Annotated in this window: 53 protein-coding genes and 5 pseudogenes (2 of these 58 running past the window's edge); 40 read left to right on the top strand and 18 right to left on the bottom strand. The window is 70.5% G+C overall.

Going from position 1 to position 57671, the window contains the following annotated elements:
- The 13 genes in view from ACH4SI_RS00850 to ACH4SI_RS00790 are tightly spaced (at most 8 nt apart) and all read left to right on the top strand, a layout consistent with a single transcriptional unit that may run on beyond the window.
- A protein-coding gene (locus ACH4SI_RS00850) for a right-handed parallel beta-helix repeat-containing protein (RefSeq protein ID WP_398291078.1) crosses the window boundary here: on the top strand, positions 1-877 show its 3' portion. Its footprint begins 662 nt before the window's first position; 877 of the gene's 1539 nt are visible here — the last part of the coding sequence; its start codon lies beyond the left edge, outside the window; its stop codon occupies positions 875-877.
- A gap of 1 nt (position 878) precedes the next feature.
- The gene (locus ACH4SI_RS00845) at positions 879-2174 is read left to right on the top strand and encodes an O-antigen ligase domain-containing protein (protein ID WP_398291076.1); all 1296 of its coding nucleotides are present in this window, start codon (positions 879-881) and stop codon (positions 2172-2174) included.
- 8 nt (positions 2175-2182) lie between these two features.
- Positions 2183-3394 (top strand): glycosyltransferase, encoded by a 1212-nt coding sequence (locus tag ACH4SI_RS00840; protein ID WP_398291074.1) that lies wholly within the window; start codon positions 2183-2185, stop codon positions 3392-3394.
- Positions 3391-4626, top strand: a complete 1236-nt coding sequence (locus ACH4SI_RS00835) for a methyltransferase domain-containing protein (RefSeq protein WP_398291072.1) — start codon at positions 3391-3393, stop codon at positions 4624-4626. Before ACH4SI_RS00840 ends, ACH4SI_RS00835 begins: the two co-directional genes overlap by 4 nt.
- Entirely contained in the window at positions 4623-5417 is a 795-nt protein-coding gene (locus tag ACH4SI_RS00830; RefSeq protein WP_398291070.1) for a glucose-1-phosphate cytidylyltransferase, read from the top strand. Before ACH4SI_RS00835 ends, ACH4SI_RS00830 begins: the two co-directional genes overlap by 4 nt.
- Complete coding sequence (locus ACH4SI_RS00825) at positions 5414-6061, top strand: PIG-L deacetylase family protein (RefSeq protein ID WP_398291068.1); 648 nt, start codon at positions 5414-5416, stop codon at positions 6059-6061. The genes ACH4SI_RS00830 and ACH4SI_RS00825 overlap by 4 nt, the downstream gene beginning before the upstream one ends.
- Before the next feature lie 3 nt (positions 6062-6064).
- Positions 6065-7126: an NAD-dependent epimerase/dehydratase family protein gene (locus tag ACH4SI_RS00820; RefSeq protein WP_398291066.1), complete on the top strand. Its 1062-nt coding sequence runs from the start codon at positions 6065-6067 to the stop codon at positions 7124-7126.
- Positions 7114-8397 (top strand): DUF4910 domain-containing protein, encoded by a 1284-nt coding sequence (locus ACH4SI_RS00815; RefSeq protein ID WP_398291064.1) that lies wholly within the window; start codon positions 7114-7116, stop codon positions 8395-8397. The genes ACH4SI_RS00820 and ACH4SI_RS00815 overlap by 13 nt, the downstream gene beginning before the upstream one ends.
- 5 nt (positions 8398-8402) lie before the next feature.
- The gene (locus tag ACH4SI_RS00810; RefSeq protein ID WP_398292285.1) at positions 8403-9713 is read left to right on the top strand and encodes a hypothetical protein; all 1311 of its coding nucleotides are present in this window, start codon (positions 8403-8405) and stop codon (positions 9711-9713) included.
- Complete coding sequence (locus ACH4SI_RS00805; protein WP_398291062.1) at positions 9710-10657, top strand: glycosyltransferase family 2 protein; 948 nt, start codon at positions 9710-9712, stop codon at positions 10655-10657. The genes ACH4SI_RS00810 and ACH4SI_RS00805 overlap by 4 nt, the downstream gene beginning before the upstream one ends.
- Positions 10654-11865 (top strand): polysaccharide pyruvyl transferase family protein, encoded by a 1212-nt coding sequence (locus ACH4SI_RS00800; protein ID WP_398291060.1) that lies wholly within the window; start codon positions 10654-10656, stop codon positions 11863-11865. Before ACH4SI_RS00805 ends, ACH4SI_RS00800 begins: the two co-directional genes overlap by 4 nt.
- The gene (locus ACH4SI_RS00795) at positions 11862-12413 is read left to right on the top strand and encodes a dTDP-4-dehydrorhamnose 3,5-epimerase family protein (RefSeq protein ID WP_398291058.1); all 552 of its coding nucleotides are present in this window, start codon (positions 11862-11864) and stop codon (positions 12411-12413) included. The genes ACH4SI_RS00800 and ACH4SI_RS00795 overlap by 4 nt, the downstream gene beginning before the upstream one ends.
- Before the next feature lie 7 nt (positions 12414-12420).
- A complete protein-coding gene (locus ACH4SI_RS00790; protein ID WP_398291056.1) occupies positions 12421-13746 on the top strand; it encodes a glutamate-1-semialdehyde 2,1-aminomutase in 1326 nt (441 codons plus the stop codon).
- A gap of 7 nt (positions 13747-13753) precedes the next feature.
- Here the strand turns inward: ACH4SI_RS00790 and ACH4SI_RS00785 are convergent, their stop codons facing one another.
- Complete coding sequence (locus tag ACH4SI_RS00785) at positions 13754-14416, bottom strand: phosphatase PAP2 family protein (protein ID WP_398291054.1); 663 nt, start codon at positions 14414-14416, stop codon at positions 13754-13756.
- Positions 14417-14587: 171 nt separating this feature from the next.
- Positions 14588-14743 (bottom strand): annotated as a pseudogene (locus ACH4SI_RS00780) (allantoinase); the annotation flags it as partial.
- 174 nt (positions 14744-14917) lie between these two features.
- Between ACH4SI_RS00780 and ACH4SI_RS00775 the strand changes: the two are divergent.
- The gene (locus tag ACH4SI_RS00775; RefSeq protein ID WP_398291052.1) at positions 14918-16726 is read left to right on the top strand and encodes a thiamine pyrophosphate-requiring protein; all 1809 of its coding nucleotides are present in this window, start codon (positions 14918-14920) and stop codon (positions 16724-16726) included.
- Here ACH4SI_RS00775 and ACH4SI_RS00770 read toward each other — a convergent pair.
- Entirely contained in the window at positions 16665-17306 is a 642-nt protein-coding gene (locus ACH4SI_RS00770; protein WP_398291050.1) for a hypothetical protein, read from the bottom strand. The two genes, ACH4SI_RS00775 and ACH4SI_RS00770, sit on opposite strands and share 62 nt — an antisense overlap.
- 109 nt (positions 17307-17415) lie before the next feature.
- Between ACH4SI_RS00770 and ACH4SI_RS00765 the strand changes: the two genes are divergently transcribed.
- The 12 genes and pseudogenes from ACH4SI_RS00765 (at position 17416) to ACH4SI_RS00710 (ending at position 29451) form a co-directional block, all read left to right on the top strand.
- Positions 17416-17859, top strand: coding sequence for an SPW repeat protein (locus tag ACH4SI_RS00765; protein ID WP_398291048.1), 444 nt, complete (start codon positions 17416-17418; stop codon positions 17857-17859).
- Entirely contained in the window at positions 17856-18896 is a 1041-nt protein-coding gene (locus ACH4SI_RS00760) for an SDR family oxidoreductase (protein WP_398291046.1), read from the top strand. Before ACH4SI_RS00765 ends, ACH4SI_RS00760 begins: the two co-directional genes overlap by 4 nt.
- Before the next feature lie 37 nt (positions 18897-18933).
- A complete protein-coding gene (locus ACH4SI_RS00755) occupies positions 18934-20016 on the top strand; it encodes an NAD-dependent epimerase/dehydratase family protein (protein ID WP_398291044.1) in 1083 nt (360 codons plus the stop codon).
- A 120-nt stretch (positions 20017-20136) separates the two neighbouring features.
- On the top strand, positions 20137-20265 hold the full coding sequence (locus ACH4SI_RS00750; protein WP_398291042.1) for an LPFR motif small protein: 129 nt from the start codon (positions 20137-20139) through the stop codon (positions 20263-20265).
- Positions 20266-20267: 2 nt separating this feature from the next.
- Positions 20268-20456, top strand: coding sequence for an SDR family oxidoreductase (locus ACH4SI_RS00745; RefSeq protein ID WP_398291040.1), 189 nt, complete (start codon positions 20268-20270; stop codon positions 20454-20456).
- A 13-nt stretch (positions 20457-20469) separates the two neighbouring features.
- Positions 20470-20757, top strand: a pseudogene (locus ACH4SI_RS00740) (endonuclease/exonuclease/phosphatase family protein); the annotation flags it as partial.
- Between the two features lie 488 nt (positions 20758-21245).
- Positions 21246-22139: an oxygenase MpaB family protein gene (locus ACH4SI_RS00735; protein WP_398291038.1), complete on the top strand. Its 894-nt coding sequence runs from the start codon at positions 21246-21248 to the stop codon at positions 22137-22139.
- 965 nt (positions 22140-23104) lie between these two features.
- Positions 23105-24067 (top strand): ABC transporter ATP-binding protein, encoded by a 963-nt coding sequence (locus tag ACH4SI_RS00730; protein ID WP_398291036.1) that lies wholly within the window; start codon positions 23105-23107, stop codon positions 24065-24067.
- Positions 24064-25440, top strand: a complete 1377-nt coding sequence (locus ACH4SI_RS00725; RefSeq protein WP_398291034.1) for an ABC transporter permease — start codon at positions 24064-24066, stop codon at positions 25438-25440. The genes ACH4SI_RS00730 and ACH4SI_RS00725 overlap by 4 nt, the downstream gene beginning before the upstream one ends.
- Positions 25441-25446: 6 nt before the next feature.
- A complete protein-coding gene (locus tag ACH4SI_RS00720) occupies positions 25447-28197 on the top strand; it encodes an alkaline phosphatase family protein (RefSeq protein WP_398291032.1) in 2751 nt (916 codons plus the stop codon).
- Positions 28198-28714: 517 nt separating this feature from the next.
- Positions 28715-29239: pseudogene (locus ACH4SI_RS00715) on the top strand (alpha-L-rhamnosidase N-terminal domain-containing protein); the annotation flags it as partial.
- Positions 29185-29451 carry a family 78 glycoside hydrolase catalytic domain gene (locus ACH4SI_RS00710; RefSeq protein WP_398291030.1) on the top strand — a complete coding sequence of 89 codons (267 nt, stop codon included), beginning with the start codon at positions 29185-29187 and terminating at the stop codon, positions 29449-29451. The pseudogene ACH4SI_RS00715 and the gene ACH4SI_RS00710, both read left to right, overlap by 55 nt.
- Before the next feature lie 124 nt (positions 29452-29575).
- On the opposite strand, the pseudogene ACH4SI_RS00705 reads toward ACH4SI_RS00710, so the two are convergent.
- Positions 29576-29697, bottom strand: a pseudogene (locus tag ACH4SI_RS00705) (dihydrofolate reductase); the annotation flags it as partial.
- 16 nt (positions 29698-29713) lie between these two features.
- Positions 29714-30769, bottom strand: a complete 1056-nt coding sequence (locus tag ACH4SI_RS00700; protein WP_398291028.1) for an alpha/beta hydrolase — start codon at positions 30767-30769, stop codon at positions 29714-29716.
- 348 nt (positions 30770-31117) lie between these two features.
- On the opposite strand from ACH4SI_RS00700, the gene ACH4SI_RS00695 reads away from it, so the two are divergent.
- Positions 31118-31471: a hypothetical protein gene (locus tag ACH4SI_RS00695; RefSeq protein ID WP_398291026.1), complete on the top strand. Its 354-nt coding sequence runs from the start codon at positions 31118-31120 to the stop codon at positions 31469-31471.
- Between the two features lie 191 nt (positions 31472-31662).
- On the opposite strand, the gene ACH4SI_RS00690 is transcribed toward ACH4SI_RS00695, so the two are convergent.
- Positions 31663-32265: an exonuclease domain-containing protein gene (locus tag ACH4SI_RS00690; RefSeq protein WP_398291024.1), complete on the bottom strand. Its 603-nt coding sequence runs from the start codon at positions 32263-32265 to the stop codon at positions 31663-31665.
- Between the two features lie 271 nt (positions 32266-32536).
- Between ACH4SI_RS00690 and ACH4SI_RS00685 the strand changes: the two genes are divergently transcribed.
- The 4 genes and pseudogenes from ACH4SI_RS00685 to ACH4SI_RS00670 all read left to right on the top strand — a co-directional run bounded on the left by ACH4SI_RS00685 (position 32537) and on the right by ACH4SI_RS00670 (position 34213).
- Positions 32537-32707: a hypothetical protein gene (locus ACH4SI_RS00685; RefSeq protein ID WP_398291022.1), complete on the top strand. Its 171-nt coding sequence runs from the start codon at positions 32537-32539 to the stop codon at positions 32705-32707.
- 5 nt (positions 32708-32712) lie between these two features.
- Positions 32713-33102, top strand: a complete 390-nt coding sequence (locus tag ACH4SI_RS00680) for a hypothetical protein (RefSeq protein WP_398291020.1) — start codon at positions 32713-32715, stop codon at positions 33100-33102.
- 3 nt (positions 33103-33105) lie between these two features.
- Positions 33106-33426 (top strand): annotated as a pseudogene (locus tag ACH4SI_RS00675) (MFS transporter); the annotation flags it as partial.
- Between the two features lie 49 nt (positions 33427-33475).
- Positions 33476-34213: a hypothetical protein gene (locus ACH4SI_RS00670; protein ID WP_398291018.1), complete on the top strand. Its 738-nt coding sequence runs from the start codon at positions 33476-33478 to the stop codon at positions 34211-34213.
- 19 nt (positions 34214-34232) lie between these two features.
- Here the strand turns inward: ACH4SI_RS00670 and ACH4SI_RS00665 are convergent, their stop codons facing one another.
- Genes ACH4SI_RS00665 through ACH4SI_RS00655 form a run of 3 tightly spaced genes read right to left on the bottom strand, consistent with a single transcriptional unit; the run spans position 34233 to position 38928 of the window.
- Positions 34233-35522, bottom strand: coding sequence for an MFS transporter (locus ACH4SI_RS00665; protein WP_398291016.1), 1290 nt, complete (start codon positions 35520-35522; stop codon positions 34233-34235).
- An 8-nt stretch (positions 35523-35530) separates the two neighbouring features.
- On the bottom strand, positions 35531-37549 hold the full coding sequence (locus ACH4SI_RS00660; protein ID WP_398291014.1) for a PEP/pyruvate-binding domain-containing protein: 2019 nt from the start codon (positions 37547-37549) through the stop codon (positions 35531-35533).
- The gene (locus tag ACH4SI_RS00655) at positions 37546-38928 is read right to left on the bottom strand and encodes an acetyl-CoA carboxylase biotin carboxylase subunit family protein (protein WP_398291012.1); all 1383 of its coding nucleotides are present in this window, start codon (positions 38926-38928) and stop codon (positions 37546-37548) included. Before ACH4SI_RS00655 ends, ACH4SI_RS00660 begins: the two co-directional genes overlap by 4 nt.
- A 337-nt stretch (positions 38929-39265) precedes the next feature.
- Here ACH4SI_RS00655 and ACH4SI_RS00650 point away from each other — a divergent pair, with 337 nt between their 5' ends.
- Positions 39266-40546 (top strand): PAS domain-containing protein, encoded by a 1281-nt coding sequence (locus tag ACH4SI_RS00650; RefSeq protein WP_398291010.1) that lies wholly within the window; start codon positions 39266-39268, stop codon positions 40544-40546.
- Between the two features lie 210 nt (positions 40547-40756).
- On the opposite strand, the gene ACH4SI_RS00645 is transcribed toward ACH4SI_RS00650, so the two are convergent.
- From ACH4SI_RS00645 to ACH4SI_RS00635, 3 genes are all read right to left on the bottom strand, one after another.
- Positions 40757-42226 carry a sensor histidine kinase gene (locus ACH4SI_RS00645; RefSeq protein WP_398291008.1) on the bottom strand — a complete coding sequence of 490 codons (1470 nt, stop codon included), beginning with the start codon at positions 42224-42226 and terminating at the stop codon, positions 40757-40759.
- Entirely contained in the window at positions 42223-42969 is a 747-nt protein-coding gene (locus ACH4SI_RS00640) for a response regulator transcription factor (RefSeq protein ID WP_398291006.1), read from the bottom strand. The genes ACH4SI_RS00645 and ACH4SI_RS00640 overlap by 4 nt, the downstream gene beginning before the upstream one ends.
- A gap of 175 nt (positions 42970-43144) precedes the next feature.
- Complete coding sequence (locus ACH4SI_RS00635; RefSeq protein WP_398291004.1) at positions 43145-43564, bottom strand: PepSY domain-containing protein; 420 nt, start codon at positions 43562-43564, stop codon at positions 43145-43147.
- A gap of 506 nt (positions 43565-44070) precedes the next feature.
- On the opposite strand from ACH4SI_RS00635, the gene ACH4SI_RS00630 reads away from it, so the two are divergent.
- From ACH4SI_RS00630 to ACH4SI_RS00600, 7 genes are all read left to right on the top strand, one after another.
- Complete coding sequence (locus ACH4SI_RS00630; protein WP_398291002.1) at positions 44071-45663, top strand: IucA/IucC family protein; 1593 nt, start codon at positions 44071-44073, stop codon at positions 45661-45663.
- A gap of 56 nt (positions 45664-45719) precedes the next feature.
- Positions 45720-47438, top strand: coding sequence for an IucA/IucC family protein (locus ACH4SI_RS00625; protein WP_398291000.1), 1719 nt, complete (start codon positions 45720-45722; stop codon positions 47436-47438).
- A complete protein-coding gene (locus tag ACH4SI_RS00620; protein ID WP_398290998.1) occupies positions 47435-48631 on the top strand; it encodes a type III PLP-dependent enzyme in 1197 nt (398 codons plus the stop codon). The genes ACH4SI_RS00625 and ACH4SI_RS00620 overlap by 4 nt, the downstream gene beginning before the upstream one ends.
- A gap of 6 nt (positions 48632-48637) precedes the next feature.
- A complete protein-coding gene (locus ACH4SI_RS00615) occupies positions 48638-50056 on the top strand; it encodes an MFS transporter (RefSeq protein WP_398290996.1) in 1419 nt (472 codons plus the stop codon).
- 130 nt (positions 50057-50186) lie between these two features.
- Positions 50187-50594 (top strand): hypothetical protein, encoded by a 408-nt coding sequence (locus ACH4SI_RS00610; protein ID WP_398290994.1) that lies wholly within the window; start codon positions 50187-50189, stop codon positions 50592-50594.
- A 158-nt stretch (positions 50595-50752) separates the two neighbouring features.
- Positions 50753-51160, top strand: coding sequence for a hypothetical protein (locus ACH4SI_RS00605; RefSeq protein ID WP_398290992.1), 408 nt, complete (start codon positions 50753-50755; stop codon positions 51158-51160).
- A 9-nt stretch (positions 51161-51169) separates the two neighbouring features.
- Positions 51170-51388: a helix-turn-helix transcriptional regulator gene (locus ACH4SI_RS00600; protein WP_398290990.1), complete on the top strand. Its 219-nt coding sequence runs from the start codon at positions 51170-51172 to the stop codon at positions 51386-51388.
- A 44-nt stretch (positions 51389-51432) separates the two neighbouring features.
- Here ACH4SI_RS00600 and ACH4SI_RS00595 read toward each other — a convergent pair whose 3' ends face one another.
- The 5 genes from ACH4SI_RS00595 to ACH4SI_RS00575 all read right to left on the bottom strand — a co-directional run bounded on the left by ACH4SI_RS00595 (position 51433) and on the right by ACH4SI_RS00575 (position 56803).
- Entirely contained in the window at positions 51433-52059 is a 627-nt protein-coding gene (locus ACH4SI_RS00595; RefSeq protein WP_398290988.1) for a DUF6192 family protein, read from the bottom strand.
- 652 nt (positions 52060-52711) lie between these two features.
- Entirely contained in the window at positions 52712-53437 is a 726-nt protein-coding gene (locus ACH4SI_RS00590) for an SDR family NAD(P)-dependent oxidoreductase (RefSeq protein WP_398290986.1), read from the bottom strand.
- A 62-nt stretch (positions 53438-53499) separates the two neighbouring features.
- The gene (locus ACH4SI_RS00585) at positions 53500-54525 is read right to left on the bottom strand and encodes an NADP-dependent oxidoreductase (protein WP_398290984.1); all 1026 of its coding nucleotides are present in this window, start codon (positions 54523-54525) and stop codon (positions 53500-53502) included.
- A gap of 74 nt (positions 54526-54599) precedes the next feature.
- Positions 54600-55034, bottom strand: a complete 435-nt coding sequence (locus ACH4SI_RS00580) for a hypothetical protein (RefSeq protein ID WP_398290982.1) — start codon at positions 55032-55034, stop codon at positions 54600-54602.
- A gap of 134 nt (positions 55035-55168) precedes the next feature.
- The gene (locus ACH4SI_RS00575; protein WP_398290980.1) at positions 55169-56803 is read right to left on the bottom strand and encodes a GMC family oxidoreductase; all 1635 of its coding nucleotides are present in this window, start codon (positions 56801-56803) and stop codon (positions 55169-55171) included.
- Positions 56804-57339: 536 nt separating this feature from the next.
- On the opposite strand from ACH4SI_RS00575, the gene ACH4SI_RS00570 reads away from it, so the two are divergent.
- On the top strand, positions 57340-57576 hold the full coding sequence (locus ACH4SI_RS00570; protein WP_398290977.1) for an FAD-dependent oxidoreductase: 237 nt from the start codon (positions 57340-57342) through the stop codon (positions 57574-57576).
- Between the two features lie 29 nt (positions 57577-57605).
- Here the strand turns inward: ACH4SI_RS00570 and ACH4SI_RS00565 are convergent, their stop codons facing one another.
- Positions 57606-57671, bottom strand: partial view of a helix-turn-helix transcriptional regulator gene (locus tag ACH4SI_RS00565; RefSeq protein ID WP_398290975.1) — the 3' end only. It continues 885 nt past the right edge of the window; 66 of the gene's 951 nt are visible here — the last part of the coding sequence; its start codon lies off the right edge, out of view; the stop codon is at positions 57606-57608.

Raw genomic sequence — 57671 nt, 5'->3', positions numbered from 1 at the left:
CGAGATCACGGGCAACAACACCGACGACTGGGAGCGGCGGAAGCCGGGGTGCGGCTGCACCGGAGGCATCAAGTTCTGGGCCGTGAACGGCGCCGAGATACGCGGCAACTGGGTGCACGACAACCGCGGGGCCGGGCTGTGGGCGGACAACGACAACAACGACTTCCGCATCGAGGGCAACCTGCTCGAGGCCAACGACGGTGCCGCGCTGATGTACGAGACCAGCTACAACGCGGTCATCCGGAACAACACGATCCGGCGGAACAACTGGGTCGAGGGCCGCAAGTACGCCGCCCGCGGCGACAACTTCCCGTACGCGACCATCTACGTGTCCGAGGCCGGCGGCGAACCACGGATCCGAGCCCGCACGGACAAGATCGAGATCCACGGGAACGTGCTGGAGAACAATTGGAACGGGATCACCCTGTGGGAGAACGCCGACCGGTTCTGCAACAGCCCGGCCAACACCTCGACCGGCTACTGCACGTTGCTGGTGAAGGACACCAAGCGCTGTGCCAAGCCGGCGATCGCCACCGCGCCGCTCTACGCCGACTGCCGGTGGAAGACCCAGCGGGTGAACATCCACGACAACCGCTTCCTGCTGGACACGTCGGTCGTCAAGTGCGAGACCGAGTGCGGTCGCATGGCGGTCCTCGCCAACTACGGCACCTATCCGAAGTGGTCGCCGTACAAGGGAAAGCGGGTGGCCGACGCGATCACCCACAAGCAGCACAACCGCTGGCACGACAACGTCTACCGCGGACCGTGGAGCTTCGTCGCGGAGAACACGGACCAACAGCTCGACTCCGGGCAGTGGCAGGGCACGCCGTACCGGCAGGACACGGGCAGCACCTTCGCCCCACGGGCCGGTGGTTGAGATGGACGGGACCCTGAAGGGCGTACCGGAGACCCCCGTCGCGCGGCCCTGCGCCGAACCGCGCCCCGCCGGCACGCCGAAGGCCGTCGGGATCGTCTGGGCATTGCTGGGCCTCAACACGCTCGGCTCCGCCGGGGCGAAGACCATCGTCACGCTGCCCCGCTCCCTCATCCAGATGGCCACCATGGGCGCGCTGGTCACCGCGTTCGCGCTGGCGCTCGCACTCAATCTCCGGCTGCGCATCCGGGCCAGCGCCTTCGTGTTCCTGCTCACCTTGCTGCTGGTGCCGAGCGTGATCTCCAGCGTGAACCTGGAGGTCGGGTTCGGCGCGCTGTTCCGCTGTACCCGGCTGGCTCTCTTCATCGGCACGCTGTGGCTGCTCAGCCGCTGGTGGGAGGGGAGCCTCACGTTCGTCCGGTACCACATCCGGATGTACTTCGCGGCGCTCGGGACGGCGGCCGCCGGCCTGGCCATCTCACCGGGCACGGCCATGCCGGAGTACTACGGCGGGCGGTTGGTCGGCGCGTTGTGGCCGCTCACCCCGCCGCAGATCGGACAGTACGCCGCGGTGATCATCGGGCTCACCGTGCTGCTCGTACTGGGCCGCCGGACCACCGGGGGCAGCGCGGCCGTGGTCATCGTGCCGTCACTCGTCCTGCTCGCGCTGACCCATACCCGGACGGCCACGGTCGGCCTGCTCATCGGGCTGGTGCTGGCGATCGGTTCGCTCGTCCTGACCAGCGCCGCCGCCCGCCGGTTCTTCGCCCGGGCGGTGCTGGTGTCGGCGGTGGCCGCGGTGGTGTTCGCCTCCGCACTGCAGGCGTGGTTCCTGCGTGGTCAGAGCCAGGAGAACTTCTCCAACCTCACCGGTCGGGCCAAGGTCTGGGACGCCCTGCTGGCAGCGCCCCGGTCGACCGCGGAGCAGGTGTTCGGCGTGGGCCTGGGCGACAAGTCGTTCGGCGGGCTGCCGATCGACAACAGCTGGCTGGCCGTCTACAACGAGCAGGGTCTGTTCGGCGTCGCCCTCGTGGCGGCGATCCTCATCGTCCTCGCCTGCGTCGCGCTGCTGCGGCCACCGTCACTGCCGAGGGCCTGCGCGATCTTCCTGATCAGCTACGTCGCGATCTCGTCGTACACCGAGGCCGGCCTCGGCGACGCCTCGCCGTATCTGCTGCATCTGGCCCTGGCCGCCTCGCTGCTCGCGGCACCTGCCGCGGCAACGCCCGTCGCGACGGCCACTCCCCTGACGACGACCGCAGTTCCTCAACGACGTATCCCGCGATGGGCCCGGAGGTGACCCCCCGCATGCACGTTCTCGTGGTGCACAACCGCTACTCCTCGGCGCAGCCGAGCGGGGAGAACAGGGTTGTCGACCAGGAAGTGGGGCTGCTGCGCGCGGCCGGCCACCGGGTCGAGGTGTTCGAGCGGCGCAGCGACGACATCGCCGGCCGGTCCCTCCTCGGCAAGGCCGCGGTGCCGCTCCTCGTGCCGTGGAACCCGGCGGTCCGTACGGAGCTGGCGGCCCGGCTGCGCACCGAGCGGCCGGACGTGGTGCACATCCACAACGTCTTCCCGCTCCTGTCGCCCGCGGTCCTCGCCGCCTGCGCCGACTCCGGCGTACCCGCCGTCGCCACGCTGCACAACTACACCCAGGTCTGCCCGCCCGGCACGCTGCACCGGGACGGCCGGTCGTGCACCGAGTGCGTCGGGTCGGTGGCGTCGCTGCCCGCCGTCCGGCACGGCTGCTACCGGAACTCCCGCCTCGCGACGGTGCCGCTCGCGGTCAGCCTCAAGGTCAACCGGCGGCGGTGGTGGTCCGGCGTGGAGCGGTTCTTCTGCATCTCCGCGGCGCAGCGCGACGTCCTGGTGCGGTCCGGCATGCCACCCGAGCGGCTGACGGTGAAGCACAACTTCGTGCCGGAGCCGGGCGCCTGCCGGGCGGGCGGCGGCGAGCAGTTGCTGTTCCTCGGCCGGCTCGCGGAGGCCAAGGGCGTGCGGCTGCTCATGGCCGCGTGGGACGAGATCGCGGCAGGCGGCGGTGTGGGCGTGCCACTCGTGCTCGCCGGCGCGGGGCCACTGGAGCGAGAGGTGACCGCCTGGGCGGCGGGCCGGGACGATGTCCGCTACGTCGGCCTGCTCGACCCGGCTCAGTGCCGGCAGGCCGTCGCGCGGTCGGTCGCCGTGGTGGCTCCCTCGATGGCTCTGGAGACGTTCGGCCTGGTCGTCGCGGAGGCGATGGCGGCGAGGGTCCCGGCCGTCGCCGCCCGTCACGGCGCGTTCGTCGAACTCGTCGAGGACGGGGTGACCGGGCTGCTGCACCGGCCGGGCGAGCCCAGCTCGCTCGCGTCCTGCCTGCACCGGATCACGGCCGAGCCGGCCCGCAACCAGGCGATGGGCGAGGCTGCCCGGCGCCGTTACGAGCAGCGCTTCAGCCCGGCCGTCGGGCTGGAGCGCCTGGTGGATGAGTACCGCACCGCGATCGCGGGTCGGACGGAATCAATGGGGGGCAGTAAATGACACGATGCCGACTCTGCGGCTCGGCGACGCTGGCGAGCGTCGTCGATCTCGGTGCGACGCCACCGTGCGAGAGCTTTCTCGCCGCGGATCAACTGGATCAACCGGAGCCCGCGTACCCGCTGCACCTGCGGGTCTGCACCGACTGCTGGCTGGCGCAGATCCCGCCGCTGATCACGCCGGAGGAGACGTTCAAGGAGTACGCGTACTTCTCCTCGTTCTCGACCTCCTGGGTGGAGCACGCGCGCACGTACGTCGCCGACGCCGCAGCGCGGGTGGGCCTCGGCCCCGACGCCTTCGTGGTCGAGGTGGCGAGCAACGACGGGTACCTGCTGAAGCACGTGGTGGACCGGGGCATCCGCTGCCTCGGCATCGAGCCGTCGGTGAACGTCGGCGCCGCGGCGCGGGACGCGGGTGTGCCCACGCTCACGGAGTTCCTGTCCCCGGACACCGGAGCGGCCGTCCGCGCCGAGCACGGCCCGGCGGACCTGGTCGTGGCCAACAACGTGTACGCGCACATCCCCGACGTGGTCGGGTTCACCCGGGGGCTGCGCGCCCTGGTCGCCGACGACGGCTGGGTCTCCATCGAGGTGCAGCACCTGCTGACCCTGATCGAGGAGAACCAGTACGACACGATCTACCACGAGCACTTCCAGTACTACACGGTCGCGTCCGCGATCAGGGCGCTGGCGAGCGGCGGACTCGCGCTCGTGGACGTCGAGTTGCTGCCCACCCACGGCGGCTCCATCCGGCTGTGGGCCCGCCCGGCCGAGGTGGCCGGCGAGCCGAGCCGCCAGGTGGTCGACGTGCTGGCCCGGGAGAAGGCCGCCGGGCTGCAGGAGCTGTCCGGGTACACCGAGTTCTCCGCCCGGGTGGCCACGGTGCGCCGGGATCTGCTGCGGTTCCTCATCACAGCGGCCGAGCGCGGCGAGACGGTCGTCGGCTACGGCGCCCCGGGCAAGGGCAACACCCTGCTCAACCACTGCGGCATCCGGCCCGACCTGCTCCCGTACACGGTCGACCGCAACCCCTACAAGCACGGCAGGTTCACCCCGGGCACCCGCATCCCGATCCTGCCGCCCGAGCGGATAGCCGCCGACAAACCGGACTACGTCCTCGTCCTCCCGTGGAACCTGCGGGCCGAGCTGGTCGAGCAGTTGTCCTTCGTGCACGACTGGGGCGGCCGCCTTGTCTTTCCCATCCCGGAACTGAGCATTGTCGAGGTCAAGCGATGAAGGTCGTACTGTTCTGCGGCGGATACGGGATGCGGATGCGCAGCGGCGCGGCCGACGACGTGCCCAAGCCGATGGCGATGGTCGGCCCGAGACCGCTGATCTGGCACGTCATGCGCTACTACGCGCACTTCGGGCACACCGAGTTCATCCTGTGCCTCGGCTACGGGGCCCACCACATCAAGAACTTCTTCCTCAACTACGAGGAGACGACGTCCAACGACTTCGTCCTGCGGGGCGGACGGACCGAGCTGCTGTCCACCGACATCTCGGACTGGACGATCACGTTCGCGCAGACCGGCATCGAGTCACCGATCGGGGAGCGGCTGCGCCGGGTGCGGCACCACCTGGACGGCGACGAGATGTTCCTCGCCAACTACGCCGACGTGCTCACCGACGCCCCGCTGCCGGAGATGATCGACCGGTTCGCCCGGCGCGACGCCGGTGCGTCGATGATGGTGGTGCCGCCGCAGTCCTCGTTCCACTGCGTGGAGCTGGGCGAGGACGGACTGGTGGGGGGCATCACCGCGGTGAGCGAACTGCCGCTGTGGGAGAACGGCGGTTACTTCGTGCTCCGCCAGGAGGTCTTCGACCACATACCGGAGAACGGGGACCTGGTGGCCGACGGATGCGCCCAACTGGCCAAGCGGGGGCGGCTGGTGGCGCACCAGCACCGTGGCTTCTGGAAGCCGACCGACACCGTGAAGGAGCGGGCCGCGCTCGACGCCGCCTACGCCCGGGGCGACCGCCCGTGGGCCGTGTGGGAGCGGGACAACGCCGCGGTGAGCGCGTGATCCGCCTCGGGGCCGGGCCCCTGGACCGGATCGTCGCGGTGGGCGCGCACTGCGACGACATCGCCATCGGCGCCGGTGGCACGCTGCTGACGCTGTGCCTCGCGCGGCCGGGCATCCGTGTCGACGCGCTGGTGCTCTCGGGCGGCGGGAGCGAGCGGGAGCAGGAGGAGCGGGCCGCGCTCGCCGCCTTCTGCCCGGGCGCCGCCCTGCGGTTGACCGTGCACAAGCTGCCGGACGGCCGGATGCCCGTGCACTGGGACGAGGCCAAGGCCGCGGTCGAGGAACTGCGCGAGCGGACCGAGCCCGATCTGATCCTGGCCCCGCGCACCGACGACGCGCACCAGGATCACCGCGGCCTGGCGAAGCTGATACCCACCGCGTTCCGCGACCACCTCGTGCTCGGCTACGAGATCGTCAAGTGGGACGGCGACCTCGGCAGTCCGGCGGCGTACCAGCCGCTGTCGCCGGAGATCGCCGAACAGAAGGTGCGGCTGCTCCAAGAGCACTACCCCTCGCAGCGGCACCGGCCCTGGTACGACCGGGAGGCCTTCCTCGGTCTCGCACGGATCCGCGGCATCGAATGCCACGCGCGCTACGCCGAGGCGTTCGCCGTCACCAAACTCACTCTCGACCTGGGGGAATGAACCTTGCGCGTACTGCTCACCGGACACCAGGGCTACCTGGGCACCGTCATGGCCCCTGTCCTCAAGGCCGCCGGACACGAGGTCGTCGGTCTCGACGCCGGCCTGTTCGCCGACTGCGTGCTGGGCGACCCGCCCGCGGACCCTCCCCCAGTCGGCGCTGACGCGCCTGTGGGCGGTGCCCCCAGGCACCGGGTGGACCTGCGCGACGTCACGGCCGACCACGTGGCCGGGGTGGACGCCGTGATCCACCTGGCCGCGCTGTCCAACGACCCGCTGGGATCGCTGGCGCCGGAGCTCACCTACGACATCAACCACCACGCGTCCGTGCGGCTGGCCCGGCTGGCCCGCGACGCCGGGGTGCGGCGCTTCCTGTACGCGTCGACCTGCTCGGTGTACGGGGCCGCAGGCGGGGACGACCTGGTGGCCGAGGACGCCCCGCTGCGCCCGGTGACGCCGTACGCGGAGTCCAAGGTGCGGGTGGAGGACGACCTGCACGCCCTGGCCGACGGCGACTTCAGCCCGGTGTACATGCGCAACGCCACCGCCTTCGGCTACTCGCCCCGGCTGCGCGCCGACATCGTGCTGAACAACCTGGTGGGCCACGCGCTCCTGTCCGGCGAGGTCCTGGTGCTCTCCGACGGCACCCCCTGGCGCCCGCTGGTGCACGCCGCCGACATCGCACGGGCCTTCACGGCCGCGCTGACCGCGCCGCGCGAGGCGGTGCACGACCGTGCGTTCAACATCGGCAGCGAGACCAACAACGTCACGGTCGCCGAGATCGCCGAGCAGGTCGCGGAGGCGGTGTCCGGCGCGCGGGTGAAGATCACCGGCGAGAACGGCGCCGATCCGCGGTCGTACCGCGTGGACTTCTCCCGTTTCCGCGCCGCGATACCCGGCTTCGACTGCGAGTGGACCGTGAAGCAGGGCGCGCTCGAACTCGCCGACACCTACCGGAAGTTCGGGCTGACCAAGGAGGACTTCGAGCGACGCTTCACCCGGCTCGCCGTGCTGCGCGCGGCGTCCGACACCGGAGCCGTCGACGACACCCTGCGGTGGCGCCGGTGACCACGATCGGCGAGGAGATGCACACACTGGTGGAGCGGTTGTACCCGCTGTGCCGGAGCATCACCGGCGACGGTGTGCGCGCCACCCTGGACATCGTCGGCGAGTACCTCCCGCTGCGGATGCACGAGGTGCCGACCGGGACGCAGGTGCTCGACTGGACGGTGCCGCAGGAGTGGAACATCCGCGACGCGTACATCGCCGACACCGAAGGCCACCGGATCGTCGACTTCGCCGCGTCCAGCCTGCACGTGCTCGGCTACAGCGTTCCGGTCTCCGCGACCATGCCGCTCGCCGAGCTGCGCGGACACCTGCACACCCTGCCGGACCACCCGAGCTGGGTGCCGTACCGCACCAGCTACTACAAGCCGGAATGGGGGTTCTGCCTGGCCCAGGAGACCCTGGACGCGATGCCGGACGGCGAGTACGAGGTGTGCGTCGACTCCACACTCGCCGATGGCCACCTCACCTATGCCGAGCACGTGGTCCCCGGACAGGTCCCCGACGAGGTGATCGTCTCCTGCCACGTCTGCCACCCGTCGCTGGCCAACGACAACCTGGCCGGCATCGCGGTGGCGACGTATCTGGCCCGGGCGCTGGCGGAGCAGACGCCGTACTACACGTACCGCTTCCTGTTCGCGCCCGGCACCATCGGGGCGATCACCTGGCTGGCCCGCAACGCGGAGCGGATCGACCGGGTCAAACACGGCCTCGTGCTGGCCTGCGCCGGCGACCGGGGGCAACTGACGTACAAGCAGAGCAGGCGCGGCGACGCGGAGATCGACCGGGTGATGCGACACGTGCTGGCCGCCTCCGAACGCCCGCACCACATCACCGAGTTCACTCCGTACGGCTACGACGAGCGGCAGTTCTGCTCCCCCGGGTTCGACCTCGGCGTGGGCTCGCTCACCCGGACCCCGTACGCGGGCTACCCCGAGTACCACACCTCGGCGGACAACCCGGACTTCGTCTCTCCGGAGGCGATGGCGGACACCCTCGCCGTCTGCCGCGCGGCGTTCGCCGTGCTCGACCGCAACCGGCGGTACGTCAACCTCAGCCCCTACGGCGAACCGCAGCTGGGCCGACGCGGGTTGTACGACGCGCTCGGCGGCCGCAGCGACACCAAGCAGGCCCAGATGGCCATGCTCTGGGTACTCAACCTCTCCGACGGCGAGCACAGCCTGCTGGACGTCGCCGAGCGGTCCGGGCTGCCGTTCGACACCGTCGCCGACGCGGCCGGCGCTCTGCACGGCGCCGGGCTGATCAAGGCATGACGCCGATGACCACCGAGGAGGAGAAGACGACGGCGTCGGCGGACCGGTCCCGACGCGCCCGGCCGAGCGCCCGGCGCGCCCTCGTCGGCCGGCTGTCCTGGGGACTGGCCGACCAGGCGGCCTCCAGCATCAGCAACTTCGTGGTGGGGATCTACGTGGCCCGCTCCCTGGGGGTGACCGCGTTCGGCGTGTTCAGCCTGGCCTGGGTGACCTACGGCGTGGTGCTCAACGTCTCCCGCGGGCTGGCCACCGACCCGCTCGTGGTGCGCTTCAGCGGCGTGTCGGACGCGTCCTGGCGCGGCGCGGTGGCCCGGGCGTCGGGTACCGCGCTCGGCGTCGGTGCCGCCCTCGGCGCGGCGTGTCTGGTGGTCGGCCTAGCTCTCGGCGGCCGTGTGGGGCCCGCGTTCGCCTGCCTCGGCCTCATGCTGCCGGGGCTGCTGCTGCAGGACGCCTGGCGGTTCTCGTTCTTCGCCGCCGGAACCGGGCGGAAGGCGTTCGTCAACGACCTCGTGTGGGGCATCGCGCTCGTCCCGGCCATGGTGGTGGCGGCCCGTGTGGGCAGCGTGGACGCCTTCGTGCTCGCCTGGGGCGCGTCCGCCGCGGTGGCCGCCGCGTACGGCTGCCTCCAGTCCGGCATCCGGCCCCGGATGACCGAGGCGCGCGGGTGGCTTCGCGAGCAGCGCGACCTCGGCTACCGGTACCTGGTCGAGAACGTCAGCCTCAGCGGCGCGAGCCAGCTGCGGGCGTACGGGCTCGGCGCCATCGCCGGGGTCGGCGCGGTGGGTGCGGTGCGGGGCGCCGAGCTCCTGATGGGCCCGTTCCTCGCCGTACTGATGGGGCTGTCCCTGGTCACCGTCCCGGAGGCGGCACGCGTGCTGCGGCAGGCCCCGCACCGCCTCGGCACGTTCTGCCTCCTCCTCGGCGGCGGGCAGGCCGCCGCCGCGCTGCTCTGGGGCGGGCCGCTGCTGCTGTTGCCGAACCGGCTCGGCGAGCTGGTCCTCGGCGGCGTCTGGCACTCCGCCTCGCAACTCATCGTGCCGATCACCCTCGGCGTCGCGGGCGCGGGCCTCGGCACCGGCGCGGCGGCCGGGCTGCGCGCGCTCGGCGCGGCCCGGCGCAGCCTGCGCTGCCAATTGTTCGCCTCCGCCTGCTATGTCGGCGGCGGGCTCGGCGGCGTGGCCGTCGCCGGCACGGTCGGCTCGGCCTGGGGCGTCGCCGCCGCGACCGTCAGCGGCTCCGCCGTGTGGTGGCTGCAGCTGCGGTCCGCCCTGCGCCAGCGCCACCACGATCCCGTCCCCGAAGTGAGGACCTCATGACCGACCGCCCCAGGCTGAGCATCGGCCTGCCCGTGTACAACGGCGAGGAGTACCTCGCCGAATCGCTCGACGCCCTGCTCGGCCAGACCTACGAGGACTTCGAGCTGCTCATCTCCGACAACGCCTCGACCGACGGGACCCAGGACATCTGCCGCCGGTACGCCGCGAAGGACTCGCGCATCCGGTACCTCCGGCTGCCCCGGAACATCGGCGCCACGCCGAACCACAATCGCGTGTTCGCCGAGTCCCGCGGCGAGCTGTTCAAGTGGGCCTCGCACGACGACCTGTACGGCCGGGACCTGCTGCGGGCTTGCGTCGAGGCGCTGGACGAGCGGCCGCACGTGATCCTCGCGCACGCCGACCAGGCGGTCATCGACGGCGACGGCCAGGTGAAGGTCCCGTACGAGTACACGCTCGCCACCGACTCACCGCGCCCGCCGGAGCGCTTCCGCAGCATGCTGTTCGAGCCGGGCGGCGACGACTTCTACGGGGTGATCCGGGCCGACGTGCTGCGCCGGGTGAAGCCGATGGACAGCTACCACCACGCGGACCGCACGTTCGTCGCCGAGATCGGCCTGCACGGGCCCTTCCACCAGGTGCCGGAGCTGCTGTACTTCCGCCGCGACCACCCCACCCGGGCCGAGCGGGCGAACCCGTCGAAGCGCTCCCGGTGCGTCAACCTCGACCCGCGCCGGGCAGGCCCGCTGCACCCGACGCCGCGGCTGCTCGCCGAGTACGTCTGGGGTTTCATCGCGGCGATCCGGCGGGCTCCGTTGTCCCCGGCCGACCGTCGCGCGTGCTACCGCCACCTGGTCGCCTGGATGACCAGCCGGGCCCGGCCGGGCGCCGGTGAGCGGGTGGAGGACCGTGCGCCGGTCGACCCGGCCAAGCTCACCGTCTCCGTCGACGCCCTCGTCGCCGGACGTGAGGGGAGGCGGGCATGAAGACCCCGACACGGGTGGGGGTGTTCGGGCTGCTCGGCTCCGGCAACCTCGGCAACGACGGGTCATTGGAGGCCGTGCTCGGCTACCTCCGCGCCGAGCACCCGGGGGCGGTCGTGGACGCGCTGTGCGGCGGACCCGAGGCCGTGACGACCCGGTTCGGGATCCCCGCCACGCGACTGCACTGGAACCGCGCGGAGTACCGGACCGCGTCACGTGCGGGCGCGATCGCGGGCAAGGGTCTGGGCAAACTCGTCGATGTCTTCCGCACCGCCGCCTGGGTGCGCCGGCACGACGTGGTGATCGTGCCCGGCATGGGCGTCCTGGAGGCCACGTTGCCGCTGCGGCCTTGGGGCTTCCCGTACTCGCTGTTCCTGCTCTGCGCGAGTGGCCGGCTGCTCGGCACGCGGGTCGCGCTGGTCAGCGTCGGCGCCGCGACGATCGTCAACCGGCCGACCCGGGCCCTGGTGCGCTGGTCGGCGCGGCTGGCCGCGTACCGGTCGTACCGGGACGCCCAGTCCCGCGACGCGATGCGGGCGATGGGCGTGGACACCGCGCGCGACGAGGTCTACCCGGACCTCGCGTTCTCCCTGCCGACGCCACCCGCGGGCACGCCCTCGGGCACGGTCTGCCTCGGTGTGATGGACTTCCACGGCGGCAACGACGACCGCGCCCGGGCCGAGGAGATACACCGACGCTACCTCGACGGGACGATCCGGTTCGTCCGCGCGCTGGTCGAGGAGGGCAGGCCGGTCCGGCTGCTCACCGGCGACGAGTGCGACGCGTCGGTGGTCGCCGCGATCCTCGACGCGGTGGACTCGCCGCTGGTCACCGCGGCCGAACCGGCCTCACTGGCCGACCTGATGAAGGAGATGGCGGCCGCCGACACCGTGGTGGCGGTCCGCTACCACAACCTGATCTGCGCGCTGAAGACCGGCACACCGGTGCTCGCGCTCAGCTATGCGGCGAAGAGCGACGCGCTCATGGATCGGATGGGCCTCGGCGCGTACTGCCACCCGGCCCGCGAGGTGGACGCCGACCGGCTGCTCGAGCAGTTCCGGGCGCTGGAGAAGCGATCGGCGGAGCTGCGCCGGACACTCGCCGAGCGGAACCAGGACGCCTCCCGGCAACTCCGGCACCAGTTCACCGCCCTGACCGCGGCCCTGTTCCCGGCGACGGGCCACACCCACGATCGACAGGAGTCTCCATGAAAGCGACCGAAGTCCCGGAGATCGCCGGCGCGTACCTGTTCGAGCCGACGCCGTACACCGACGAACGGGGCTTCTTCTGCCGCATCTTCGACGCCGACGTCATCCGCTCGGTGGGCCTCGACCCCGACGCCTTCGTCCAGGACAGCCTGTCCCGCTCGGTCCGGGGCGTGCTGCGCGGCCTGCACCTGCGCTCCGGCGCCGGCGAGGCCAAGCTGGTGCGGTGCTCGTACGGGAGGATCTTCGACGTCGTCGTGGACCTGCGGACGGACTCGCCGACCTACCTGGGCCGGGCCTTCTTCGAGCTGTCCGGCGAGACGCAGGCGACCTTGTACATCCCGGCGGGGTGCGCGCACGGCTTCCAGTCCCTGACCGAAACCGCCGACACCTCGTACCGGATCGACCGCCCGCACGATCCGACGGAGGACGTGACGATCGCCTTCGACGACCCGGAGCTCGCCATTCCCTGGCCGCTTCCCGCCACGTCGATGTCCCAGCGGGACCGGGAGGCGCCGAGCCTCGCCGACGTCCTGAAGCGCTACGAGAGTTGAGGTCGGCGTGGCCACCGAAGAGTTCCCACTGCCCCGGTCGCGGACGGCGAACGAGCGGCTGCACGCCCTGATCCCCGGGGGCGCGCACACCTACGCCAAGGGCGACGACCAGTACCCCGAGAACCTGGCCCCGGTCATCAGCCACGGCCGCGGTGCCCATGTGTGGGACATCGACGGCAACCGCTACGTCGAGTACGGCTCCGGCCTGCGGTCGGTCAGCCTCGGCCACGCGCACCCACGCGTGATCGAGGCGGTGCGGCGGGAACTCGATCGCGGCAGCAACTTCGTCCGGCCGTCCATCGTGGAGGTCGAGGCCGCGGAACGCTTCCTGGCCACGGTGCCGACCGCCGAGATGGTGAAGTTCGCGAAGAACGGCTCCGATGTCACCACGGCCGCGGTGCGCCTCGCCCGCGCCGCCACCGGGCGGCCGCGGGTGGCGCTCTGCGCCGACCATCCGTTCTTCTCCGTCGACGACTGGTTCATCGGCACCACGCCGATGTCCGCCGGCATTCCGGCGGCGACCACCGAACTCACCGTGGCGTTCCCCTACGGGGACCTGGCCGCCACGGAGGAGCTGCTCACCCGGTACCAGGACGAGGTCGCCTGCCTGATCCTCGAACCCGCCACCCACACCGAGCCCCCGCCCGGGTATCTCGCCGGCCTGCGCGAGCTGGCGGACCGGCACGGCTGCGTACTGATCTTCGACGAGATGATCACCGGCTTCCGCTGGTCCGAGGCGGGCGCCCAGGGCCTGTACGGCGTCGTCCCCGACCTCTCCACGTTCGGCAAGGCGCTGGGCAACGGATTCGCCGTCTCCGCGCTGGCCGGGCGCCGCGATCTGATGGAGCGGGGCGGGCTGCGCCACTCCGGCGACCGGGTGTTCCTGCTGTCCACCACGCACGGTGCGGAAACGCACTCCCTGGCCGCCGCGATGGCCGTGCAGACCACCTACGTCGAGGAGGGCGTCACCGCGCGGCTGCACTCCCTCGGCGAGCGGTTGGCCGCCGGTGTCCGCGACGCCGCGGCGAGCACGGGCGTCGGCGACCACATCGTCGTCCGGGGCCGGGCCAGCAACCTGGTCTTCGCCACGCTCGACGAGAACCGGCAGCCGTCGCAGCGGTACCGCACCTTGTTCCTGCGCCTGCTCCTCGCGGGCGGGGTGCTGGCCCCGTCGTTCGTGGTGAGCAGCGCGCTCGGCGACGCCGACATCGACCACACCGTCGAGGTGGTGGCCCAGGCATGTGCGGTGTACCGGAAGGCGCTGGACGCCGCCGACCCCACCCCCTGGCTGGCCGGGCGCCCGGTGAAACCCGTATTCCGCCACCTGTCGTGAGGTGACGTCAGCGGCGTTCCCGCCGACCAGTGTCGGCCGTCCGGTCGACCAGCCACGCGGTCGCCGGTGTCACCGCCAGCGCGGTGCACCAGCCGCCGAGGGCGTCGGTCGGGTAGTGCGCGCCCAGGGCGACCTGCGCCCAGCCCATGGCGGCCCCGGCAACCAGCGCCGCGGCGAGCACGAGTGACGTGCCGGCCATCCTGCCGAGGCCGAGTCGGCCGGTCGCGACCAGCGCCACCACGAGGGCGAGGGCGGTGAGGAAGGCGGTGTGCCCGCTCGGGTAGGACAGGTTGCCGTCGCCGTGGATGGTGCGTCCCACCAGGTGCTTGAGCAGCGTCGCCACCCCCACGGCCACGCCGACGCCTGCGACGACGAGCACCGCCGCGCGAGGACGCCGGAGCAGCAGGCAGCCCGTCACGGCGGCCACGACCAGCGTCGCCGCTCCCACGGGCTCCCCCAGGAAGTCGAGGGTCAGTGCGACGCTCCGCCACGGCGACCGCACACTGTCCGCCGTCGGGTCGACGAACCACCCGTCCACCATGCCGGGCCGGCTGTGGCCCGCGTACAGGACCCCGAGCACGACGACCACCAGCGCGGCGAGGGCCGCGATCAGCCCGAGCCACGTGCGCAGCGACGGGGGCAGCACCGCGGGCGCCGGCCGGCCGGTCACACGCCCACCGCGTCGTCGAGCACGACCTGGACTGGGTCGACTTCCAGTTCCGCTCCGGCCAGGCGATCCAACGCGAGCCCCCCGTCGTGTTCGCCCCGCCCTCAAGCCGCCGGGCGGATTGACCTCACTTGTCATCCTAACCAACAGTCCGCCCTGTTGGGGCCGTTGCGGTCATGCGGTGTGCCGCTCGATCAGTCGACCCGTCCTCTGGGTGACGCGCCCGTCCTCGGCGATCCGTTCACCGCGCAACCATGTCCCCCGGACGACGCCGTGCAAGGCCTTGTCCGCGTAGGCGGTGATCTGGTTGCGGTGGTGGAGCCGGCCCGGGCGTTCTGCCTGGTCACCGGCATGTCGGGCGTCGGCGGAGGGTCATCGGGGCCTCCCGCCTTCAGCCGAATGGGCGACCCAGCGGGGTGCGGGACTCCGGGACCTTGCGCACTATGTAGATCTTGGTATCGATGCCCCGACCGGGCGAGGGCAGGGCCGGCGAGAGGAAGACCTGTGTCACGCAAAGTGTCCGACTACATCCTCCAGCGCCTGCGCGAGTGGGACGTCGAACATGTCTTCGCCTACGCGGGCGACGGCATCAACGGTCTGCTCGCCGCCTGGGGACGGGCCGACAACAAGCCCCGGTTCATTCAGGCCCGGCACGAGGAGATGGCCGCCTTCGAGGCCACGGGCTACGCGAAGTTCTCCGGCCGCGTGGGGGTGTGCGCGGCGACTTCCGGGCCTGGGGCCATCCACCTGCTCAACGGCCTGTACGACGCCAAGCTCGACCACGTACCGGTGGTGGCGATCGTCGGCCAGACCAACCGCAGCGCCATGGGCGGCTCCTACCAACAGGAAGTCGACCTGCTGAACCTCTACAAGGATGTCGCCGCCGACTTCTGCGAGATGGTCACGGTCCCCGAACAACTCCCCAACGTCATCGACCGGGCGATGCGCACGGCCTACGCCAAACGCACGGTGACGGCCCTCATCATCCCCGCCGACGTGCAGGAACTCGACTACTCCCCGCCGACACACGCGTTCAAAATGGTCCCCTCCAGCCTCGGCATCTCCTCCTACGCGCCCATCCCGGACCCCACCGACCTGGACCGTGCCGCCGACGTACTCAACGCCGGCGAGAAGGTGGCGATCCTCATCGGCCAGGGCGCACGCGGGGCGCGAGCCGAAGTCGAGGAACTCGCCGACGTACTCGGCGCCGGGGTGGCCAAAGCCCTCCTGGGCAAGGACGCCCTCCCCGACGACCTGCCGTATGTCACCGGAGCCATCGGGCTGCTGGGCACACGCCCCTCCTATGAGCTGATGCAGGAGTGCGACACTCTGCTCGTCATCGGATCCAGCTTCCCCTACACCCAGTTCATGCCGGAACTCGACCAGGCCCGCGCCGTGCAGGTCGACATCGACCCCTTCATGATCGGCCTGCGGTACCCCTTCGAAGTCAACCTCGTCGGAGACGCGCGGGAGACCGTCAGGGCCCTGCTCCCGAAGCTGAAGCGCAAGAAGCACGGGTCGTGGCGGAAGAAGATCGAGAAGAACACCGCCCGCTGGTGGAAGGTCATGGAACGGCGCGCCGCCGTGGACGCCGACCCCATCAACCCCGAATACGTCGTCCACGCGCTCGACGCCCTCCTCCCCCACGATGTGATCCTGGCAGCCGACTCCGGCTCGGCCGCCAACTGGTACGCACGCCACCTCCGCATCCGCGGGACCATGCGCGGCTCGCTGTCCGGCACGCTCGCCACCATGGGCCCCGGCGTCCCGTACGTCATCGGCGCCAAGTTCGCGCACCCCGACCGGCCGGCAGTGGCCCTCGTGGGAGACGGGGCCATGCAGATGAACGGCATGGCGGAGCTCATCACCGCCGCCAAGTACTGGCCGGACTGGCGGGACCCCCGGCTGATCGTCGCCGTGCTCAACAACCAGGACCTCAACCAGGTCACCTGGGAGATGCGCGCGATGTCCGGCGCCCCCCAGTTCCTCCCCTCCCAGGCCCTCCCCGACGTGCCGTACGCGGACTTCGCCCGCTCCATCGGCTTGGACGGCGTCCGTGTGGAAACACCGGGGGAAGTGGAATCCGCCTGGCACAAGGCGCTCGGCGCGGACCGCCCCTTCGTCATCGACTTCCGCACCGACCCGGCCGTACCTCCGATCCCTCCGCACGCCACCCTCGATCAGATCGAGGCCGCGGCCGCGGCCATCGTCAGGGGCGACACCGACCGTGCGGACATGGTCCGGCAGGGCGTCAAGGCCAAGATCCGGGAATTCCTGCCGGGCATGAGCCACCGTCAGGAACGGCGGGATTGACGCCGCCGCCGTGGTCCGAAGTGGAGTGGTTCAGCTCTCCGGGCCGTCGCTGAGGCGTACCGCCGCCTCGAGGAGTTGGGCGTGGACGAACGCCTGCGGCAGGTTGCCGCGGAGCTGGCGCCAACGAACGTCGTACTCCTCGGCGGACAGCCCCGGCGGGCCGCAGGCGGCCCGGGTCCAGCTTCTCCGTCCCCGCCCGGGTGCCGATCTCCAGGACGAGGTCATGTGTTTCTCCCGAGGCCACGGTGAAGTCCGTCGCCAGCAGGCCCTGCCGGCCGAGGGTGGCGCCGGCCGCTCCGGTGAGGTGCAGGTGCAGTCCACCGCCGTGGGTCGACCAGGTTCCGTCCTCCAGCCGCAGCGTCACGCGCGCGTCGCCGCGCACCGCGCGAATACGGCGCAGCAGGACCAGCCGGTCCGGGGTGGCGGGCATGGCCAGCGCCTCCCGGCATTCGATCACGGTGTCGCCGGTGGTCCAGCGGCCGACGTGGATGAGGGTGCCTTCCTCGTAGGAGCCGCCCCAGACGTTCCAGTGGCCCTCCGGGCCGAGGATGTACCCGAGTACCCGGCTGTGGCACGGCAAGCGGTGGAAGGTACGGCGCCTGCCCGGCGGATCCGGCGCGGCCGCGGTGATTGGACCCGCTTCTCGCGGCTACCCGGCGCTGAAGGCCACCGGAAGGAGGTGCGTCATCATGACCACGCCTGGATCCCGCATCGAAGAACACCCGGATCTGATGGAGCTCAGGGCCCGCTACGAGCGCGCGGCCACGACTCCGCAGGCCCGGGCCGTGGAAGGTCTGACCCTGCTGGCCGGTCTGTACCTGGCCATTTCTCCGTGGGTGGTGGGCTTCTTCGATACCGCGACAGCGCTGACCGTCAACAACCTCATCACCGGACTGGCAGTCGCGGTCCTGGCACTGGGCTTCGGTTCGGCCTACGAGCGCACCCACGGCCTGGGCTGGGTCGTGGCGGCGATCGGCGTCTGGACGATCATCACGCCCTGGGCCGTCTACGGCCCCTCGCCCACCACGGGCACCATGGTGAGCAACGTGATCACCGGCGCGGTGATCTTCCTCCTCGGGCTGGCCACCTCGGCCTTCGGGATGAAGGGCAAAACCCGAGCGCAGCAGCGGTGAGGGGCCCGGGCGAACGGCCGGGACGCCACGGGCGTGAGATCGTCGTCGTGACCGGCGCAAGCGCCGGCATCGGCCGCGCGACCGCCCACGCCTTCGCCGCCCGGGGCGCGGCGGTCGCCCTGCTGGCGCGCGGTGCGCGGGGGCTGGAGGCAGTGGCGGACGAGGTGTGGTCGGCCGGTGGCCTTCCCCTGCCCATCAGCGTCGACGTCTCCGATGCCGCGGCCGTGGACGCGGCGGCCACCCGGGTGGAACAGGATGTGGGGCCCATCGACATCTGGGTGAACGCCGCCTTCACCACGGTCTTCGCACCCGTCCAGGAGATCGAGGCGGAGGAGTTCGAGCGGGTCACCCGCGTGACGTACCTGGGGTTCGTCCACGGCACCCAGGCGGCCCTGCGCCGCATGGTGCCCAGGGACCGCGGCACCATCGTGCAGGTCGGCTCCGCCCTCGCCCATCGGGGCATCCCCCTGCAGTCCGCCTACTGCGCGGCCAAGCACGCCATCCAGGGCTTCCACGAATCCCTGCGCTGCGAGCTCCCGCACGACCACAGCCGGGTACGGGTCACCATGGTACACCTGCCCGGCGTCAACACACCCCAGTTCAGCTGGGTGCTCTCCCGCCTGCCACGGCACCCCCGGCCCATGGCGCCGATCTACCAGCCGGAAGTGGCCGCGCAGGGGATTCTGTACGCCGCCGACCACCCGAAACGACGCGAGCACTGGGTGAGTGGATCAACCGCCGCGACACTGATCGGGAACAGGTTCGCCCCAGGACTGCTCGACCGGTACCTCGCCCGCACCGGCTACTCCTCCCAGCAGACGGACCGGTCACGCGCCCCGGACCAGCCGACGAACCTCTGGGCCCCCGCCGACGACGCCAATGGCCGCGACCACGGAACGCACGGGGCCTTCGACAACCAGGCGACGAGCCACAGCACCCAGCTGTGGGCTTCCCAGCACCACGGGCTCCTGGCCGCCGTCGGCACGGCCGCCGGGGCCGTCGCATGCGCCGTGGCCGTACGGCGCGCCAGGAACTGAACGACGGACCGAAGCGACGAAGCGAGGAGATGGGGACATGCACCAGCGGGACGCGGATACATCCGGGCTGCGGGTGGTCGTGGTGGGCGCCACCGGCAACGTCGGCTCCGCGGTGGTGCGGACGCTGGGCGAGGAGGCTGCCGTGTCCTCGGTCCTGGGGCTCGCGCGCCGCGTTCCGGACTGGGCGCCGGAGAAGACGGAGTGGCGCGCCGTGGATCTCGGTGACCCGGATGTGGAGCTGGAGCCGCACTTCCGCGGTGCGGATGTGGTGGTGCATCTGGCCTGGCTGTTCCAGCCCACCCGCGAGCCGGTCACCACGTGGCGCACCAATGTGCTGGGCAGTGTGCGTGTCTTCGAGGCCGTGGCCGCCGCGGGCGTTCCCGCCCTGGTGTACGCGTCGTCGGTGGCCGCGTACTCGCCGGGGCCGAAGGACCGCGCGGTCGACGAGTCCTGGCCCACCCATGGCTGGCCCGAGGCCGCGTACACCCGCGAGAAGGCGTACCTGGAGCGCTTCCTCGACGCTTTCGAGCAGCGCCATCCGGACCTGCGGGTCGTGCGGATGCGCCCCGGTTTCCTGTTCCAGCGGCAGTCCGCCTCCCAGCAGCGCCGGCTCTTCGGCGGGCCGCTGGTGCCGGGCAGCGTGGTGCGGCCGGGGCTCGTGCCCGTCGTCCCGGAGGTGCCGGGGCTGCGGTTCCAGGTGCTGCACACCGAGGACGCCGCCGCGGCCTATCGCGCCGCCACCATCCGGGACGTACGTGGCGCGTTCAACATCGCGGCCGAGCCACCGGTGGACGCCGGCGTTCTCGCGGAGATCCTGGGTGCGCGATTGCTGCGGGTGCCCCGGCCTTTCCTGCGGGGCTGTGTCGCGGGTGCCTGGAAGCTGCGTCTGGCACCCGCTTCCGCGGAGCTTTTCGATGCGGTGCTGCGGGTCCCGCTGATGGACACCACACGCGCCCGGAAAGAGCTGGGGTGGGCGCCCCGGCACACGGCTGCGGAGGCGGTCGAGGAGTTCCTGCGCGGGCTGCGGCGGGGAGCGGGCGGCCCCACGGCGCCGTTGGCCGAGGACTCGCCTGCGGGTCGCGCCCACGAGGCGGCGACCGGCGTGGGCAAGCGGCCCTAGGGCTCCGGACCGGACGGGCTCGTTTCCCCCTCCATCGCCTGGGAACACGGGGAGGCCAGGCCGTGCGGGCCACAGCCGTGGCACCGCACAGCGAGCGGTTCGATCAGAACGGAGACCCCGATGTTCCGAGCATTGGCAGACGTGATCCGGGCTATCGGTGGGGCCATCGCCACCGTCGTCACCCTGCCCTTCCGCGCGATAGCGCGGCTGTTCGGCGGCGCCGCGGACACCGCCCACGGACGCCACTGAAGGTGGCGCTGATCACCGGTGGCGACTCGGGCACAGGCCGTGCGGTCGCCCTGCCCGAAGCGCCCCTGGGCCGTCCGGCCCAGCCGGAGGAAGTCGCCCCGGCGTACGTGTACGTGGCCTCGGACGCGGATGCGAGCCACACGGTGGGCGAGGTGATCACTGTCACCGGTGGAGTCGTGGACACGCGCTGAACACCCCCGCCCCATGGACGAGTTACGGGTCATGACGATGAACGTCCTGGCGCCCGAGTATGCCGATGGCGCCGGTCGTCGTTCCGCGCTGATGCGGGAGCTCGAGCGCCGGGCCCCGGATGTGCTCGCGCTCCAGGAGGTGACCCGGGCGGACGTGCGGGCCCTCGCCACCGAGGGCTGGCATGTCGTGCCGCACCCTCGGTGGTCGGCCGACGGCATCGGGGCGGTCCTGGCCGCCCGTACGTCCTGGGAGTCCGTTGCCACGGACACCCTCCAGGTGACCGGGCGGACAGCTCGCACCGACTGGTGTGGTGTCGTTGCCGCGCGACTTCCGCTGTCCGAGCCTTTCGGGCCGTTGCTCGTCGTACGAGCGCGAGCGGCAGGCCCTGGCCACAGCCCGTCTCGTCGAAGGACTGATCGCGGACCAATCGGTGGGCCATGCGGTGTTGTTGGGAGACTTCGACGCCACCCCCGATGCCGCGAGCATCCGCTCACAGGAGGGCTCGGGCCCGGGGGCGGGGCGCTGTACGGGGCACTGATCTGCTGGGCCATGGGAACGGACGTGATCTACGCCTGCCAGGACCGGGAGGCCGATGTGCGGGCCGGGGTGCGGTCGGCCGCCGTGGTGCTGGGGCGCCGTAGCCGGGTGCTGGTGGGCGGCGTGTACGCGGGGTGTGTGGCGGGCGGGCGTTCGGCACCAACCCCCTGCGCGGACTGCTCATTCTCGTGGCCGTGCTCGCCGGGCGGGTCGGTACCCTCGGCTGAGGGACACGGACCCTGGAGGTGCTGGTGGGACTGCGGGAACGGATCTCGGCGGAACTCACGGCGGCCATGCACGGCGGGGATCTCAAGCTGGAGCGGTACGCGGGGCCGCCGGGTGACCCCGGGCTGTTCGGGATCGCGCCGGGAGATCCGGTGTGGCGGGTGCACGGGCACGCCACCGGGATGCTCACCGGCGGGTTCGCCGCGCTCATGCTCCAGTCGCTGCATCCGCTGGCCATGGCGGGCGTCGACCAGCACTCCGACTTCCGCGCCGATCCGGTCGGGCGGCTGAACGGAACCGTACGGTTCATCACCACGACCACCTTCGGCTCCACGCCCGCCGCCCGCGAGGTGATCGACCTGGTGCGTCGGATCCACACCCGGGTGCACGGCACCGCCCCCGACGGGCGGCCGTACCGCGCGGACGACCCCGACCTGCTCACCTGGGTGCACACCGCCGAGGTACGCAGCTTCCTCGCCGGCCACCAGACCTACGCACCCCGGCCGCTCCGGCTGACCCCCGCCGAGTGCGACGCCTACTATCGCCAAGTCGCCCCCGTGGCCGAGGCGTTGGGCGCCCGGAACGTACCGCGCACGTCCCTCGAGGCCGAGCGCCACCTGACCCGCCTCCGCCCCCACCTCCACGCCACTCCGGCCGCGTTGGACTCGGTTCTGTTCCTCCGCCGCTTCGGACGCACACGACGGGAGCGGCTGGTCGTCGGCCTGCTCACGAACGCCTCGGTCGGACTCCTCCCCGACTGGGCCCGCACCGAACTCGGCATTCACCGCCCGGCCCCCGTCCGCACCGGCTGGGACCGGCCCCTCGCGACGGCCGTCGGACGCACCCTCCAGTGGGGGCTCGGGCCCTCCCGGATCCAGGCCGCCGCACGGGGACGGCTGGCGGGGACGCGGCAGCGATGACGTCGAGATCTTCGCGGCGGGGACCTTCGACCGCCTCCTGGCCCTGGCCCAGGGCACCACTGCGGGCTCGCGGCGGGACATCAAGGCCACCATCCCCGAACGCGCCGATCAACTCGCAGGCCGAGCCCGCTTCGGAGCCGCCCGAGAACGAAGAGGCAGGGCGGCTGCGGATGGCCGCCCTGCCGGGCGGTGGCATGCTCGTCGCGGGATGATGGGGGGCGGTGTAGGTGCCGGTCCCGGACACGTTGCCCCTGCGGCGCACACGGCCGCCGTCGTACCGGGCCGATTCCAGGCGCACGTTGCCGGCGGCCGTCGGGGAGGTCGACGGCGCTGTCCCACCGGCACGACACCGACGACGCCGACGATGCCGTCGCGGACGAGCACGTCCGATCGTCCGCGTACCAACGCCTCGTCTCGGTAACCGCTTCCTCGCGGAGCCGCGACCGAGACCGCGCGATGGTGGCCACGTTCCGGCAGTGGTCGGCCGCACTACTGCCAGAGATCGACCAGCTCAAAACGGAAGGGAACCGCGAGTTCATCCACCGCCGTACCCACGACTGGCTGTTCTGTCTGTCCATCAAGGACAGACACGAAACATCGCGAAGAACCGAGCCAGAAGCCGCAAGCCGAGAACGCAATGAGTCGGTAGTGGCAATGGGCAGGCGCGCCGACTACCTCACCCGGCAGGCACACAACACCGCACAGAGACCCCGAGGGCGCCACCCAATTCCGCTCCGTGCCCCCTTGGCATTCACCGCGACATTCACCATGGCAACTCAATCATGAAAGCACCCGCCTTTGCTCAAGTAATGGCAAAGATGCTGCCCAGAACGCGCATGATTCCACCTCGGCGGCGACATCGAGAATGCCAAGTCGCTTCATGTTCTCCATACATTCAGCTCTCCCTCCCCGTGAGCGGCATGATCAATCCATAGGGTCCTTGAGGCATATGAAGGAAGGGACCCATGGAAGAACTCCGCGCAATCCGGGCTCGCGGTATCACGAAGGGCTTCGGTGATGTCGTCGCCCTGGACGGCATCGATCTCGATGTGTCGCAGTGTCAGATCCACGGCCTGGTCGGACCGAACGGCGCCGGAAAGACGACGTTGCTCGGCCTTCTGCTGGGGCTCGCGGTGGCCGACCGCGGTCGCCTGGAGATCCTGGGTACGCCGGTCGAGCGGGCACTCGACACTCCCGACGGTGTCGCCGGCTTCGTGGACGGCCCCGCTCTCTACCCCTCGCTCACTCCACGGCAGAACCTCGCCGCGCTGGCCGCGCTCCGCGGCCACGACGCGCGCACGGCGGGGATCGACGACGCGCTCGCCGAGGTCGGTCTCACCGACGTCGCCGACGACCGTACCCGCGGCTTCTCCCTCGGCATGCGCCAGCGACTCGGGCTCGCCGCCGCCCTGCTGTCCAAGCCCCGGCTGCTCGTCCTCGACGAACCGTCCAACGGCCTCGACCCGGCGGGCAAGAAGCATGTGCACGGTGTCCTGGGCCGGCTCGCGGCCGACGGGACCGCTGTCGTGCTCTCCAGCCACAACATGGACGACCTCGAGGCGCTGTGTTCCGAGGTGACCATCCTCGCCGCCGGACGCGTCGTCTTCTCCGGCCCGCTGAGCGAGCTGGCCACCGAGAGCCGTGCACTCGACTACCGGCTGCTCACCTCCGACCCGCAGACCGCGCGCCGGCTGGCGGACGACGCGCCGGGGATACAGGTCGTCGATGACGCCGGGGTACGGCAGGACGCCGAACCGCTCGTCGTACGAGCCCTGATGCCCGCCCTCGACCAACTCGTGGTGCGGCTCGTGGAGAAGGGCGTCGCGCTGCGCGAGCTCACTCCCGTGGTGTCGCCGCTCGAAGCCGCGTTCCTCGCCCTCACCGAGCAACAGCAGGAGCAGCAGCAGGGGCAGGAGGCGGGCAGATGACCGCGACCCTCACCCGGAGCGGGGAACAGGGACACGAGCAGGTGTCCGGGGGCCGTCACGTCCCCGTCTCCCGCGCCTGTCGCTTCGAGCTCGTCAAGCTCGTCTCCCAGTGGCGGATCCGCCTGCTGGTCCTCGCCTGCTGGGTCGCTCCCGCCCTCTTCGTCGCCGGCACGAGCCAGCAGAGCACCCTTCCCGTCGACACCCTCTTCGGGCGCTGGATGCTCGCCTCCGGGTGGGCCGGGCCACTGGTGATGCTCGGTTTCGCGGGGACCTGGGCGCTCCCGCTGCTGACCTCGATCGTGGCCGGTGACGTGTTCGCCTCCGAGGACCGGCTGGGCACCTGGCGCCATCTGCTCGTGGCGGTCCGCTCCCCCCGGCGGATCTTCATGGCGAAGGCGGTGGCCAGTCTCACCGTCCTGCTGCTGCTCGTGGCCGGGCTCGCGGTCTCCGCCACCGTCGGCGGCCTCCTCGTGGTCGGCAACCAGCCGCTTGTCGGTCTCGACGGCCATCTCCTGGCACCGCCGGACGCCGCCGTCTCGGTCCTGCTCTCCTGGGTCTGCGTCCTCGCTCCGACCCTGGCGCTCGCCGCACTCGGCCTCCTCGGGTCGGTCACGCTGGGCCGGTCCCCGATGGGGCTGCTGGTGCCCGTGCTCGTCTCGCTCGCGATGGCGGTCGCCCAGATGCTGCCGCTTCCGGTGGCCGTGCGCGTCGCCCTGCCGAGCTACGCCTTCATCTCCTGGAACGGTCTGTTCACCAGCCCCCGGCAACTCGGCCCGCTGCTGATCGGCATCGTTGTCAGCCTCGTGTGGGCCGTGGTCGCGACGGCGCTGGCGTATGTGCTCTTCGTACGGCGCGACTTCACCAACCTGGCCCACGACGGTTCGGGCCGCCGCGCGATCACCGTCGGAGCCCTGCCGCTCGTCGGGGTGGCCGCCGCTTCGTTCGCGGTCGTCGCCGCGACGACCTCGGCGACGGGCTCCGGGATCGAGCAGGACAAGGTGCAGCGCTCGCTCGCCACGGCGTTCGCGCACCTGTACCGCATGCAGACCGACCAGCTCAACCGACCCGCCGTCACCGAGGCCCAACTGAAGGCCACGGCGTCGTGCAACAAGGGAAGCACCAGGGTCGCGGCGGAAGGCCCGGGCAACGACTGGCGCTGCGTCGTGACCTGGCATCTTCCCGGCGTCGAGGCCACAGGGCAGGCCATCTACCAACTCGACGTCACTCCGGACGGGCGGTTCATGGCCGATGGCGATGGACCGAAGGAAGTGAACGGCTACTTCCTGGTGCGGACCCCCGACGGGGACGCACCGAACCCGCTGTGGCAGTTCGACGGCAACGTCGAGCTGCTCGACACCACCCCGAAGGGATAGCACCCCATGCAGGTAACTCGCCGCCGCAAACCGGCCGAGGAAGCTCGGTTCAGTCTCCTCAGCAGACGCATCGGGCGCCGGATGCCGCTGCTGACGGCGGGCACCACCGCCGTCGCCCTCGTGGCCGCCGGCACGGCGCTCGCGCAGACCCAGCAGTTCGGCACGGACCAGGTCGGTCAGGTCACCAAGAACGGCCAGGTCGTCTCCGACGACCAGTACATCGCCCCGTACGGCGACCGTCTGACCATCAACCAGGGCAAGATCATGTCGTCCTCGGTCAGCCCGGACGGCACGCACATGGCCGCCTCGGTCACCGACGGTGGCGCGGCCCTGGCCATCGTGGACCTGAAGAACTGGAAGACGCAGCAGCTCGTCAGCAACGCCGCGTCGTCGAACCCCCGCATCAGCAGCAACAACGTGGGCCAGGAAGGCCCGACGTACTCGCCCGACGGCAAGCAGCTGTGGCTGGGCCAGCCGGACGGCTACACCGTGTTCACCGTGAACGCGGACGGCAGCGTCGCCGGCCCGAGGACCGTCAGCATCCCGGCGCAGGGTTCCCAGCAGGCCCTGGTGGGCGCGGCGGTGTTCTCGGCCGACGGCAAGACCGTGTACTCCGCGGTCAACGGCCAGAACCGGGTCGTCGCCATCGACGCCGCGACCGGGACCATCCAGCAGAGCTGGAACGTGGGCAACGCCCCGCGTGGCATGGTCGTCGTCGGAAACAAGCTCTACGTGAGCAACGAGGGCGGTCGCCCGGCCAAGCCCGGCGAGCCCACGATCAACTCGTACGGCACGCAGGTACTCGCCGACCAGAAGACCGCCGCCACCACCAGCGGCACGGTCAGCGTCATCGACCTGGCGCACCAGGACGCCGCGGTCTCCAGCATCGAGGTCGGTCTGCACCCGACCGCCGTGTACGCCAAGAACGGCGCGGTGTTCGTCACCAACACCGCCGACAACAGCGTGTCGGTCATCGACACGGCGAAGGACAAGGTCGTCCAGACCATCTCCACCCAGCCGTGGGCCGCGGCCAAGGTGGGCTACGAGCCCGACGCGGTGACCCTCACCGACGACGGTCACCTGCTGGTGACCCTCGGCCGCGCCAACGCCGTCGTTGTCTACAAGTACACCTCCGCGCAGGAGCCGGTCTCTTACGTCGGCCTGCTGCCCACGGACTACTTCCCCTCGGAGATCACCACCTCCGGCAAGGAGGTGTACGTCTCCAACACCCGTGGCATCGACGCCCGCCGTAAGGCCACCGGCGGTCGCGGCACCCACGACACGACGTCGAGCGTGCAGAAGTTCACGCTGCCCGACGACAGCGTGATCAAGTCCTACACCGGCAAGGTCTTCCAGCAGAACGGCTGGAACGGCGAGTCGCTCAAGAAGTCCGACGGCTCCCCTGCCAAGCCGGTGCCGGTCCCGGTCAAGCTCGGCGATCCCTCGACGATCAAGCACGTCTTCCTGCTCGTCAAGGAGAACCGGACCTACGACCAGGTCTTCGGCGACATGCCGCAGGGCAACGGCGACCCGTCGCTGACCGAGTTCGGTGAGAACGTCACGCCGAACCAGCACGCCCTGGCCAAGCAGTTCGGCCTGTACGACAACACGTACGACATCGGCACCAACTCCGCCGAGGGCCACAACTGGCTGATGCAGGCCGACGACCCGGAGTACACCGAGTCATCGGCCGGTGAGTACACCCGCAGCTACGACACCGAGGACGACGCCCTCGGCCACCAGAAGACCGGCTTCATCTGGACCGGTGCACAGGCGGCCGGCAAGTCCGTCCGGGACTTCGGTGAGTTCCAGCAGTTCCTGACCAAGCCGTCGGGCGCCAGCTGGCAGAACCTGTACTGCGACAGCAAGAACATGGCGGCGACCGGCCAGGACACCGCCTACCCGCTGAACTCGACCTCGCCGATCCCGTCACTCAACGACGTGTCGGTGCACGGCTTCCCGAAGTTCGACACCAGCGTCCCGGACATCTACCGGGCACAGATCTGGAAGAAGGACTTCGAGAAGAACGGACCGGCGAACCTGAACATGCTCTGGCTCTCCAGCGACCACACCGGTGGCCCGGTGAGCGCCGCCTCCCAGGTCGCGGACAACGACCTCGCCGTGGGCCGGATCGTCGACGAGATCTCGCACAGCAAGTACTGGAAGGACTCGGCGATCTTCGTCGCCGAGGACGACTCCCAGGCGGGTCTCGACCACGTCGACGGCCACCGTGCCCCGGTCCAGATCATCAGCCCCTGGGCCAAGCACGGCACGGTGGACAGCCATTACTACTCCCAGATCACGATGATGCGGACCATCGAGCAGATCCTCGGGATCCAGCCGATGAACCAGAAGGACACCGCGGCCACCCCGATGGCCTCGGCGTTCACCCAGAGCCCCGACTACACGCCGTTCAAGGGGCTGCCCAACCGGACCTCGCTGACCGCCGGTGTGAAGACCGCGCCGTCCTGTGGTCTGGACACCCCCGCGGCGCAGGACCTGAAGGCAGCGGCCGTGCCGTCACCCTCGGTGCCGGCGGACATGAAGGATGTCGCCGCCCAGTGGGACCAGTGGAAGCAGAAACAGCGGCTGACCGGTCCCCACGCCGTTCCGGACTACGCTCCCCCCGCCCAGATGAACCACCTCACGTGGTACGAGACCCACAACTGGGCGAAGCCGTACCCGGGTGAGAAGAAGATCTACGCTCCGCAGGACGTGCCGGGCGCCGCCATCCCGTCGGCGGAGAACGACGGCTGACGCAGGCTCACGTGCCGGGTGGCCCCTGATCGGCATCATCGCCGGTCAGGGGCCACCTGAGAAAGTGAGGCGCCGTCCCCTCGGACTCCCCGCCGTCTCCCTACGGCGCATCGAAGGCAGCAGTGAGCAACCTGGTGCGCAGTTGAGCGCTCAGCGCGCAGGAACGGAAGTTCCGGGAACGTGCGGGGACGCAGCAGACCCTCAGCGGCCCGAGGGGTGCTGGCGTCCCCCGGTGCCGCTGCGCTCCTGGCCACGGCGCTGGTCACCGGAACCCCGGCTACCGCTGCGGACAGCGGGCTCCATGCCAGCGGCGCCACCATCGATGGTCGCGCCGAACCGCTCGGAGTCGACGGTGCCCGCCCTCTGCTGGGTCGGAAGCTGAACACCGAGTCGCGCAACGTCGTGCAGTCGGCCTATCAGATCCTGGTCGCCACGTCCGCCGAGCGGTTGGCGCACTACCAGGGCAACGTCTGGGACAGCGGCAAACGCCGCTCCGACGAGTCCGTGGGGGTGCCCTATGGCGGTCATCACAGGCCGGGGCTCCCCTGCTGCGCAAGGAGTTCTCCCTGGACAAGGAGATGGCCGATGCGCGGGCCTACGTGGCCGGTCTCGGCTTCCACGAGCTGCGCCTCACGGCGCGAAGGTCGGCGACCGCGTCCTCGCACCGGCGAACACGCCCTACGACCGGCGGGTGTACGACACGTACGACGTGACCAAGGCACTGCGCAAGGGTGGCAACACCGTGGGGCTGTGGCTGGGCCACGGCTACGGCTACGGCTACGGCTACGGCTACGGGGAGAACTTCAGCCGGTACGGTTTCCGTTGGAACGGTCAGCGGCAGGCCATCGTGCTGCTGGACGTCAACTTCACCGACGGTACCCGGCGTCGCCTCACCACCGACCCGTCCTGGAAGTGGTCCGTCGGGCCGATCACCGCGGATGACCTGTACGACGGTGAGTCCTACGACGCCCGGAAGGAACAGGACGGGTGGGACGAGTCCGGCTTCGACGACCGTTCCTGGAAAGGCGTGTCGATGGTCGACGCGCCGCAGGGTGCGCAAGGGGTGCGGACGGCACGCGCATCACTCTGCGTACGGCCGAGGAGCTCAACGCCGACGGCACGCTGGACACCGCCACCAATCGGGATGCCGCGGCGACCGATTCCTTCACCCTGGCGGGGACGGGCTGTCGCGAGACGTCAGGAGGGCCACACCGATGCGGTCCCGGACTTCACCTGGCGGCTCAAGGACCGTAGCGCCGGTGGGGGCACGCCGCCCGATTGTCTGTCGGGTCGTCAAAACCTTCGTTTCCGCGGCATGATGACCGGCGGCCACCCGGGCACCGTAGGTAGCCAGACGTGTCGTGCCGGCCGTTCGGCCGTCGGAAAACGCCCAGGTGTGCAGGGCCTCGCCGCCAGTACCCAGACCGTTGTCCGGGCCGGGGTCGGGCCGGTGACGAAGCCGTCGAGGGAGACCGAGACATCAGCGATGACGCGATTCATGCCAGGGCAGACCCGATCAGCCGCCCGAACTCCCCGCCTCGATCGCCCGCATCAGGAACGGGAACGCCTTCCCGAGCTCGCGCGCCCAGTAGGGCCACGTGTGCGTGCCGACGTAGGTCTCGAAGGTCACGTCAAGCTCAAGGCGGGTCACCCGCTTGACGAACTCCCGATTTTGGAGCAATTGGGCAGCCTCGAATCGGACCGAGACGTCAGAAGGATCGGTTTCAGGCGGATCCAGTGGTCCGATCCTTCCATTACCGCAGGACACATACAGCTTCGTGCCACGTAGCCGCTTGACGAGATCTGCCGGGTTGTGCGCTGCCCACACGACGCGCTGCGCCGTTGGATCGCCGAAGAGGCTGAGCGCGTCGTACCCGTTCGGGGTGATATGCGTCTGCAGGAGCCACGTTGGGTACGGGTCGGAGGAAACTGGCTCGACGGTCGGGTGGAGCGTATCGAGCGTGCCGCTGAAGGACGCCGCGGCCTGGAAGAAGCCGGGATGGCGAGCCGCGTACGACATCGCACCGAAGCCCCCCATCGACAGACCGGCAACCGCGCGCCGGTCGGCGGCGCGCAGCCCCCGCGCGAGGATCTGCGAGAGCTCCACCAGGTGGAACGTTTCCCAGCCTGGCTTGTTGCCCGCACCACGGGCCCACCAGTCCGTGTAGAAACCGAGCTCCCCGCCGTCCGGCATGACCACCAGCACGTCGCGCTTCCGGACGAGGCGCGCGATATCGCTGTACTGCGCCCACGACAGATAGTCGCCGTAACCACCGTGGAGAAGGTAGAGGACCGGCCATGAGGCACTGGACCGCGACCTGAACCGATACGGAAGGATGATGCGCACCGACGCGGTATGGCCCAGTGCAACCGAGTCGATCGTGATGTCCACCGTCCGCGGATCATGGAAGTTCTGCGCGATCACGCTCGCGCCGTTGTCGGCCTGAACTCCGACGAGGCGCGGTTTTCGCGCATCACGGCCGCTTGCCAGAGCGACACCCTGCGACATCGTCGCGGCGACTCCGGCTGTCGAAGCAGCCCCGAAGAAGCGCCTCCGATTGAGCGTCGTCATCGTGCGATCTCCCCTGCGACGGATTGGATCGCTCCTCCCCTCACACCGCCGCACTATGCCCCGCATGTGAACTGAGTTCACTTTTCAGACATAATGCCGACTTACTACAGCCGCGTGCGGCGACACCGTCGCGACCGCTTCGGGAGCAAATCCAGTAAAACACACCCGAATACGGCACTTTCATTACCGCGCCGTCGCGCATCACCATCTGGCGAGGGAAACTGAAGCGACTTCAATTATGGTCGAAAAATACAGATACCGCTTCACGCGTGTCAAGAAGTCGATCCCGACGCCGGAGCGCGCCCCGCTCGAAAAGTGATCGCTCACCCAGCCGTGAGGAACACGGACGTGGCCGTCGCCGCGCTCCGCGGTGGAATCCGGGCGAGCAGCCTGGACGCGAGGCCGGGGGTGCGATGCGAACCTCGCGGGCCGCGTCACCCAGCTGATGACCGGCCTTGGCGACTCGGCGCGCTGCGCGAGCGGCTGGGCGGAAGTGATGCCGGGTGGCAGGACGCCTACGACGACTACAGCGGCACGATCCCCCTGGCCCTCGCCCTGGAAGGATCCCTGGCCGCCCTGCCGGGCCCCGACGCTGCCTCGGCGGAGCCTGCGGGCCGACCCGAACTCCCCTGTCGCATACGCCAGGCCGGTCAGGCACCCGAGGAGGCCCGCGCCACCATGGCGCCCTTCCGGACGGGCTGAACCCGCGGCCAGTCCGTCAGGACGACGCCGCGCGACCACGGCGCAGCAGGCGAAGGAGAGCACCCATGACGTGCCAGCACCCTTCCTCGCCCTCGGACGCGAGTCGGAATATCGAGCGGGCATGCGCCCTCACCAGGAAAGCCACGGTTGCCGAGGCATGGCATGACGCCTGCCGACGGCCGGCGGCCGGATCAGGAGTGCGGCAGGAAAGCTTCGGGAAAAGCGTCTATGGTGGGGCACAGGTGTTTGAGTGCCGCAGTGAGTGAATGGCAGTCGAAGAGCGCCGAATGTTCTTCTCCGGCTGCAGGTTTGGCCAGGCCGAGGACCTGCCATAGACGTCCGACGTTGACCGACGCCGTCACTGGTGCGACGGAATTCAGCCAGGGGCGGAGATTCAAGAAGTGGGCAGCGAGGTAGCCGTTCTTGACTTCCTCGCCCCGCCCTCGCGCCCACCCCACGTTCTCCCCGAGCACCATCATGTCGTTGCCGTAGGAGAGCACGGTCTGCCCTCGGCAGAACCCCAGGAAGTCGCCGAGTGCCTCTGCCGGACGGCGCCCCTCCCTGTCCACCGCCTCCTGGCCGATACCAGTGAGATCGGTGAAATACGGAGACAGTTGTGGATTAGCCACAGGGCGTACAAGCGCTTCGTATTCCTCAACGACAGAGAAGTCCTCACGCAGGCGAAGCGCGCCTATCTGGACAATCTCGCGAAGTTGCCCTGGCGCCCCCCAGTCCTGCTCAAGAGCCCCCGGCCACGAAGTGAACTCAAGGTCGAACACGACGAATGTCGGCAAATCAAGCCTCCCCTGGCGCGCGTTGACGTCGCACCCTACCTCGGTTACCCACACACCGACATCAGTGCGGAATATTTTCCGCCAGGAACCACCATTACAGGAACTCCACAGCCTATTTGCGTACTATGCAATTTTTGTTTCCCCATGCATCAAGAGTCGCCTTCTACCTTCGGCTGGGCACCGCCTCGACGCCGATGAGATCCACAACGCGCGTACCTCGATCTCCGCGCACTTCGGGGCAGGCAACGGCGTATTGCTCGATGGGGCGAAGGTGCAGCCGACCGCCGCTCACCGCATCCCCGGCTTCTCCTGGCTCTACGCCCACCCCCAGGTCGTCAAGGTTGCCCGCGCCGCGCTGGGACCGTCCGACCTCACCTTCACCGGCCACAGCGACGCCCATCAGGGATTCACCCCGGGCTGGCACTGGGGCCGCCCGACGTAGTGAAGGTGGGCATCTATCGGCAGGAGTCGACGAGCGCCACCTGCCTGCGGGTGGACCCGGGCTCGCATTTGCGTCCGCACCTGGAGCCGGTGCGGCCCACCGAGGCGCTGATGGAGGCCGGCGACCTGGTGGTCTTCGACGTGCGGATCACGCATGCCGGAGCCAGGGCTCCCTACCCGGACTCGCCCGAACTCAACGCGCTGCGCGAACGCATCTCGGCCTTCGTCACGTTTGGCCGAAGCAGCGACCGCACAAGGAAGTTCGCGGCGGCCAACCCACGATGGGGTGATGCGGTGAGCACATCCCGGAAGCTGCCGACATCAGGTGGCCGGGAACCTGTCGCCCAGGCCCCTGGCCGGGCCTGGGCGGCTTGGGCGGCGGGCGCGCTCACCTAGGTCATCGCCATCTTCAACCGGGGCAGCTTGGGTGTCGCGGGGCCGATGGCCGCCGACCGCCTGGGCATCGATGCCACCGCTCTCTCCACGTTCAGCGCCGTCCAGCTCGCTGTGTTCGCCGTCACCCAGATCCCTGTCGGCCTGTTCGTCGACCGCTACGGGCCGCGGACGATACTGACCACCAGCCTGGCGGTGATGGCGGCCGGGCAGACGCTGGTCGCCGGCGGCGAGAACTTCCCCACAGTGCTTGTCGGCCGCGCTCTGCTGGGATGCGGCGACGCCATGGTGATGATCAGCGTGCTTCGGTTGATCACCGCGTGGTTTCCCGCCGCGCGCACCGCTGGCCGTACGCGACGCGCCACCCGGCAGCCCGTTGCTCGAATCGCACGATGCCGCACGGCTCACCCCGCGGACCGGCCTGGCCGAAGCGTGGCGGCAGCCCACGACGCCGCTGGGTCTGTGGCTGATGTTCACCGTCCACTTTCCCGTCCAGGTTTTCGTCCTCCTGTGGGCCTATCCATTCCTGACGCAGGGCCAAGGGCTGTCCGAGACAACCGCCAGCTACGTCACCGCGATACCGCTCGTGGTGACCATGGTGCTCGGCCCCGTATTCGGCCTGATCTCCGGCCGTCGTCCCGGCTGGCGCCTTCCGATGGTGCTCGGCATCGCTTTCACCACCGCCCTGACCTGGGCCATGGTGCTGCTGTGGCCTGCCCCACGGGTCCCCCTGCCTGTCCTGTTCCTGCTGGCAACCGTTCTGGGGCTGGGCAACCCCGCGGCGGTCTTCGGCCTGGACATAGCGCGCACCGGCAGCCCGCCCCACCGCGTCGGTGTCGCATCAGGCATCGCCAACATCGGCGGCTACACGGCGGCCCTGTCGGCCATGCTGCTGATCGGCGTTGGTTCTCGACCACACCCGCGCGCCCTCCGTCACACCCAGCTTCGCGGACTTCCGCATCGCGCTGGCCGGCCAGTTCGTGCTCCAGTTTCTGGGGCCGGCCTGCTGCTTCGGCACACGCACCACACCACGCCCTCGACAACCAGCACAGCGCGAGGACCCGGAATCCTGGACACGGCCAGGTCGGTTGATTGCGGGAGGTGGCGCCGTTGACGCCCTCACTTGGCCGATCTCACCTTCGTGCGTGCCCGAAGGCCTCCTGACGCTCGTCGCGGGCTGCCCGTGGCGGGCGGGGGCGCCGGGGCCGTCCGATCAGCACGGCCAGGTGCACCACGAGCATCACCACAGCGGTCACGGCGGCGCTGTGCCACAGCAGCGCGTTCATCCGGTCCGCCGAGAGGTACGCGCCCGCAGCCACCGCCACCAGGGCGCACACCGCGCGGTCGATGATGCTCTCCACCGACAGCAGGGTGGCGCGCGGAGCGCCCAGCGGCACGGCGTCGTTCACCAGTTTGCGCTGGATCGGATACGCGAAGCCGGTGACCGCCGAGAACAGGCAGAGCAGCGCCACCGCCGCCATCGGCCCGCCGAGGGTGATCCCGGCCAGGGACATCGCCATCGCCAGGCTCAGGACGGACACCATCGTCAGCGGTTTCAGCTTGCGGCCCAGCCACTGCGGCCGGGCCGCGCCCACGGCCTCGGCCACCGTCACCGCCGCCAGCACACCACCGTGCGAGGGCTCGGGGATGCCCTGGTCGATCAGGATCGGCTGGAACAGGTTCACCTGGCAGATCCGGGAGAGCGTGAAGACCGCCACACCCTGCACCATCACCAGGACCAGCCACGGGGAGCCGCGCAGATGGCGCAGCGCGCGCCCGGCCTCCTTCCACACCCCCGACCGGCGTGTCCCCGTCTCCCCGCCGGCCAGCCGTGGCAGGGCCATGGCACATGCCAGTGACGCCGCCGCGCTGGCCGCGCTGAGGACGTACGGCGTGGGCCGGGACAGCGCCATCAGGGGTCCCACCAGGGGCCAGCACATCACCTTCGCGGCCAGCCCGAGCGCCCGCGCGGTGCCCTCGGCGTGCAGATAGTGGTCGTCCGCGCCCTCCGCGTGCAGTGCGTCGTAGAGGTAGGCACTGGCCGCCCCGGAGGTGAGGGAGCGGCCCGCGGCGATGGCGAGGAAGTGGACCAGGAAGCCGGTGTAGTCGGGGGAGAGGACCGGGGCCAGGTTCGCCGCGGTCATCACCACGGCGCCCGCGCGCAGACAGTTGCGGGCGCCGATCCGGTCGGCCACCAGGCCGGTCGGGATCTCGAACAGGCAGAACGCGATGTAGTAGAGGGACTGGATGCCGAAGATCTGCGCGTCCGAGAGCCCGGCCTGCCGCTGGTAGGCGTAGAAGACCGGCATCCACCACAGCAGGTTGAACAGCAGCTGGAAACCGTTGTTGAGGGCGATGACCCGGCGTGCCCGGGCGGTGAGCGGGGTCCGTCCCTCCGCCGCTCCCCGGCGGAGGAACGGCACACGGCCCTTCACAGCGCGTACGGGCGGAGCTGGACCAGCTTGAAACCGCCCTCTTCGGTCATGAGCCACTCGATGTCCAGCGGATCATCCGGATCGCCCGGATCATCCGCGAAGTGCGACTGGAGCAGCCGCCCGGTGAGGGCGAGATCCGCCAGCCGCGCCCGGGCCGAGGACGGCAGGTCCGTAACCGAAGAACCGAGGTCCACGGTGCGACCCCCGCCCTCCACCGTGTTGTAGAGGTACTGCAACGGCAGCGCGCTGCCGTCGACGACGCTCTCGGGCGAACCGGGCGTGCAGTTGATGTAGACGTTGCGGAAGTCCTCGCGCCGCGTGGGGTTGCAGGTGACCAGCACCCCGCCGAGCTCGGCCGGGGCGTACTCCTGCACGATGACGCCCATGTAGGTGTCGTCCAGGGAGATGCCCGCCTCATGACGGAGCCGGACACTGCGCGGCGACACCAGGGAGGCCCACACCTGCCGTACGGCGTCGAGGAGTTCGTCCGTGCCGTGCACCGTGGTGATGGAGTCGTAGACCCCGGCGGCGGAAAAGCCGGGCAGGTCCTCGGCATTGGAGGAGGACCGCACCACCAGCCGCTTGCGGCACACCCGGTCCGCGAACGGGCCGGTGATCCGCGCGGCCACATCCTCCGGCACCGGGGTGCCGCGCACCAGCTGCTGGAGGCTCAGGCAGAGCGGGTCCAGCGCATCGGTGGCTCCCAGCTCCAGCGCCATCTTCAGCTTGCCGATGCCCTGTTGCAGAGCGGGCGAGGAGATCAGGAAGCGGTGCTGGAGGGCGAACGGCAGCGCCACGCCGTCGGGCGCGGTGACGGTGGCCGCCACGAACTCCGAGGCCGCCCGGCGCAGCGCCTCGGGGTCGGCGGATGCGGTCAGCCGGGAGGCGAGATGGCCGTACAGATCCTTCCGGGGCGGCCGGGCGTGCCCGTAGAAGGCGGTGAGATCGGCCGTGCGGCTGTCCAGCACATGGTGGAGTTCACCGAGGTTGGCGGCCTTGGTGCCGTAGCGGTCGCGGTCCTCTCGGCGCAGCCGGCGCAGTTCCAGGACGGGGACGTCCTCCAGCAGTGGCGGCTCCAGCCGGATTCGCTGCTGGTGCCATGCGGGCTCGTCCAGCTCCGGGACCTCGGGCAGCCGGACCAGGCTCACCTCGTCGTCCTGGACCCGGTAGCGAACCCACGCCCCGTCCAGCTCCTCCGACTCCACCAGCCGGGCCATGTCACGCACGATGGCGTTCGGGATGCCCCAGCCGGAGGCCAGCACATTGGTGTGGGACAGCGGGGTGATGGGGGCGGCGTTGATGAATCCGGCCACCCGTGGCACATCGTCGGGCAGACGGTCCATGGCCACGACGTCCGACCAGCCGAGGTCCGCGGTGTGCGCGCGGTACTCCTCGAGCGAGGCGAACCAGCGCAGCCGGCCGATGGCCTCCCCGGTGTTCAGCGGGGTGCGGGGTCGGCTGACGAACAGCTCGTGGCTGAGGATGCGCGGCAGCGTCACGTCGCTCACGGGGGCGAGTGCCGCTTCCTGGCCGTGGTTGGCGGGTTTCAGCAGCAACGGCAGCCGCCCGTCCACCCGCTCCCGGACGAAGTCGTAGAACTCCTGGAGCAAGGGGCCGTCCATGGTGTCGGCCTCGGTGGTCTCCAGCACCAGGAACGGTCGGTCCCGGCCCTCGGTGTCCTCGTCGGCGTGCAGCGACAGCACACCGAGCAGGAAGCGGCGGCCAGGATCGGTGTACACCGAGGCGTTGAACGCGTCGAGTCGGGCGTCGAGTTCGTCCAGGTCCATCCCGAGGATGCGGGTGGCCACGTAGTTGACGTGGAAGGGGTGGACGGCGGTGTCCAGCAGATGCCAGGTGTGCTCGGTGCGGTCGACCACCACCTTCAGATACGGGTGTCCGGCCAGCACTCCGGACAGCGATCGGAACAGCGGCAGCGACAGGTTCTCGCCGACCACGGTGGCATCGGTGCCGGGTGCGGTGGCCGGGCTCGGAAACGCGCTGATGCCGGTCATCATGGCCTCCCGGTGGCCGGGGCGGGCGGCAGGGCGGTGGGCAGGGCGTCGTTGAGCCTTTCGAAGTCACGTATCACCGTGACCGGATCGTCGGCCACCAGCAGACACAGCGCCGCCATGGTGTTCGCACCCGCCGCCGGGTCGTAGACCGGCACCGGGGCGCCGTCCGGCAGCGAGTGCTCGGCCACCTTCGTCAGCCGCGCCCCGGTGGAGGTCAGTCCGGAGCGCTGGACGGCGTCGAAGTCCCACAGCCGCCGGTCCGGCCACGGCGCGCCGGAGCCGTCCACCGCCAGCACCACCAGCGAGCCGGCCGCGCCCTTGGCGTCCGCGGCGCCCAGCACCGAACCGAACCCCGGATCGGGCCAGTCGACCTCGCGGCCGAGCAGCCGGTCGATGAGCGTGCCGATGACGTCCACCCCGAAGACCTCCTCGATCTGGGGGACGGTCATCGCGCCGCCGAACCGGGCAGCGGTCTCGATGACCCACATCCGTCCGTCGGCGCCCAGCTTGATCTCGGTGTGGGTGCCGCAGGTGCGCAGGCCGAGCGCGTCCACGGCGGCCGTCGCCAGCTCCACCACCTTGCGCTGGGCGTCCTCGGGGAGCAGGGCGGGGGTGATCCCGGCGCGCTCGGTGAACGGCTCGACGGTGGGCATCCGCCCGCTCAGGCACACCGGGTGATGGACGCCCTCGGCCACGACGCCCTCGACGCTGACGTAGTCGCCCCAGCCCGGCTCCTCGAACCAGTCCCCGGCCGTGCCCGTCACGATCTCCTCGACGAGGAAGTCGGCGTCCGTCCCGGCCACATGGAGCTCGGCGTAGCCCTCGCGGGCGGACTCCTCCATCACCTCGCGGGCCCGGGCCCAGGCGGGCGCGATGTCCTCCGGGCCGCGCAGGATCTGATGGGCGGTGGAACCGGCGCTCCAGGCCGCCTTCATCAGCATCGGGTACGGGATCTCGGCCGCGGCCTCGTGCAGATCGCGCTCGGTGGCCACGGAGCGGAACCGTGGCTGGGACACCCCGTGCGCGTCCCAGGTGCGGCGCATCATCCGCTTGTCCCGGGCCAGCACGCAGTGCGCACCGGCCCCGGCGAGACCCAGCCGCTCGCAGGCGTCGGCCACCGCCACCACGGCGTACTCGGACGGGGTGAACACCGCGTCGGCGCCGACGGCCTGCGCCTGAGCCGTGATGAGCGCGACGAGGTCCTGGGACGCGGCGTCCACGGGGGCGACCACCGAGGCGCACAGCCGGGTGACCGCCTCGTGGGCGGAGGGCGGAAGGGGACTGAGCACGAGCAGATGCGCTTCGGCCTTCGCGGCGACCCGGGACAGCGCGTACTCCAGCGGCGGCCCGCCCCTGGCGTAGACAAACAGCACCTTACTCATAGATAACGACTCCTCGGTTCAGAGTGTCTCGACGGCTCGACAAAAACCGGCGGGTTGGCACATCCGCCGCGATCCGGGCCCGTCAGCGAACCAGTCGGGCATGACGCGTACCCCCCGGCTCGGGGGTGGGCGCTCAGGCAAATGCCTGAATGTCACGAGGGTGCACGGTGAGCGAGGCCGTCAGGCATAGGTTTCAGCCCTTTTCGGGCCCTTTTGCGTTCCGGCTGGTTACGTCGCATGTGAGCGCGGGGCCTGGGCAATCCTTAGCCATGCCTTCGGCGGTCCGTACCCGGAGGCCGGACCGGAAAGGCGACTGGTGTCCGATATGGGCCTGCCCGTGTCATGGTGGGAAGCCGATGAGGGGCTGCGCATCGTCAACTGCGGCGGGGGTGCCTTCCACGACCCCGACACCGCACAGCGGTTCGTCGACGGTCTCGGCGGCACGGCCGACGCCGCGTGGGCAGGGGCGGTCGCCGAGCGCCGGGAGCCGGGGATCGACCGCCGCCAGGTCCGGTTCGGCGGGCGGCTGTTCGACGTCACCTCCTTTCCCGGCCGACTGGCCGGTGACGGCCGGGGCGGGTTCAGCGGGCTCGCGGTGGACATCAGCGCCCTGGAGCTCGGACGCCACGGCTACGCCGCGTTCACCGGCTTCGCCGACCTCGCGCCCGCCGCGGCGTTCATCCGCGACGCCCACGGCCGCTACCTGTGGGCCAACCACGCCTACGCCCATCTGTACGGCACCACCCCCGACGCCGTGATCGGCAGCAGCGTCATCGATGTCGACGCCCCCGAGGACGCGGCGACCTCTCTGACTCTGGACCGGCAGGTGCTCAGCTCGGGCAAGCCGGTGCGGCACACCATCGGCTACCACCGCCCCGACGGCTCACCCGGGCACGCGGTCGGCCACCGCTTCCCGGTGTCCGAGGGTGGCCGGACCTGTGTGGCCGGGATCTACATCGACATCACCGACCACACCCTCGCCCTGAGCCGACGGTGCGCCGCCGAGGAGGACCTCCAGGCGCTCAGCGAACACAGCGGTCTGCCCTGCGCCCTGCTCTCGCCGGGCGGCCGGATACGCCGGGTCAGCGCCTCGGCCGCGGAACTGCTCCGGGTCCATGCGCCCGATCTGCTCGGCCGCCCCGCCCACCGCTATCTGGCCCCCGCCGACGATCTGGCCGGGCTTCGCCACGCCTGGCGGGATCTGGTGAACCGACGCTGGCGCCGGTTCCAGACCTCCGCGGTCTTCCTCGACGCCCGGGGCGACGAGTGGCGGGCCCGAGTGCTGCTCACCGCCGTCAGCAGCGGTTCACGGCGGGCCCGCGGCGTCTGGGCGGTACTGCCCCACCACACCCCGCCGCACCCGCCACTGCCACCGCTCACCGCGGCGCAGTTGCGCATCCTGACGCTGTTGTCCGCCGGGCACGGCAACAACGAGATCGCCGCCTCGCTCCGGCTCTCCCGGCAGACCCTGGACTACCACCTCTGCCGGCTGCGGGAGTTGCTGGCGGCACCCACCCGGCTGGCGCTGGTCAGCCGGGCGTACGTACTGGGCATCCTCGATCCGCAGGCGTGGCCGCCGCGCTCGGCCGTCGGCTGCCGCCCGGCCGGTCCCTGCTGAGGGGAAGCGGACAGGAAGCTTCAGTGGGGGCTGACGTTCGGGTCGTCGTCGGGTGCTCGTAGGCCGAGGCTGCGGTGGGCCCGTCCCGCATTGCAGTGCTCGGCATACTGGTCGGGGACCGTACGCGGGTGTCGTTCGCCGGTGATGCCACTCACTGGCCGCTCACCACGTCAGAGGTCGGCGCGCTTGGGGACCGTGGCCCCGAAGTCTTCAGCCCGTCCGCGCGGGTGGTCTGGCTCCGTGCCGGGCGCGGGTGGCGGAGCGTGGGCGGCGGGCGGATGGTGGGCGGTGGGGGTCGGCGGGTTTGAGGCGGACGGTGGCGTCGAGGCCACCACCGGGGGCGGTGTCCAGAGTGACGTCGCCGCCGCCGGCGCGGGTGAGCTGCTGGACTATGGGCAGGCCCAGTCCGGTGCCGTCGTGGTAGGCGTCGGTGGCGCGCCAGAAGCGGTCGAAGGCGCGTTGGCGTTCGCTCTCGCTCATGCCGGGGCCCTGGTCGATCACGTGCAGTGCGACGTGCGCCGAGGCGCGGGGGTCCTCGCCCGCCGCGACCTTCGCGAGGGTGATGACGGATCCCGGGGGTGAGATCCGTAGTGCGTTGGAGAGCAGGTTGTCGATGATCTGTTCCAGCGCGCCGGGGATCGCCCACACCAGGCCGACGCTGGGGCCGGAGACGCCGATGTCGACGAGGTTTTCGGCGGCGAAGGCGGTCCAGATGGCCGCCCGGTCGGCGACTACGGTGTCGAGGTCGGCGGGCTCGGGGGTGGTGGCCGAGTTCTCCAGCCGGGCGAGGGCGAGCAGTCCCTGCACCATGCGGTTGAGGCGTTCCACTTCGCTGACGGCTTCGTCGAGGCTGCCCTGGGCGCGGGGGTCGAGGTAGGGCTCGAAGTTCTCCAGTCGCAGGCGCAGGGAGGTCAGCGGGGTCTTCAGCTGGTGGGAGGCTTCGGAGGCGAAGGCCTGTTGGGCGTGGAGCAGATGCTGGAGGCGGGCGGCGGTGTGGGTGAAGGAGGTGGCGAGTCGGCGCAGTTCGGGTGGGCCGAGGTCGGTGGCGGGGGGATCTTCGAGGGTGCCGTCCGCGAGCTGGGTGGTGGCGCGTTCCAGGGCCCGGACCGGGCGGGTGATCCAGCGGGCGAGACCGAAGGCGATCAACGTGACAGCTGCCAGTACACCGATGCCGACGGCGGCCAGCACCAGCCAGGCGTCACGGGTCTTCTCGGTCAGCCCGCCCAGGGGGTAGGTGACGCGTACGACGCAGCGGACGGTGGTGCCGGAGCTGCCCGGCATGGTGGCGACGAACGTTTCGCCGCCCAGGACCGCGTCCTGCCGGGTGCCTGTGGTGGATCGGTTGCGCAAGGCGGTGGCGATGTCGGGCTCGGCGGAGAGGTCCGTGCCCGTGGCGACGGTGTTGCGGGAGTCCGTCAGCACCCTCCCGACGCGGTCGGTGACGATCACGTGGCTGCCGGTGCGGCGGGCGAAACCGGCCGCCACCCGCGGCACGTCGGCGTCTGCCTTCTCCTCGACCTTCTCCTCCAGGACCTCGGCGAGCATCACCGCGCCCTGCTGGCCGGTGCCCGCGAACCTCGACATCTCCCCGCGGGCGTACACGTAGCCGAACGGCACTTCGAGGCAGAGCAGGACCAGCAGTATGAGGCTGAGGTAGCTCAGGAGAAGGCGGCGCGTCATGGGGCGCTTCCCTGGTGCTCGGCGGTGCTGGAACCGGACGCTTCCGGGGGCGGGGTGAGGCGGTAGCCGATGCCGCGGATGTTCTCGATCCAGGAAGAGTTGCCCAGTTTGCGGCGCAGCGCGGCGACATGGACATCGAGGGTTTTGGTGGGGCCGAAGTAGTTGGGCTCCCATACGGTGTCGAGGATCTGCTGGCGGGAGCAGACGGCGCCGGGGTCCTGGGCGAGGTAGGCCAGCAGGTCGAACTCCTTGGGCGCCAGGGCGACCGGTGCCTGGTGGAGGGTCACTTGGCGGGCTCGGCGGTCGACGGTCAGCGGGCCCAGGTCCTGGGCCTCGCCCGTCCCGGGGGCGTCCGCGGCACCTGGTGCTTCCGGGTCGGCTTCGAGGGCGGTGGGCCGGGCGCGTCGGGTGACGGCTCGGATGCGGGCGACCAGCTCTCTCACGCCGAAGGGCTTTGAGAGGTAGTCGTCCGCGCCGAGTTCGAGGCCGAGGACTCGGTCGACTTCGTCGCTCCTGGCGGTGATCATGATGATGGGGACGTGGGAGCGGAGTCTGATGGCCCGGCAGACGTCGATGCCGTCCATGTCGGGCAGCCCCAGGTCCAGCAGCACCATTTCCGATGGGTCGGCGGCCAGGCCGTCGGCGCCGGTACGGGCGTGGTCCACGGTGAACCCGAAACGGTTCAGCCCTTCCACCACCGGTCCGGCCACTCGGTCGTCGTCCTCGATGAGCAAGACATGCATGTCGACAGGTTCACAGACTTCAGGTCTTCCTGGTGGCGAAATCACCGGAACCTCTCACGAGTCGATATCAGCCATACGGAGGCTTTTCCAGGGCACGGCAGGGCACGGCAGGGCGGGGCCGTCGCCCGGATCAGCCTTGGCTGTCGGCCGACGGCCCGCGAGATTTCCCGGGCGCTCAGCCCTCGTTTTCCTCGGTGCCCTCCTCCTTGGTCTTGACGACCTTGAAGCTCTTGTCGAGATAGACCTCTATCTCCGTACCGTCGGACTTCTTCACCTCGACCGCGTAGAGGCCGGGGTTCTCCTGGTCCTCCTCCGACTTCAGGACCGTGCCGGGGTGCGCGGCAACGGCCGCCTTCTCGGCCTTTTCCTTGATGGCGCCGGTCAGCGGCGGCTCCTTCTTCTCGCCGGCTTCGTCGCCGCCGGCTTCGCCACCGGCCGCGCCACCCTCGGCGGCCGCGCCACCCTCGGCCGGGGCGGAGGCAGTGGCCGCCGTGTCCTTCGCGTCATCCTTGGAGTCCGAGCCACTGCAGGCGGCGAGCGAGAACATCAGGACGACGGCGGGGACAGCGGCAAGCGCACGGATCTTGGCGTTCATCAGGTCCTCCAGGGGAAGGTATGCGGTCGTTGCCGATCGGCGAGTTGACCGCCGCAGTGCGGTGTCTGCTGATGCCAAAACCTTAGAACCGGGTGTTACAGCGCATATCCAGCGTTGTGACAGCGTGGAGTAAGGGCTTTGATAAGAATCTCCAGCGCCTACCGACGGGTTCGTTTACTCGTCCAACGGGCGGCGGACGGTCGACAGGGGCGTCAGCAGCCCTGACCCAGCCCGGCGCCGGTGCACCGGCCTTCCGTCCCCGTCGGCACAACGGCGAAAACGCTTGATGGTTCTTGCTTCGCCGCTGTGTGTGCGCTGGGACGGCGCTTACCCCGCCTCCCGTAGCGTCGATGACAGCACGGGAAACCTTCGGGGTGCGTATGCGGCTCGTGAAAGGCAAGAGGCCCCTCACCGGAATTCCCCGGTCTTTACCGGCGCATGCACGACGTCGGCCACAACGGTTTCTCCGGCTCCCTCCCTATCTCCTCTGCTCGGACGGTGCACCCATGCCGAAAGCAACGATCGACGAACTACGCCGGATCCGCCCTGACCTGATCCAGCCGTTCACCGTTCACCTACCGGGCGCGCGGGCGACGGTGCTCGGCCGACTATGGGGAGCCTTCTCCCGCGAACCCATTCCGGGTATCACCGACCGGCGGCACGAGGCGGAAAACCTGGTCATCACCCTGGAGAACGGAACCCGGCTCACCGCCCCGTCATCCGTCGCCGACCGGTTCGCCACCGTGCCCGAGAACTTCGCCGTGACCGGTCCCGAGGGGCCGATCACCGAACCGGCCCCTCTCCTCCGGGCGCTGGGGCGACACTCCGCATCCGTGGAGCGGCTGGCCGCCGAACTCGACAACAGCGTGGTCAACCTCGCCCTCGCCCGCGCCGCGAACGCCGACACCACCACGCGGGCCATCCGGGACTCCGCCGACGCCGAGCAGGCCGTGGTCGACGGCCATCCGCAGCACCCGTGCTGCCGTACCCGCACCGGTCTGTCCGTCGCCGACGTGCTCGCCTACGCGCCCGAACACCACCCGACGGTCGAGCTGGCCCTGCTCGCGGTCCCCGCGCACCGCTGGCAGGGCACCGGGGACTGGCCGCAGGAGCTGCGCGATGGCGACACGTTCCTGATGCCGCTCCACCCCTGGCAGCGCGACCATATCGCCGCTCATCACACCGACCTGACGGTGAGGGAGGACCGTACGATCGCGGCCCGACCGCTGCTGTCCATGCGTACCCTCGCGCCGCAGGACGCCTTGCCTGGCTGTCACATCAAGACGGCCCTGGACGTGCAGGTCACCAACTACCGGCGCACCATCTCCCCGGCCGAGGTCGCCGACGGCCCGCCGCTGTCCGAGCTGGTCTCCGCGGTCGTGGACAAGACCGGCTACGGCGAGAGCCTGCGCGTGCTGCGCGAACTCGGCGGCGGCACCGTACGGGTGAAGGGCGAGCCGTCGTCGAGCCTGGCCGCGATGGTCCGTGAGTCAAGCGAACGCCACCTCGGGCCCGGAGAGATCGCCGTACCGCTCACCGCCGTACACGCCACCGGGGCCACCGTCGTGGCGGGGGACCCGGTGCGCTGGCTGGCGGACTTCGCAGGTCTCGTCCTTCCCCCGGCCCTCACGCTGCTGTCCATGGGCGTGGCGCTGGAGGCCCATGGCCAGAACACCCTCGTCGCCCTGCGGGACGGGCGGCCCGTACGGGTGCTCTACCGCGACCTGGACGGGGTGCGGATCCACCCCGGCAGGCTGAACGCACACGGTTTCACCCTGCCCCCGCTGGCCGGCAGCCGCGCCGGAGACGACGAGAACGCCCTGTGCACGAAGCTGTTCGGCGGCTTGCTCAGCGGGGTCTTCAGCGAACTGGTCGAGGTCCTGTCCCGCACCCGCGGCGCCGACCCCGAGGAGCTGTGGGCGGCGGTGGCCGCCGTAGGACGCCGAGTGTACGGCGAGCTGCCCGACAGCGCCGGCGATGCAGCGGTGTTCTTCGGCGCCACGCTGCCGCTGAAGGCGACGATCGCCATGCGGCTGGCCGACAACCCCGGCACGGCGCGGTGGATCCCCGTCCCCAACCCGATGGCCCGCCACCGCTGACCCCCGTGATCCCCGAACGCCCCCTCGCCCCCACGCACGCACTGGAGCCGCACCACATGCCCGCCCCCAGTACCACCACCTCCGCCGCGCCGACCGGCAGTCATGCCCTGGCCGCGGACGAGGTCACCGCGCACACCCTGCTCAACTGCCTCATCCGCGAGGTGTCCGCTCCCGAACGCCAGGTCACGGTCGCCGAGGACACCCTGCTGCTGCGGCTGCCCCGCCGCGACATCCTGTTGCGTGTCCCGTTGCGCCGCGTCTCGCTGATCGGAGCGCACCGGTTCACCGGTCCGGTCCAGCGGTACGACGGCGCCACCTGGACCACCGTGAGCTGGCGGGAGCTGGCCGGGTACATCCAGGACGAGCTGGAGCTGCGCACCGGCATCGCCAACGAGGAGTTCCTGGCCCAGGTCACCGACAGCCGCGAGACCATCCGCACCGTGCTGGAGCAGCGCGCCGGCCGGACCCCGTCGGCGGACCTGTACCTGGAGTCGGAACAGTCCCTGGTCCACGGCCACCGCTTCCACCCCACGCCCAAGGCCCGCACCGGCGCGCCGGAGGACTGGCTGGAGTACGGCCCGGAGACCGGCACCCGTTTCCCGCTGCGCCACCTGGCCGTCCGCCGCCACCTCGTACGCGAAGAAGGCGATCTGCGGCAGCTGGACGCGCTGCACCAGCCGTCGGACCGCCCCGGCTTCGTCACCCTTCCCGTGCACCCCTGGCAGTACCGGATGCTGAGCGGCCACCCCGGGCTGCGTGCGGCGATCGCCGCCGGGGACATCGTCGACACCGGCATCACCGGCCCCCACTTCGCGCCCACCGCATCCGTGCGCACCCTGTACCAGCCCGAGGCCGACACGTTCCTGAAGTTCAGCCTGAACGTACGCCTGACCAACTGCGTGCGCAAGAACGCCGACTACGAGCTGTCCGGTGCCGTCGCCCTCAACCACCTGCTGGGGCCGCTCTTCCACCGGATCGGCGACGACCATCCGGGGTGCGCGCTGCTCGCCGAGCCCGGCTACCGCACCCTCGCCCTCGGCGACGACACCGACCTGCTGGAGGGCTTCGGCGTCATCGTACGGAACGGCTTGCGCGGCCACCTCGGGCCCGGCGTGACCCCGCTGCTCGCCGCCGCCGTCGCGGACGAACACCCCACCAGCGCCGCCCACGTCTCCCACCTGCTCGCCCGCGGCGACGGCGACGCCCTCGCCTGGTGGGACGCCTACCTCGGCCTGCTGCTCCCGCCCGTGCTGACCGCCTACTTCACCCACGGCGTCGTCCTGGAACCGCACCTGCAGAACGTCGTCGTCGGTGTCCGCGACGACGGCACCCCGGCCCAGATGCTCTTCCGCGACCTCGAAGGCACCAAGCTCCTTCCCGACCACCACCGCGACGCGCTCGCCGCCCTGCCCGAGAACGTCCGCGGCCCGCTCACCTACGACGCAGAACAGGGCTGGAACCGCGTCGCCTACTGCCTGCTGGTCAACCACACCGCCGAGGTCCTCGCCGCCCTCGCCGACACCGACCCCACCCTGGAACCCGCCCTGTGGGGGCTGGTCCACGACCACCTCGAAACGTACGCGCGCTCCGCGGGCGACCCGCCACGGCTGCGCGCCCTGCTCTCGGGCGTACCGCTGCCCGCCAAGGCCAACCTCCTGCTGCGCTGGTCCCGCCAGGCGGACCGGCACGCCGGCTACGTCCCCCTGCCCAGCCCGCTCGGCGCCGACTTCCCTCGCAAGGCGACCGGCGACGCACCTGCGGAGGTGACCCGATGAGGGACGAAGTCGAGCGCCACATCGACGGTCTGGCCGACGAGGATCTGCCCGCCTACGTCTACGATCTCCACGCCTTGCACGAACACACCCGCGCCCTCCGCGCCGCCCTGCCCGAGCGCGTGGAACTGCTGTACGCGGCCAAGGCCAACTCCGACCCCGAGCTGCTGAGCGCGCTGAGCGAACACGTCGACGGCTTCGAAGTCGCCTCCGGCGGAGAACTGCACCACATCCGCGGACACTTCCCCGGCACACCGATCGCGTTCGGCGGCCCCGGCAAGACACCCCGTGAACTCGCGGGGGCCCTCGACGCGGGTGTGGAACGCCTGCACGTCGAAAGCGAACAGGAGCTGCGCCTGCTCACCACCCTGCTGGGGGACCGCACCGTGGACATCCTGCTGCGCGTCAACCTGCCCCTCGCCCTCGGCCCGGTGGCGCTCGCCATGGGAGGACAGCCCAGCCCCTTCGGCCTGGACCCGGCCGACCTCGACAGGTGCCTGGCGATCATCGCCGCCGACCGCCGGATCCGGCTGCGCGGCGTCCATGTCCACCTCGCCAGCGGCCTGGACGCCACCGCCCACCTCGCTCTGGCCGACGACGTCCTGGCCTGGGCCCGCGACTGGGCACACGCCCATCGCCTCGCATTGAGCGAGGTCAACATCGGTGGCGGCATGGGCGTCGACTACGCCCGCACGGAGCAGAAGTTCGACTGGCCGGCCTTCGGCGCCGGGCTGCAGCGGCTCCTGGCCCGCCACCCCGGGTTGACCGTGCGGATCGAACCCGGTCGCTCGGTCACCGTCTACTGCGGCTGGTACGTCACCCAGGTCCTCGACCTCAAGCGCAGCCACGGCCAGGCGTTCGCCGTCCTGCGCGGCGGAACCCACCACCTGCGCACCCCCGCCACCAAGCAGCACAACCAGCCGTTCCGGATCCTCCCCGTCGATGCGTGGAACCGGGCCTGGGACCGGCCGGAGGCTCACGACGAGCCCGTCACCCTGGTCGGACAGCTGTGCACCCCCAAGGACGTCCTGGCACACCGCGTCCCGGTGGAACGCCTGCGCACCGGTGACCGGATCGCGTTCGCCATGGCCGGCGCCTACGCATGGAACATCTCTCATCAGCGGTTCCTCATGCACCCCGCCCCGGCCTTCCACCACCTGGACCACGCGCCCGTACCCGCCGCCTCCCACCCGTAGACGACCATGACCGACCGCCAACTCCGCGGCAGCGACAGGGTGCGGACCCTGCGCAAGGCCCTTGCCACCCCCGACCGGGGCGGCAAGCACCGACGTGTCCGCAAGGGCGGCAAGCGCCGGGCCCCGAGCGAGGCCATCGCCACGCTCGGGGCCCGCAACTTCCGCCGCTATCTGGCCGGACAGCTCATCTCCAATGTCGGCACCTGGATGCAGCGTGCGGCTCAGGACCTCCTGGTCCTCCAGCTCACCGGAAACAGCGGCGGCGCGGTGGGCATCCTGACCGCGCTGCAGTTCCTGCCCCAGACCCTCTTCGGACTCTCCGGCGGCGTCATCGCCGACCGCTTCGCCAAACGCCGCCTCCTGCTGATCACACAGGCCTCCATGGGCCTGCAGTCACTGCTCCTGGGCGTCCTGACCGTCACGGGAGCGGTGAACGTGGGCAGCGTGTACGCACTGGCCTTCATCCTGGGCACGGCGACCGCCCTGGACTCCCCGGCCCGCAACGCCTTCGTCTCCGAACTGGTCGCCAAAGAACACCTCCCCAACGCGGTCAGCCTGAACTCCGCCCAGTTCAACGTCGCCCGCATCCTCGGCCCCGCCGTGGCGGGCCTGGCCGTCGCCGCCGCCGGAACCGGACCGGTGTTCCTGGCCAACGCCGCCTCCTACCTCGCCGTGCTCTACGGGCTGATCACCATCCGCCCCGACGAACTGCACGCCCCCCGCCAGTCCACACGCGGCAACGCCCGCTTGATCGACGCCTTCCGCGCCATCAGAGCCACCCCCGACCTGCTGCTGCCGATCACTGTCGTCGCCTTCGTCGGCACCTTCGGGCTGAACTTCCAGGTCACCATCTCCCTGGTCGCCATCACCGTCTTCAACTCCGGTGCCGCCGCCTACGGTTACCTGTCCGCCGCCTACGCCGTGGGCAGCCTGATCGGCGCGCTCCAGGGCGCGGGCCGACGCAGACCACCCACCGCCCACCGCCTGGTGATGTCCACCGTCGTCTTCGGCCTCCTGGAAGCAGCCGTCGGACTCATGCCCGACTACGCCACCTTCCTGGCCCTCCTCATCCCCACCGGCCTCGCCTCGGTGACCGTGACGACCACCGCCAACGCCATGACCCAACTCCACGCCGACCCCGCCCTCCGGGGCCGCATCCTGTCCGTCTACCTCCTCGTCCTCCTCGGCGGAACACCCCTCGGGGCGCCCCTGGTCGGCCTGGTCTCCGACACCCTCGGCGCCCGCTACAGCCTCATCCTCGGCGGCGCCGTCTCCGCGCTGTCCGCCGTCGTCGCCGCCGCTGTGATCAACGCACGGGCCCGCCGAGCACGACCCACCGAGCAACACCACGCCCCCGACGAACTCATCAGCGAGACCAGCCCCCTCCTCACCAAGGAGCCCCCCATCGGGCGGACCGCAGCGTGAGAGGAGCCTCGGGAAAGTCCCCTCACCGAGCCCCAGGGGAGATGTATCCGGAACACACCCCGCAGGGGGGACCCGGGAACGCTGCCGGCCTTGGCGAAGCTGCGCGCCGTCGAATGAAGCGGAGCATCGCATGTGGTGGGACATACTGATCGCGTTCGGTGTGGGCCTGCTCGCCGCGTGGCTGATCCTGCTGATCGCCCTGGTGCTGATCCGCCCCAAGGGAGCCCTGCTCACCGAGGAGGTCCGGCTGCTGCCGAACCTGGTGCGGCTCCTGCGCCGCCTGGCCGCCGACTGTAACCTCCCCCACGGGGTGCGGGTGCGGCTCAGTCTCCTGATGGGCGTCATCGTCCTCGCCATCGCCTCGATCGTGGTGTTCGGCGTCCTCCATCTGGCACCCGGCGACCCGGGGGTCCTCGCGGCGGGACCGGACGCGTCACCGGAGACCGTCGCCGCGGTACGCGGACAGTTCGGCCTGGACGCCTCACTGCCGCACCAGTACCTGTCCTGGCTCGGCGGCATCCTGAGTGCCTGTTCCTGAACCTGGGCGCCGAGGGTTGGACGGCTGGTTCAACCGTGACCCGGTCACTGGGAGGAGTCGGGATCCTCCGGGTCTGGGCCGGGGTTGCTGTGTAATGTGCCCCTTCCATCGAGTCAAGTTTGCTTGACTCGATGGAAGGGACACATTACATTCATCGCATGACAGACCAGGTGCAGCAGGACCAGATGACGCGTGCGGCCCGCCGTGCTGTGCTCGTCGACGGCATACCCGTGTCCACGTTGGGCGTGATAGCCCTCGCGCTGGGCAGTACCCCCGACCCGAGCACCGGCCAGAAGGCCTGGTGGATCGCGACCACCGCCGTCTTCACCCTCGCAATCGTCTGGGTGCTGTGGCGGGCATTCCGGCGCGCGGACGAATACCTGCGCAGGATTCAGTTGGAGAGCATGGCCATCGCGTTCGCCGCAGTCCTCGTAGGACTGCAAGTGGCAACCCTGCTCGATGCCGCTGGCATCATCCAGCTGCACCAGGTAGCAGAGGGGATCCTCCTCGGCGGCGTGGGTCTCTGGCTGACGATCGCGGACCTGCGCACCCGCCTGCACCGGTGACGGCGCATCGTGAAGAATCGACTACGCGAACTGCGTGCAGCTCGCCGGTGGAGCCAGGCCGACCTGGCCGACCGGTGCCACGTCTCCCGGCAGGCCATCAACGCCATCGAAACCGAGCGATACGACCCCAGCCTGCCTCTGGCGTTCACTATCGCCGACGTCTTCGGACTGACCATCGAGGAAATCTTCCATCCTGACCGGACGGAAACGACGGACAACCCGGCCTGACATTGATCCCTAATGCGGCATGTCAAGCCGCGTGGGGCCGCTCATCAAACGGCTATCAGGCCAAGGACCGTCGCAGGCCAGGTCTTTACGCGGACCTTCTCCTCCGGCTTGACCTGCGCGACCACCGCAGGGCGCCGCAGCAGGTCTCCCGTCACCGTCGCCGCGACCTGTTCGTCCTGGGCGAGCGTGTGGATGGCGCTGACCTTCTCCTGCGGGGTTACCGGCTTGGTGACCTGCCGTCCGGTCCGGCGCTTGGCCTCGTCCGGCGTCCACCGGGAGGTGCGCTGGGGCGGGTTGAGGATCGTCTCGAAGCGCTCCTGGTCGTCGTTGATGGACGCAAAGATCTTGTGGACCGTGAACGAGACCTCCGCCACCCGGCGCTCCTTCGGCCACTTCGACGCGGTCCACCGGGCGTCCTTCACCGACGAGTACGACACCCCGATGTCCTCGGCCAGACGGAACAGCGAGTCCTTGACCGTGAACAGCTCCTCGCTGCGCTCCTGGCCGCCGTGCTCGCGCATCGGCCCGACTTCCAGCGCGTAGTCGCCGATCGTGAACTGGATCCGGCTGGCCGTCTGCACCAGCTCGCGCAGCTCGGCCACGATCTGCGCGTACCGGCTCGCGCTGACTCTGCCGACCTTGTCCCCGGCTATCTCGATCTCTTCGGACATGGTTCTCACCACCAACCCGCGGGCCGGGCACGGCCGTTGACCGTGACGAGACACGGACCGCCTCTCGAACCCCGAGAGTCAGACCAAAAATCCTATGATCACAACGAACGGCCGGAAGGGACCGAAATCTGACAGAACGAGCGATTCAGATGCGTTCGCGCTGCGGTCACCGTGACCGTTCGCCGAACACTTCCTTCCGAGCCCTCCAGGCCCTCGTCACACACCGCCGCGAGCAGTAGACGGCGTCCGACCGCCTGTCCACCCCCACCACCCAACTCACCCCGCAGACCGGGCACTCCGCCCTGCCCTCGTCGCTGAGTTCCGCCACCACCCGCTTGCGCAGCCGACGGGCCCGACGCCACTGCCTGGAACGACATGCCGCCGAGCAGTACACGGCGCCGGGTCGCGCGTCCGGCCGCAACCGTTCACCACGGCCACCGCACACCCGCCCCTCGGCCCGCCCCGCGTCCTCGGACACCACGCCAGCGTAGAGCCCGCGGCTGCCCACCAAGCCGGATTAGGAACAGGCACTGACGGGCGACCTCGGCGACTCCTATGTGCGCCGGCTCCCGCCGGCCCGAATTGTGGACAGGATCGCGAAGGACCGAGCGCTACGCGGTCCCAAACGGGCCCGCCCGCCACCGCGTCCTTCTCACCGCGCGGTGTATCCGCCGTCCGCGTAGACCTCCGAGCCGGTCATGAAGGTGGAATCGTCGCTGACCAGGAATGCGACGACGGCTGCGATCTCCTCCCCACGGCCCAGCCTTCCGATCGGAGTGCCGGCCAGCATGGCTTCGTGGCGGGCCGTGCCCTCGTACCTCTCGAGCAACTGCCGGGTCCCGATGAAGCCAGGGTGCAGGGAGTTGACGCGAACTCCGGAGTCCGCCCAATGCAGCGCCGCGTTCTTGGTGAGCGTGCGAACGGCCCCCTTCGCCGCGTGATAGGCCGCGCTGTTCCCCATGCCGCCCACCGTGCCGAGGATCGAGGACACGTTGACGATCGACCCGCCTCCCGAAGAGGCGATGAGCGGGCCGAGGTGCTTCATACCGAGCCACACTCCGGTGGAACCGATCGACATGACCGCCTCCCAGCGCTCGATCGTCTCGTCCTCGACCGTGGCGATGCTGCCGATGGCAGCGTTGTTGACCAGCCCGTGCAGCCGTCCGTACTCACCCCGGATAAAGCTCGCCACGTCGATCCACTGGGACTCCTCGGCCACGTCGAGCCGCGCCGTCACATGCCGTCCCGGCGTGCCGTCCAATTCGGCGGCGAGGGCGCTGCACGCCTGCTCGTCGAGGTCGGTGAGCACCAGGTGGGCGCCCTCCTCCGCGAGTCTGACGGCCGCGGCCGTGCCCAGTCCCCCGGTAGCGCCGGTCACACACACGACCTTCTCCCTGATGCGGTCATCCACCGTTGGCACAGCACACCTCGATCATCGAGTCAGCCGAGGCTGACGAGCGTCTTTCCGGTCGTTCGGCCGGCGATCATCTCCGTCAGCGCGTGCGGAGCCGACTCCAGGCCCGCGAAAACGGTCTCGCGATAATCCAGCTCGCCGCGCTTGAGCCACCCAGTCATCCGGCGTCGCATCTGCGTCATGAGATGCAGGTTGCTGCTCCCGCGGAAGCCACGAAGGGTCAGGTCCTTGGACACCGCGAGGAAGAGGTTCCGCGGCCCGGCCGAGCCGGATTCGTACTCCGAGATCGAGCCACACATCGCTACGCGCCCGCCCCTCCTCAGATGCGACAGCGCGGCCTCAAGGTGGGCCCCTCCGACGGAGTCGAAATAGACGTCGATTCCGTCGGGCGCGATGTCGCCCAGCCGGGCCTCGAGGTTCCCCACCCGGTAGTTGAAGGCGTCGACACCCAAGCGGTCGCGGAGCCATTCGACCTTGTCGTCGGTGCCCGCGCTGGCCACTACCTGGTTGCCCATGAGCCGTGCGATCTGCACGGCCAGGCTGCCCACCGCCCCCGCGGCAGCGGAGACCCAGACCGTTTCCCCACCTCGTAGCGCGTCAACGACGTGCAGACCGGCATAGGCCGTCAAACCCATACCGCCCAGCGGGCCGAGATACCACTGCGGCTCGCATTCCTCGACGTCCAGGCGTGTCAGGGTGCCGAGTCCGCCGAGCTGCTCGGCCCCCGCGTCCACGACGGCGTACTCGCGCCAGCCCTGGGCGTGCCACACGGCATCACCCGGGGCGAAGCCCTCGGCCCGGGATTCCACCACCTCCCCCACGGTCATGATGCCGTCCATGGCTCGGCCGAGTGGGAAGGCGGCGAAATAGCCGGAGGGCGCGTCGGGACGTAGCCGCAGCCGCAGGCCGGGGTCCACCGATGTCCACGTGTTGCGTACGAGCACCTGTCCCGGCCCGGGCCGGGACACAGGGACCTCGACCACCTCGAAGTCGTCCGGGCTGACGCTGCCGACCGGATACGTCCTGACCCGGATCTCCCGTCCAGTGTTCATCAACATCGCTCCGGAATTCACGACCTTCTCACTGTCATCGTTGGCGCGCGGAGGAGGACCACATTGAACCAATATCAGTTCGATTTGGCGAGCGCAATGGTCAAGCGCATCCGTGCGGCATACGGTGTCGAACAGCGGTGGCGATTCTGACGGCGGCCTCCCCACCCCTCGGCGATCGCGTGCGCCACACGTCGCGGAACCACGGCGTCGCCAACCGTCAGCACCAGGGGGGCGGTGCAGTCCGGGGCGCCGCGCGGGCGGCGCTCCCCCACCACGACGACCCGGTCCGCGGGCACGGTGGCGATCCGTCCGGAGGTGCGGTGAGCGACGGTGACGCCCTCGGGGCCGATGCCACTCGCCGTGGTCAGCGGCAGGATTTCACGCTCACAGGTGCCCGACCGCTCCCGCAGCGGACGCACCGCCTCCGGGCGATGGGTCCCCTGCCGCGGCGCGGACTCCGGCGCCACCGTCGTACCGCCGCAGACCAGCAGCGCCGCGCCACCGGCCACCAGACGGCCCCAGTACTAGGCGTCGCCGCCGACCGGCAGCCCGTCCCGTACGAAACCGCCGGCGTGGGCCGTGGCGACCAGCCGGTTCCACAGCGTCGACGCCATGGGCCCTCCGGCATCGGTCATGATCGTGGCTATGCCGGGGTGACGGCGCTCTCGCTTGCGAGGGGGCCGGCGAGGCGTCCGCGGATGAGGTCCGACAGCCGCTCCGCGGCGGCGATGGTCGGCAGGTTCGTGTTGGCCCGCGGCACCTCCGGGAACACGGAGGCGTCGGCAACCCAGAGCCCGTCGACGCCGAGGACGCGGCCGGATGGATCGACCACCGCACACGGGTCGTCGGGCGCGCCCATGCGGCAGGTTCCGCAGATGTGGCCGGTGTCGCCGACGGTCTCCATCAGCCAGCGGTCGATCGTCGCGTCGTCGGACAGCGTGTCGAGGCCCCGGCCGGCGACGTCGATGGCGATGTGTTCGAAGGCGGTGTCGAACGGTCCGCTGCGCAGCAACTCCACGCAGTGCTTGACGCCGTCACGCATCCGGACGAGGTCCGCGGGGTGGCTCAGCAGATCCTGGTCCATCACGGGATGCGCGTCGGGGTCCGCGGAGGCCAGGCGCAGCACGCCGCGCGAGAACTGCTGGTTCGCCCACAGACAGAGCAGGCCAGGGCCGCCCGCGGCGTGGCCGCCGCCTGCGCCACCCCAGGTTCCGCCGGTGCCGTCCGCGACGAGATGGGAGTCGCCGGGGTTCGGCAGCGCGAGCGTCTGGTTGATCGAGGTGATCATCATGTCGTTCTCACCCGCTCCCGCCAGTCCCGAGGAGTAGCGCAGACAGCAGTTGGCATGCCGGGCGTTGATGTCGGGCTCCTCTCCGGGCCGCGCGTACAGCCAGAACAGCGCCAGGGGATGTTCCTGCATCCCCTCACCGACCGGGAGCGCCGCCACCGGGCCGTCCGGCCCGATGCCGGACCGCAGCAGGATCGCCGGAGAGTGCACCGCTCCGGCGCACAGGACGACGTTCTGGGCACGGACTTCCGTCCAGTCGTCCCCCCGGCGCAGCCGCACCCCAACGGCCCTGCCGCCCTCGATGAGCACCGTGTCCACCGTCGCCCAGCCGAACACCCGCAGATTGGGGCGCTGTCGGGCCGGCTCGAGGTATCCGTCGTTGGTCGTGACCCGCGCACCGTCGCGGGAGCTGATGGCGTACGGCGAGACGCCGGTACCCGTCGGCCCGTTGTGGTCGTCGCACCAGGCGTGGCCACGTCCCAGCGCGGCCTCGGCGAGCGCGTGGTCGGCGGGGCCCCAGGCCTCGCGGCCGAGCCGCTGGACCGGTATGGGTCCGTGTTCGCCGTGGTGAGGGCGATCGCCGAAGTCCGCGTCGCTCTCCATGCGCCGCAGGTACGGCACCATGTCCGCGTACGACCAGCCGGGACAGCCGTACGCCGCCCACCGGTCGTAGTCGTCCGGCATGGCCCGTAAGGCGATCATGCCGTTGACCGACGACGAACCGCCGAGGCCCCGTCCGCGCACGTGCGGCCGCGGCGCCTGGGCGCGGCTGCGCCGTGACGTAAGACCTGGCCACTGGAACTCCGCGCAGGCCGTCTCGTCCAACGCTCGCCAGCCGTTCATACTGCGCAACTGCGGCGGGGCGTCAGCGGACCGCCAGTCGCGCCCGGCCTCCAGCAGCACGACCTCGCTGGCCGGATCCTCGCTCAGACGCGCCGCCAGCACGCTCCCGGCGCTGCCGCCACCGACGACCACCCAGTCGGCTTCCACTGTCGGCGTCAGGGTGCCCCACCTCCATCCACACGCTGGACAGCGTCGCCTCGTCGGGCGAGGCGACGGTCTCACTATTGACGTCGCGGCCGAAGAGCGGCCGTCGTAGATGCCTCGCTGCGGGCTCTCGTCCCACGGCGACCCTCACGCCGGATCGCACGCGAAAGACGGAGATTGAACTAACTTCAATTCTGCGGCGAGCGTACTGCCCCGACCGGAAGAGCGGCAAGGCTCGTGCCGGACATTGGCATGGCACCTCGACCGCGCAGGCGTTCCGTCACCGGAGCCGACGGTGACGGCCCGATCAGCGGGCAGATGCTTCTTCGGCGCCGCTGCCGCTTTCTGCTGTGTCTGTGAGTTCACTGTCACGACCACCCCCATGGGGAATGAGAGGACAGGCCCTGTCACCGCCAACCCTGTCCAGTACGTCCCGTCCTCCGCGCGCAGCCGCCCTCCAGGCAGGGGGATCTCCCGTGACCGCCGCGTGCAGTTCCTCGTACGCCGCTTTGATCGCTTCCCTAAGCCCTACCCGATCCATGGAACCTCCTCGACCGCACGACTTTGCGGACATCCCCTGGGACAACGAGCGGTACGTAGGGGGCGCGTACGTGCTCCCGGAGCTGGGCCACCACACGTTGATGGAGCACGCACGGCGCCCGGAGGGACGGATCCACTTCGCCGGCGAGCACAGCTCCTACGAACCCAATCGCGGGTTCATGAACTACGCGCTGGAGTCCGCCATCCGGGTTGTCCTCGAACTGTCGGGCTCGTGATGTCGCGCGCCGCCGGGACCGCGGGCCGGTCACGCACGGCCGAGGCGGGCGCCGAACCGCCGCAACACCTCACGGAACTCCGCGGGCTCCTCGAC

Origin of the sequence: Streptomyces sp. NPDC021212 (assembly GCF_044332925.1) — a bacterium.
Lineage (GTDB): Bacteria > Actinomycetota > Actinomycetes > Streptomycetales > Streptomycetaceae > Streptomyces.
Note: the sequence above shows the minus strand (reverse complement) of the source record. Positions and strands in the feature narration are given on the sequence as shown.

Excerpts from the sequence above, each read along its gene's own strand:
- ACH4SI_RS00800 (WP_398291060.1), top strand. The coding sequence starts at position 10,654 with ATGAAGACCCCGACACGGGTGGGGGTGTTCGGGCTGCTCGGCTCCGGC.
- ACH4SI_RS00620 (WP_398290998.1), top strand. The coding sequence starts at position 47,435 with ATGAGGGACGAAGTCGAGCGCCACATCGACGGTCTGGCCGACGAGGAT.
- ACH4SI_RS00605 (WP_398290992.1), top strand. The coding sequence starts at position 50,753 with ATGACAGACCAGGTGCAGCAGGACCAGATGACGCGTGCGGCCCGCCGT.
- ACH4SI_RS00755 (WP_398291044.1), top strand. The coding sequence starts at position 18,934 with ATGCACCAGCGGGACGCGGATACATCCGGGCTGCGGGTGGTCGTGGTG.
- ACH4SI_RS00585 (WP_398290984.1), bottom strand. The coding sequence starts at position 54,525 with ATGAACACTGGACGGGAGATCCGGGTCAGGACGTATCCGGTCGGCAGC.
- ACH4SI_RS00765 (WP_398291048.1), top strand. The coding sequence starts at position 17,416 with ATGACCACGCCTGGATCCCGCATCGAAGAACACCCGGATCTGATGGAG.
- ACH4SI_RS00660 (WP_398291014.1), bottom strand. The coding sequence starts at position 37,549 with ATGATGACCGGCATCAGCGCGTTTCCGAGCCCGGCCACCGCACCCGGC.
- ACH4SI_RS00640 (WP_398291006.1), bottom strand. The coding sequence starts at position 42,969 with ATGCATGTCTTGCTCATCGAGGACGACGACCGAGTGGCCGGACCGGTG.
- ACH4SI_RS00805 (WP_398291062.1), top strand. The coding sequence starts at position 9,710 with ATGACCGACCGCCCCAGGCTGAGCATCGGCCTGCCCGTGTACAACGGC.
- ACH4SI_RS00635 (WP_398291004.1), bottom strand. The coding sequence starts at position 43,564 with ATGAACGCCAAGATCCGTGCGCTTGCCGCTGTCCCCGCCGTCGTCCTG.
- ACH4SI_RS00630 (WP_398291002.1), top strand. The coding sequence starts at position 44,071 with ATGCCGAAAGCAACGATCGACGAACTACGCCGGATCCGCCCTGACCTG.
- ACH4SI_RS00615 (WP_398290996.1), top strand. The coding sequence starts at position 48,638 with ATGACCGACCGCCAACTCCGCGGCAGCGACAGGGTGCGGACCCTGCGC.
- ACH4SI_RS00595 (WP_398290988.1), bottom strand. The coding sequence starts at position 52,059 with ATGTCCGAAGAGATCGAGATAGCCGGGGACAAGGTCGGCAGAGTCAGC.
- ACH4SI_RS00720 (WP_398291032.1), top strand. The coding sequence starts at position 25,447 with ATGCAGGTAACTCGCCGCCGCAAACCGGCCGAGGAAGCTCGGTTCAGT.
- ACH4SI_RS00700 (WP_398291028.1), bottom strand. The coding sequence starts at position 30,769 with ATGACGACGCTCAATCGGAGGCGCTTCTTCGGGGCTGCTTCGACAGCC.
- ACH4SI_RS00795 (WP_398291058.1), top strand. The coding sequence starts at position 11,862 with ATGAAAGCGACCGAAGTCCCGGAGATCGCCGGCGCGTACCTGTTCGAG.
- ACH4SI_RS00645 (WP_398291008.1), bottom strand. The coding sequence starts at position 42,226 with ATGACGCGCCGCCTTCTCCTGAGCTACCTCAGCCTCATACTGCTGGTC.
- ACH4SI_RS00845 (WP_398291076.1), top strand. The coding sequence starts at position 879 with ATGGACGGGACCCTGAAGGGCGTACCGGAGACCCCCGTCGCGCGGCCC.
- ACH4SI_RS00655 (WP_398291012.1), bottom strand. The coding sequence starts at position 38,928 with ATGAGTAAGGTGCTGTTTGTCTACGCCAGGGGCGGGCCGCCGCTGGAG.
- ACH4SI_RS00725 (WP_398291034.1), top strand. The coding sequence starts at position 24,064 with ATGACCGCGACCCTCACCCGGAGCGGGGAACAGGGACACGAGCAGGTG.
- ACH4SI_RS00830 (WP_398291070.1), top strand. The coding sequence starts at position 4,623 with ATGAAGGTCGTACTGTTCTGCGGCGGATACGGGATGCGGATGCGCAGC.
- ACH4SI_RS00625 (WP_398291000.1), top strand. The coding sequence starts at position 45,720 with ATGCCCGCCCCCAGTACCACCACCTCCGCCGCGCCGACCGGCAGTCAT.
- ACH4SI_RS00810 (WP_398292285.1), top strand. The coding sequence starts at position 8,403 with ATGACCACCGAGGAGGAGAAGACGACGGCGTCGGCGGACCGGTCCCGA.
- ACH4SI_RS00730 (WP_398291036.1), top strand. The coding sequence starts at position 23,105 with ATGGAAGAACTCCGCGCAATCCGGGCTCGCGGTATCACGAAGGGCTTC.
- ACH4SI_RS00840 (WP_398291074.1), top strand. The coding sequence starts at position 2,183 with ATGCACGTTCTCGTGGTGCACAACCGCTACTCCTCGGCGCAGCCGAGC.
- ACH4SI_RS00835 (WP_398291072.1), top strand. The coding sequence starts at position 3,391 with ATGACACGATGCCGACTCTGCGGCTCGGCGACGCTGGCGAGCGTCGTC.
- ACH4SI_RS00610 (WP_398290994.1), top strand. The coding sequence starts at position 50,187 with ATGTGGTGGGACATACTGATCGCGTTCGGTGTGGGCCTGCTCGCCGCG.
- ACH4SI_RS00570 (WP_398290977.1), top strand. The coding sequence starts at position 57,340 with ATGGAACCTCCTCGACCGCACGACTTTGCGGACATCCCCTGGGACAAC.
- ACH4SI_RS00750 (WP_398291042.1), top strand. The coding sequence starts at position 20,137 with ATGTTCCGAGCATTGGCAGACGTGATCCGGGCTATCGGTGGGGCCATC.